The 57,671-nt window shown below is 37.3% G+C and carries 42 protein-coding genes (2 of these 42 only partly in view); 22 read left to right on the top strand and 20 right to left on the bottom strand.

Annotated features, from left to right (window positions below; all coding sequences use genetic code 11):
• The 4 genes from QM524_RS12535 to QM524_RS12520 form a co-directional block, all read right to left on the bottom strand.
• On the bottom strand, positions 1 to 547 hold the 5' portion of the coding sequence (locus tag QM524_RS12535; protein WP_283344865.1) for an efflux RND transporter permease subunit. Its footprint begins 2,660 nt before the window's first position; 547 of the gene's 3,207 nt are visible here — the first part of the coding sequence; it begins with the start codon at positions 545 to 547; its stop codon lies off the left edge, out of view.
• A gap of 180 nt (positions 548 to 727) precedes the next feature.
• Positions 728 to 1,813, bottom strand: coding sequence for an efflux RND transporter periplasmic adaptor subunit (locus tag QM524_RS12530; protein ID WP_166578409.1), 1,086 nt, complete (start codon positions 1,811 to 1,813; stop codon positions 728 to 730).
• 246 nt (positions 1,814 to 2,059) lie between these two features.
• The gene (locus QM524_RS12525; protein ID WP_283344864.1) at positions 2,060 to 2,479 is read right to left on the bottom strand and encodes a hypothetical protein; all 420 of its coding nucleotides are present in this window, start codon (positions 2,477 to 2,479) and stop codon (positions 2,060 to 2,062) included.
• Positions 2,480 to 3,022: 543 nt separating this feature from the next.
• Positions 3,023 to 3,883 (bottom strand): AraC family transcriptional regulator, encoded by an 861-nt coding sequence (locus tag QM524_RS12520; protein ID WP_283344863.1) that lies wholly within the window; start codon positions 3,881 to 3,883, stop codon positions 3,023 to 3,025.
• 134 nt (positions 3,884 to 4,017) lie between these two features.
• On the opposite strand from QM524_RS12520, the gene QM524_RS12515 reads away from it, so the two are divergent.
• The 9 genes from QM524_RS12515 to QM524_RS12475 all read left to right on the top strand — a co-directional run bounded on the left by QM524_RS12515 (position 4,018) and on the right by QM524_RS12475 (position 14,954).
• Positions 4,018 to 6,048, top strand: a complete 2,031-nt coding sequence (locus QM524_RS12515) for a glycoside hydrolase family 3 protein (RefSeq protein ID WP_283344862.1) — start codon at positions 4,018 to 4,020, stop codon at positions 6,046 to 6,048.
• Positions 6,049 to 6,357: 309 nt separating this feature from the next.
• A complete protein-coding gene (locus tag QM524_RS12510) occupies positions 6,358 to 6,864 on the top strand; it encodes a GNAT family N-acetyltransferase (RefSeq protein WP_283344861.1) in 507 nt (168 codons plus the stop codon).
• A 195-nt stretch (positions 6,865 to 7,059) separates the two neighbouring features.
• Positions 7,060 to 7,677, top strand: coding sequence for a low molecular weight phosphatase family protein (locus QM524_RS12505; protein ID WP_283344860.1), 618 nt, complete (start codon positions 7,060 to 7,062; stop codon positions 7,675 to 7,677).
• 24 nt (positions 7,678 to 7,701) lie between these two features.
• A complete protein-coding gene (locus tag QM524_RS12500; protein ID WP_283344859.1) occupies positions 7,702 to 8,034 on the top strand; it encodes an ArsR/SmtB family transcription factor in 333 nt (110 codons plus the stop codon).
• A gap of 39 nt (positions 8,035 to 8,073) precedes the next feature.
• Positions 8,074 to 8,547 (top strand): DUF6428 family protein, encoded by a 474-nt coding sequence (locus tag QM524_RS12495; protein WP_283344858.1) that lies wholly within the window; start codon positions 8,074 to 8,076, stop codon positions 8,545 to 8,547.
• A 132-nt stretch (positions 8,548 to 8,679) separates the two neighbouring features.
• On the top strand, positions 8,680 to 9,741 hold the full coding sequence (arsB, locus tag QM524_RS12490; RefSeq protein WP_283344857.1) for an ACR3 family arsenite efflux transporter: 1,062 nt from the start codon (positions 8,680 to 8,682) through the stop codon (positions 9,739 to 9,741).
• Between the two features lie 142 nt (positions 9,742 to 9,883).
• Positions 9,884 to 11,095: an MFS transporter gene (locus QM524_RS12485; RefSeq protein ID WP_283344856.1), complete on the top strand. Its 1,212-nt coding sequence runs from the start codon at positions 9,884 to 9,886 to the stop codon at positions 11,093 to 11,095.
• A 152-nt stretch (positions 11,096 to 11,247) separates the two neighbouring features.
• Complete coding sequence (locus QM524_RS12480) at positions 11,248 to 11,604, top strand: hypothetical protein (RefSeq protein ID WP_283344855.1); 357 nt, start codon at positions 11,248 to 11,250, stop codon at positions 11,602 to 11,604.
• Between the two features lie 86 nt (positions 11,605 to 11,690).
• Entirely contained in the window at positions 11,691 to 14,954 is a 3,264-nt protein-coding gene (locus QM524_RS12475) for a TonB-dependent receptor (RefSeq protein ID WP_283344854.1), read from the top strand.
• A gap of 306 nt (positions 14,955 to 15,260) precedes the next feature.
• On the opposite strand, the gene QM524_RS12470 is transcribed toward QM524_RS12475, so the two are convergent.
• A complete protein-coding gene (locus tag QM524_RS12470) occupies positions 15,261 to 15,944 on the bottom strand; it encodes a hypothetical protein (RefSeq protein WP_283344853.1) in 684 nt (227 codons plus the stop codon).
• A 661-nt stretch (positions 15,945 to 16,605) separates the two neighbouring features.
• Here QM524_RS12470 and QM524_RS12465 point away from each other — a divergent pair.
• The 8 genes from QM524_RS12465 to QM524_RS12430 all read left to right on the top strand — a co-directional run bounded on the left by QM524_RS12465 (position 16,606) and on the right by QM524_RS12430 (position 26,144).
• Complete coding sequence (locus QM524_RS12465) at positions 16,606 to 17,280, top strand: response regulator transcription factor (protein WP_283344852.1); 675 nt, start codon at positions 16,606 to 16,608, stop codon at positions 17,278 to 17,280.
• A complete protein-coding gene (locus QM524_RS12460) occupies positions 17,277 to 18,563 on the top strand; it encodes a sensor histidine kinase (RefSeq protein ID WP_283344851.1) in 1,287 nt (428 codons plus the stop codon). Before QM524_RS12465 ends, QM524_RS12460 begins: the two co-directional genes overlap by 4 nt.
• Before the next feature lie 228 nt (positions 18,564 to 18,791).
• Positions 18,792 to 21,218 (top strand): outer membrane beta-barrel family protein, encoded by a 2,427-nt coding sequence (locus QM524_RS12455; RefSeq protein WP_283344850.1) that lies wholly within the window; start codon positions 18,792 to 18,794, stop codon positions 21,216 to 21,218.
• A 354-nt stretch (positions 21,219 to 21,572) separates the two neighbouring features.
• Positions 21,573 to 22,574 carry a PAS domain-containing protein gene (locus tag QM524_RS12450; protein WP_095164780.1) on the top strand — a complete coding sequence of 334 codons (1,002 nt, stop codon included), beginning with the start codon at positions 21,573 to 21,575 and terminating at the stop codon, positions 22,572 to 22,574.
• 168 nt (positions 22,575 to 22,742) lie between these two features.
• Entirely contained in the window at positions 22,743 to 23,378 is a 636-nt protein-coding gene (locus QM524_RS12445; protein ID WP_283344849.1) for a leucine-rich repeat domain-containing protein, read from the top strand.
• Between the two features lie 206 nt (positions 23,379 to 23,584).
• Complete coding sequence (locus QM524_RS12440) at positions 23,585 to 23,956, top strand: BlaI/MecI/CopY family transcriptional regulator (protein WP_166578427.1); 372 nt, start codon at positions 23,585 to 23,587, stop codon at positions 23,954 to 23,956.
• Positions 23,953 to 25,311 carry a M56 family metallopeptidase gene (locus QM524_RS12435; RefSeq protein WP_283344848.1) on the top strand — a complete coding sequence of 453 codons (1,359 nt, stop codon included), beginning with the start codon at positions 23,953 to 23,955 and terminating at the stop codon, positions 25,309 to 25,311. Before QM524_RS12440 ends, QM524_RS12435 begins: the two co-directional genes overlap by 4 nt.
• A gap of 401 nt (positions 25,312 to 25,712) precedes the next feature.
• The gene (locus tag QM524_RS12430; RefSeq protein WP_283344847.1) at positions 25,713 to 26,144 is read left to right on the top strand and encodes a nuclear transport factor 2 family protein; all 432 of its coding nucleotides are present in this window, start codon (positions 25,713 to 25,715) and stop codon (positions 26,142 to 26,144) included.
• 102 nt (positions 26,145 to 26,246) lie between these two features.
• Here the strand turns inward: QM524_RS12430 and QM524_RS12425 are convergent, their stop codons facing one another.
• The 3 genes from QM524_RS12425 to QM524_RS12415 all read right to left on the bottom strand — a co-directional run bounded on the left by QM524_RS12425 (position 26,247) and on the right by QM524_RS12415 (position 33,620).
• Positions 26,247 to 27,932, bottom strand: a complete 1,686-nt coding sequence (locus QM524_RS12425) for a RagB/SusD family nutrient uptake outer membrane protein (RefSeq protein WP_283344846.1) — start codon at positions 27,930 to 27,932, stop codon at positions 26,247 to 26,249.
• 14 nt (positions 27,933 to 27,946) lie between these two features.
• Complete coding sequence (locus QM524_RS12420; RefSeq protein WP_283344872.1) at positions 27,947 to 30,850, bottom strand: SusC/RagA family TonB-linked outer membrane protein; 2,904 nt, start codon at positions 30,848 to 30,850, stop codon at positions 27,947 to 27,949.
• Between the two features lie 793 nt (positions 30,851 to 31,643).
• Positions 31,644 to 33,620, bottom strand: coding sequence for an alpha-1,4-glucan--maltose-1-phosphate maltosyltransferase (locus QM524_RS12415; protein ID WP_283344845.1), 1,977 nt, complete (start codon positions 33,618 to 33,620; stop codon positions 31,644 to 31,646).
• A gap of 781 nt (positions 33,621 to 34,401) precedes the next feature.
• On the opposite strand from QM524_RS12415, the gene QM524_RS12410 reads away from it, so the two are divergent.
• Positions 34,402 to 35,226 carry an SPOR domain-containing protein gene (locus QM524_RS12410; RefSeq protein WP_283344844.1) on the top strand — a complete coding sequence of 275 codons (825 nt, stop codon included), beginning with the start codon at positions 34,402 to 34,404 and terminating at the stop codon, positions 35,224 to 35,226.
• Positions 35,227 to 35,287: 61 nt separating this feature from the next.
• Here the strand turns inward: QM524_RS12410 and QM524_RS12405 are convergent, their stop codons facing one another.
• The 5 genes from QM524_RS12405 to QM524_RS12385 all read right to left on the bottom strand — a co-directional run bounded on the left by QM524_RS12405 (position 35,288) and on the right by QM524_RS12385 (position 41,111).
• A complete protein-coding gene (locus QM524_RS12405) occupies positions 35,288 to 36,073 on the bottom strand; it encodes a sterol desaturase family protein (RefSeq protein ID WP_283344843.1) in 786 nt (261 codons plus the stop codon).
• 149 nt (positions 36,074 to 36,222) lie between these two features.
• The gene (locus QM524_RS12400; RefSeq protein WP_283344842.1) at positions 36,223 to 37,164 is read right to left on the bottom strand and encodes an NAD(P)-dependent oxidoreductase; all 942 of its coding nucleotides are present in this window, start codon (positions 37,162 to 37,164) and stop codon (positions 36,223 to 36,225) included.
• 535 nt (positions 37,165 to 37,699) lie between these two features.
• Complete coding sequence (locus QM524_RS12395; protein WP_283344841.1) at positions 37,700 to 38,581, bottom strand: TIM barrel protein; 882 nt, start codon at positions 38,579 to 38,581, stop codon at positions 37,700 to 37,702.
• Positions 38,582 to 38,721: 140 nt separating this feature from the next.
• Positions 38,722 to 39,750, bottom strand: a complete 1,029-nt coding sequence (gene pdxA, locus QM524_RS12390; protein WP_283344840.1) for a 4-hydroxythreonine-4-phosphate dehydrogenase PdxA — start codon at positions 39,748 to 39,750, stop codon at positions 38,722 to 38,724.
• A gap of 137 nt (positions 39,751 to 39,887) precedes the next feature.
• Positions 39,888 to 41,111, bottom strand: a complete 1,224-nt coding sequence (locus QM524_RS12385; RefSeq protein ID WP_283344839.1) for a DUF418 domain-containing protein — start codon at positions 41,109 to 41,111, stop codon at positions 39,888 to 39,890.
• A 400-nt stretch (positions 41,112 to 41,511) separates the two neighbouring features.
• Between QM524_RS12385 and QM524_RS12380 the strand changes: the two genes are divergently transcribed.
• The 4 genes from QM524_RS12380 (at position 41,512) to QM524_RS12365 (ending at position 50,424) form a co-directional block, all read left to right on the top strand.
• Positions 41,512 to 45,372: a pyruvate carboxylase gene (locus QM524_RS12380; RefSeq protein ID WP_166578437.1), complete on the top strand. Its 3,861-nt coding sequence runs from the start codon at positions 41,512 to 41,514 to the stop codon at positions 45,370 to 45,372.
• 564 nt (positions 45,373 to 45,936) lie between these two features.
• On the top strand, positions 45,937 to 46,740 hold the full coding sequence (locus QM524_RS12375) for a hypothetical protein (protein WP_283344838.1): 804 nt from the start codon (positions 45,937 to 45,939) through the stop codon (positions 46,738 to 46,740).
• A gap of 34 nt (positions 46,741 to 46,774) precedes the next feature.
• Positions 46,775 to 47,653, top strand: a complete 879-nt coding sequence (locus QM524_RS12370; protein ID WP_283344837.1) for an XAC2610-related protein — start codon at positions 46,775 to 46,777, stop codon at positions 47,651 to 47,653.
• Positions 47,654 to 47,940: 287 nt separating this feature from the next.
• On the top strand, positions 47,941 to 50,424 hold the full coding sequence (locus QM524_RS12365; RefSeq protein ID WP_283344871.1) for an endonuclease MutS2: 2,484 nt from the start codon (positions 47,941 to 47,943) through the stop codon (positions 50,422 to 50,424).
• Positions 50,425 to 50,681: 257 nt separating this feature from the next.
• Here the strand turns inward: QM524_RS12365 and QM524_RS12360 are convergent, their stop codons facing one another.
• The 7 genes from QM524_RS12360 to QM524_RS12330 form a co-directional block, all read right to left on the bottom strand.
• Positions 50,682 to 52,832 (bottom strand): carboxy terminal-processing peptidase, encoded by a 2,151-nt coding sequence (locus QM524_RS12360; protein ID WP_283344836.1) that lies wholly within the window; start codon positions 52,830 to 52,832, stop codon positions 50,682 to 50,684.
• Positions 52,833 to 52,901: 69 nt separating this feature from the next.
• Entirely contained in the window at positions 52,902 to 53,648 is a 747-nt protein-coding gene (locus tag QM524_RS12355; protein ID WP_283344835.1) for an FKBP-type peptidyl-prolyl cis-trans isomerase, read from the bottom strand.
• Between the two features lie 357 nt (positions 53,649 to 54,005).
• Positions 54,006 to 54,842, bottom strand: a complete 837-nt coding sequence (locus QM524_RS12350) for a VOC family protein (protein ID WP_283344834.1) — start codon at positions 54,840 to 54,842, stop codon at positions 54,006 to 54,008.
• A 69-nt stretch (positions 54,843 to 54,911) separates the two neighbouring features.
• Entirely contained in the window at positions 54,912 to 55,391 is a 480-nt protein-coding gene (locus tag QM524_RS12345) for an SRPBCC family protein (protein WP_283344833.1), read from the bottom strand.
• Between the two features lie 188 nt (positions 55,392 to 55,579).
• Positions 55,580 to 55,972, bottom strand: a complete 393-nt coding sequence (yiaA, locus tag QM524_RS12340) for an inner membrane protein YiaA (RefSeq protein ID WP_283344832.1) — start codon at positions 55,970 to 55,972, stop codon at positions 55,580 to 55,582.
• 218 nt (positions 55,973 to 56,190) lie between these two features.
• On the bottom strand, positions 56,191 to 56,634 hold the full coding sequence (gene aac(6') / locus QM524_RS12335; protein WP_283344831.1) for an aminoglycoside 6'-N-acetyltransferase: 444 nt from the start codon (positions 56,632 to 56,634) through the stop codon (positions 56,191 to 56,193).
• A 229-nt stretch (positions 56,635 to 56,863) separates the two neighbouring features.
• On the bottom strand, positions 56,864 to 57,671 hold the 3' portion of the coding sequence (locus tag QM524_RS12330) for a RagB/SusD family nutrient uptake outer membrane protein (protein ID WP_283344830.1). Its footprint extends 617 nt past the window's final position; 808 of the gene's 1,425 nt are visible here — the last part of the coding sequence; the start codon falls outside the window, past its right edge; it ends in the stop codon at positions 56,864 to 56,866.

Below are 57,671 nucleotides of genomic sequence, written 5' to 3'. Positions count from 1 at the left end.
ACTGACGGCTACCCAATATACGTGCTTGTCCGATACCATTCAAACGCTGTAACTCTGGAATCATGTTCACCCCTGCAAAGTTGAACAAGAACTTCATATCTGCGTTTTTATCTTTCGAATAAAGGTTCACGTACATCAACATGCTGTTCATAACGCGGTTTACCACGACCCCTTCGCGTTGTACCAACGTTGGCAAACGGTTTAGTACTTGAGCAATCCTCGTATTTACCTGTACGAGGGCTTGGTCAGGGTCAGTTCCTAAGTTAAAAACAATTTGAATGTTGGCTTCACCCGCCGAAGTGGCATCGGAAGTCATGTAGCGCATACCCCAAACACCGTTGATAGCCTGCTCAAGGGGAATAAGCACCGACTCGGTAAGTACTTTGGCACTAGCACCCGGATAAGATGCACTTACCATTACTACTGGAGGCGCAATTTCTGGGAATTGTGAAGTAGGGAGTGTCTTCAAAGACAAAATCCCCATGAAAACGATGACGATCGATATTACTATCGCTAATACCGGTCTTTGTATGAATTTACTAAACATGTTCTTCTTGAAGTTTTTGAATACACAAGTGATTGAAGTCTGGACTGAAAGAGTAGGTGTTGAGTGATTGGTGGCTATGAGTCATAACCACCTCATCCATAGCTCAATGAGTGCGAATTCCAAAACTCACTCATTGATAATTCACTCAAGCACAATAATTAACTCTTGCAGTTTCTTAGATTATTCAGCATACACTCTTAAGTGCGAAATCACTTTTTGTGGATCCTCATAATCGAACTTAATCTTATCGTTGTCTCTCACTTTCTTAATACCTTCAAGAAGTATTTTTTCATCGCCTTTCAAGCCTGATTTGATGATATAAATATCTGGCAATTCAGCAGCGATGGTAACCTCGCGTGACTTTACAGTATTGTCTTTATCTACGACAAATACATATTTTTTCTCAAGTACTTCGAAAGTAGCTTTCTGTGGAATGATGACAGCATTTTTCAATGGCGATTCCATCAAGATGCTACCAGTTTCACCATGTCTCAACAATTTCTCAGGGTTAGCAAACGTAGCACGGAAGGCGATATTACCTGTTTCGTTATTGAAGTCCGCTTCGATCGTTTGAATCACACCTGTGTGAGGGAAAATATCTTGGTTAGCCATTTTCAATTTTACGATTGGTAAAGTTGTTCCTTTGGCTTTTGTTTTCAAGTCAAGATATTGAGATTCAGGTACATTGAAATAAACCCACATTTTGCTATTGTCTGAAAGGGTTGTCAACAAATCACCTTCGTCCAACAAACTACCTTCACGTACAGCGAAGTGGTCCATGATACCGTCAAATGGCGCTCTGATTTCAGTAAAGCCTAAGTGTACTTTTGCCAAGTCCATTTCGGCTTTTGCTTTATCCCACTTTGCTTTTGCCAAGGCCAATTCGTTTTTAGAAACAATATTGCTTTCTGCCAACGATTTGGTGTTTTGGTATTCGATTTCAGCAAAATTTGCTTCAGCTTGTGCCTTTTGGAACTCCGCTTGGTATTGCAAAGGAAGGATTTGGAACATTAATTGTCCTTTCTTCACAAACTGACCTTCATCAACATATATCTTTTTTAAATAACCTTTTTCTAAGGCACGCAACTCAATGTGTTGAATCGCGCGAATCTGGCTCACAAACTCGTGAATGGCGGTTGTGTCTTTTTTTAGCGGGCTGGTTACAAGAAGTTTAATCTCTTCTTTCTTTTCTTCTTCTTTTTTAGAATCGCAGCTAGTATGGCATAGCATAACAGCCACACCCATTAGGATGAGAATTTTTTTCATGATTTTGTATTGTGAAATTGTGAGATAGACTACTGCCAAACAGCTCTGAAGGGATTTTGGGAAACAGAAAAATGATAAATCACAATATTATATTGATAATATTTTTGATTTAAACGACTAGTGAGTAAACTGAAAAGTGTATTCAATCAACATGACACTAGCATTTGCTACCTAAAAATCACTACCTAGAGGGCTGTAACAATATTTGGAATGGGGACGGGACCTTGAATCCCAATAGGTATTTTCTCATAGTCGGAATACACCGAAAACGATAAATAGTTTGTTGGGAGAAAGTTGTAAAAGATTTTTACTGTAAGAAGAAAACTGAGGGCTGCGAAGTTGGATTAAGTTTTGGTACCAACTAAAGAAAAGAGATGCAATAGCATTTCCAGCCTGAATATGATCTGATGAAGCAAGAGTCGCTTCATCTTCTTCCACTTCTTTTTCGTTGGCATCAAAAAATACTTTTTCTCCTCTCTCAGTAACAGGAACAGAGAAAACAGCAGTTTGATGCGACTCGAGAAGTGTGTTGTGGAAAGTCGAATTGGTGTTTGAAAAAGACGCAACAATATCCCCTTCCTTGTGAGAGCGAGCCATCAACTGGTTTGTGAAGCTCAACACGAGGAAAACTAGTGATAAGAGATATTTTACAAATGTCTTGTTCATTTGATGCGAAAAGTAGTGTGTTGAAATAACACTTGCAAATGTTTTAACCCAAAATTTATATAAAGGAAACAAGAATCTTGTATTAGTTATATTATATCCTTATTTCTTCTAAAAATAAAAACTTAGATTGAATTTTTTTGTACTTTTTCAGTATCTACAAAAACTTCAAATTGAGCTAAATGGACGAATAGACAAAGGAGTAAAAAAGCGAAGCTTTTAAGTGTTTGAAATATAGTGAGTTGACTTTTGTATGTGGCACTATTAATTCAATCTGTATGCTGTGGTCGCTCTTTAATTTTGCTTAGTTTTTCTTCCAAAATTTTTTAAATCTTGGATTTGTCCAATCTAAACTTGCTCTCAAAAAGAACATAAATCTCGTTTTTGTTCAATATTTGAGCCAATTTAAGAAGCTTTTGTTTGTTGAGATGCATTCTATTAGTAAAGGTTTAATAGGAAGTTGAAAAAAATGAGATTTTTTCTCAAAAATTGCGAAACTGTAAAATTTGACTTTGAAATATACCTAAAGGGTTGATCAAAAGCTGCTTAATGAAATAATTGTCGATAGTTTAGCGGCGTCATTTTTTTCATCTTTTTAAACTGTCTATTAAAGTTTGAAACATTCTGAAAACCTGATTCAAAGCAGATATCTGCGATAGAAATATCTTTTTCCTGAAGCATTTTGCAGGCATGTTCAATCCGAATTTCGGTCAAGATATGGCTAAACGTCTCCCGAGTTCGATGCTTGAAATATCGACTAAATGCCGATTCGCTCATATTGACCAAACTGGCAACTTGTTCGAGATGAATTTCATGTTGAAAATTTTGCATCATATAAGCAAATACCTGCTTGATTCTTGCCGATTCCTCTGAGTTGTTGATGGTAATGGTATAAGAGTTCAAATACTTAATCGTAGTTTCTTTGCTCATCTGATTGAGTATTGATAAAAAACTTAACAATTTGTCCATACCTTCCAGTTGGCTAAGCGATGCAAGTATCGGTTTTATTTGCTGACAAAACTCTTTACGAAATTGAATCCCTCTCTTTGCGTTTTCAAACAAATCGAATACTTTATGATTTTCGGGTTTTAAGAAAAAATCATTTCCTAAAAAATCCTCTGTGAAATGAATGACCGTTGATTGCGCCATTTCTGAAGACTTTCCTTCTATAAAATCAGGGTCATTTTTGTAGAAATGTGGTACGTACGAGCCAATAATTACTAGATCGTCGGGTCCAAATTCCTCAATACTTGTACCAATATATTTTTTGCCAGTGCTCGATTTCATCCAGACAATCTCAATTTCTGGATGAAAATGCCAAGGCGTTGGAAAAAATTGGCAGGATTGTTCAAATATGTTGAACGACAAGCCCGATGGTTTATTAATCTTAAGTAATTGTGGTTTCATGGTATTGATTCTACATATTTCAAGTTGAATTTGTCAAAAAAGTATTAAAAGTTAAACGAATAGGTAAATAATTACTTGTATTACTTTGATAGATTTGTGTAAATATTTAAAGAAAATTTTGAATAAAATTTACTATGAAAAATATTATACCTTACTCCATAAAAGCACTATTGACCCTTGGTTCGGTAGTAATTTCTTTCGCTTCTTTGGCGCAAACCCTCAAACAGCCTGAGCTTGGTCATCGTACTGTATCAATCCTGACCGTTGGGAAGTTGAAATTTAAAGACCTTAACAAAAATGGTAAGCTAGATCCATACGAAGATTGGCGCCTACCTGTCAACACGCGCATACAAGATCTCGTAAGCCAAATGACTTTGGACGAAAAGGCTGGTATGATGCTCATTAGTACTACCCGCATGGCTGGCGATTTTGCGTTCGAACAAGGCAAGCCGAAAGGACCTATCACTAATGGTTTTAATGAGGAAGATTTGGTTCAAAATATCAATATGTTTAGCCGAAAACCTTTGCCATATCCATTGCTTTCAGCATCAGGAACGACTAAAGGTGTAAAAGAAAAACACCTGCGAAATTTTATTTTACGTGCCAATACCGACGCCAAAACCATTGCCGAATGGTCTAACAATCTGCAAGCACTTACCGAAGATACTCGTTTGGGTATCCCAGCGATTGTGGCATCCAATCCTCGTAATCATATTACTAGAGACAATTCCGTGGGCTTGAGTGTAGGTACAACCGTGTTCTCTAAATGGCCGGGAGAACTTGGTTTGGCTGCTATGCATGATTTGAAATTAACGCGTCAGTTTGCTGAAATTGCCGCTCAAGAATGGAAAGCTGTCGGACTTCGCAAGGGCTATCAATACATGGCGGATTTGGCGACAGAACCTCGTTGGCAGCGAATAGAAGGCACTTTTGGCGAAGATGCCGACTGGGCTGCCAGTATGATGTTTGAAGTGGTGCAAGGTTTTCAAGGTAAGAAACTGAATCCCAATTCTGTGGCACTCACAACCAAGCATTTCCCTGGAGGTGGTCCACAAGTGGAAGGTCAAGATCCGCATTTTGATTTTGGGAAAGACCAACATTATCCCGGAGGAATGTTTGAATACCATCTCAAACCATTTATTGCGGCTATTAAAGCGGGTACTTCTTCGATGATGCCCTATTATGCCAAACCTATTAAAACTGAATTTGAAGAAGTTGGTTTTGCTTACAGCAAAGCAATTATTACAGATTTACTCAGAAAAAAACTAGGTTTTCAAGGTATTGTCAACTCAGATACAGGACCTGTCGAAATGATGCCTTGGGGCGTAGAAGGACTTTCGATTTTGGAACGTTATCAAAAAAGTTTAGACGCTGGCGTTGATTTATATTCTGGTTCTGCCGACCCAAGTTTATTGATAGAAACGGTTAAAAAAGGACTTGTTAGTGAAAAACGAATAGACGAATCTGTAACAAGAATTCTGAGAGAACGTTTCGAATTAGGGCTATTTGAAAATCCGTATGTAGACGCAGAGGCAGCTCAAAGAATTGTTGGAAATGCCAATTTTCAAAAAGTAGCAGATATTGCTTTAAGAAAATCGATTGTGGTATTGAAAAATGAAAAGCAAACTCTGCCAATCAAAGCTAAAACTAAGGTGTATTTTGAAACTTATTTCGAGAGTGGAAAAAACAATCCTCACTATGTGTATCAACCAAAATCTTCGGCCGACTATGCCGTTGAGTTTGTAAAAACGCCTGAAGAAGCTGATCAAGTCATTGTTTGGTTGATGCCAGGCACAGCAGGGGGCTTATTTGGCTCAACAGGAGCACCGATTGATCTACGTCTTTCTAAAAACTTGGTTGATGTAGAATATGTCAACAAATTATTAAAGTCGGGTAAATCAAGTACGCTTTGTATCAATTTTACAAGTCCTTGGGTGATGGAAGAATTGGCGCCAAGTAATGCCTTGTTAGCTACTTTCGGCACAACCCTTGAGGCTGTTTTAGATATAATTTTAGGGAAATTTAAACCTTCAGGTAAACTTCCATTTTCTATTCCAGTATCATCTAAAGCAGTGTTAGAAAATCTTTCGGATGTGCCAGGCTTTATGAAAAAAGGAGAGTATGCCCTTTACAAATCTGGGGATGGCTTACAAGCATTGAAATAAGGTTAAGTATGAATGCTGAATAAGATTTAATTTATCAGTTTAGGCACTAGGCAACAGGCACAAGGCAAAGAGTGTTAAAATATTTTTAAATAACCACAGAAATGCTTTTTCAAAGCCCACCGCCGAAAGCCGATACCTGAAAGCTCAAGGCACAATCTTAAACTTTATTTTGCGTACTAACTTAGTTGTTAAGTCTTGCTCGTTTGAATAAAGCGGGCAAGATTTTTTTTTGAAAAAACATATCGTTAAATTTGTATATCGCAATATTACGATATATCTTTGTTGTGTCATTAAAATTTGTCAATTCGCATGACTAATATTTCCAAAAATCTCGTCATCCGAGCAATGCAAGAAAATGATTGGGAGAGTGTTGCTCAAATCTATCAGGAGGGAATGGATACCGATATGGCTACATTCGAAACGCAAGTGCCTTCGTGGGAGAAATGGGATAGCGGGCATTTAAAAATCTGCCGTTTTGTCGTAGAACAAGATCATAAAGTGGTTGCTTGGGCTGCTCTAAGCCCCGTTTCTACGAGAGCTGTCTATGCAGGAGTGGCCGAATTGAGCATATATGTGGCAACTGAGTCCAAAGGCAAAGGTTTTGGAAGTATCCTGATGGGCCGAGTGATTGAGGAAAGCGAAAGGGTAGGTATATGGACGCTCCAGTCAAGTATTTTTTCAGAAAATACTACTAGCATTCATTTGCATCAAAAGTCAGGATTCAGAATTGTAGGGTATCGTAAGAAAATCGCTCAAAGAAACGGCATTTGGCGCAATACCCATATCCTCGAGAGAAGAAGCACCAGAGAGTTTTGAGTGGTGAATTGTGAATGATGAATTAGGGCTGTACGAAGGATTTTATCTTGTTCAAAAGAGTTCTTATTCATTGTTTTTTAACGTGTACCTGCAACCCTTGTGGTTGCCATTTTGAAGGTTAACTACAAGAGTTACCACTACATCGGTTTTATATTACGTCATTCCTAACTTATACTATAACCAACACTTCTAATCATGATTTTTAGTCCTATTCAAAACTTAATTAAAGAATCAATAGCTCTGTTTGATACAATTTCAGACGAAAGAAAGGCTCTTTTATCACAAATTTCAGCTTATATAAGCGCACAAGTTGCCGAGGAACAGCCTGTGAGATTGGTATATATATGTACACACAATTCTCGCAGGAGTCATTATGGACAAATTTGGGCAGGTGTGGCGGCTGCTTATTATGGTATTCCACATGTGGAAACTTATTCGGGTGGAACTGAAGAAACAGCTTTTAACGAAAGAGCAGTGGCAGCATCCGAACGCTTAGGGTTTAGAATAGAGAAAACAACAGAGGGAACCAACCCTGTTTATCAAGTCTATTTTGCTGATGATGTAGCAGCTGTTACCGCCTTTTCTAAAAAGTATGATAGCGATGCTAATCCAAAGGCTGGATTTTGTGCTGTAATGACCTGCAATAGTGCCGACAAAAATTGTCCAGTGGTATTTGGCGCGAGTGCAAGAGTGGCAACACCCTACGAAGATCCCAAGGCCTTTGATGGCACTCCAGAAGAATCTGCCATATATGAAGCCCGTAGCAAGCAAATTGCTTTGGAGACATTATATGTTTTTTCTTTGGTAAAATAAAAATTATTCAATCATTCAACCAACATGGGTATTACAAAAACAGATTTTTTTTCGGAGGAGCAAAATGACATAGCCACGATGTTTAAGGCAATTGGTCATCCTGCTCGGGTAGCCATATTGGACTATCTCTTAAAGGTAAATGCTTGTATCACAGGAGATATTGTGAATGAATTGCCTTTGGCACAACCTACCATTTCTCAGCATTTGAAAGAACTCAAAAATGCAGGGCTTATCAAAGGAGCCATTGACGGTAATACTATTTGTTACTGTATTGATGAAAAAGGCATAGAAAAGCTACAAAGTTATTTCGGAAATATTCTTTCCACGCTCAATAGCCGTAAAGGTTGTTGTGAATAAAAAATTAGCCAATTATTCTCATCAAAAACGCATAAAACCATGAAACTTTCAGAAGTAAAACAACATTTAGCTACTGCTGAAGCAGTGAATTTTCAATTATCGAATGGCACTTTTGTACCAGAACATTTTCATGTCACAGAAGTCGGACTAATCACCAGACATTTTATTGATTGCGGTGGGGTGGAGCGCATCGAGAAGATTATTAACTTCCAATTATGGGATGCAAATGACTTCGAACATCGTTTGAAACCACAAAAATTGTTGAATATCATCGCATTATCCGAAAATAGATTAGGTATTGGAGATTTGGAGGTAGAGGTTGAATATCAGTCAGATACGATTGGGAAATATGGCTTAGGATTTGATGGCACAAACTTCCAATTGTTATCTAAGAAAACAGCTTGTTTGGCGCAAGATGCTTGTGGTATCCCTGCCGAAAAGCCTAAAGTACGTTTGAGCGATTTGCAAGCGAGCCAATCAGCATGCTGCACGCCTGGAGGCGGATGTTGTTAAAAATGTTTAATGAGACTTCTTCGCATTATCAGGACTAAGTCTTTGGCATTCAGGTTAACAAGATTGATAAGAAACAATTTATATTTTGGCTGAAGGCATAATGCATATAGCCTAGAGCAAAAACGATACAAAATGTCTGCAAATAATTGTGCCCCAGTTGTAGAACGCAAGCAACTAGGTTTTTTAGATAGATATCTGACTCTTTGGATATTCTTGGCGATGGCGATTGGCGTTGGAATCGGGCATTTTTATCCTGAATCCTCCAATTGGATTAACTCATTTTCGAGTGGAACCACCAATATTCCATTGGCCATTGGCTTGATTTTGATGATGTATCCGCCTTTAGCAAAAGTAAAATATGAAAAAATGGGAGAAGTCTTTTCCAACCTCAAAGTATTGTCGGCTTCGTTGATACTGAATTGGATTATCGGACCTGTTTTCATGTTTTTATTGGCGATTACTTTTTTGAAAGACTACCCACATTATATGGTTGGCTTGATTTTGATTGGACTAGCCAGATGTATTGCCATGGTCGTTGTTTGGAATGATTTAGCCGATGGAAGTCGTGAATATGCCGCTGGACTCATTGCACTGAATAGTATTTTTCAAGTGCTTTTGTATAGCGTTTATGCCTACATTTTTATTGGCGTTTTGCCAACCTATTTTGGTATCCAAGGATTGAATATTGAGGTAAAAATGAGTCAGATTGCTGAGAGTGTAGGAATTTATCTTGGAATTCCTTTTGGTTTAGGACTTTTTAGTAGATGGATTTTAATTAAAACCAAAGGCGAAACTTGGTTTCAGGAAACGTATGTTCCCATGATTTCGCCGATTACTTTGGTGGCGTTACTTTTCACGATTGTGATTATGTTTAGTCTCAAGGGGCAACTCATTGTACAAATTCCGATGGATGTGGTACGTATTGCTATTCCTTTGGTGATATATTTTGCAGTAATGTTTGTAGTGAGTTTTATTGTTGGTAAAAACTTTGGAGCAGATTATGCCAAGAGTACTTCTATCGCCTTTACCGCAACTGGAAACAATTTTGAATTGGCGATTGCCGTAGCAATTGGCGTATTTGGCATCAATAGTGGCGAAGCTTTTGCCGGTGTTATTGGACCATTGGTAGAAGTACCAGCCTTAATTGGATTGGTAAATTTAGCATTTTGGTTTAGAAAAAAATGGTACACTTAGTTAGAGTGCTGAGTTTCGAGTGTTATTTTGTCCTTGCCTAGTTCGAGACTTAGTCTCGGACTAGTGTTTGTTTCAGTTTATAAACTGTTTAAAAAATGAGTCCAAGACTAAGTCTTGAACTAGAGATTTTCAGTCACAAGTTATGAATACAATACAGCTGGGCTTAAAAGAAAACTGGAAGCAATTTTCCATTCTTGTTATTATTAATGCCTTTGTGGGAGGGATGATAGGGTTGGAGCGCTCGGTCTTGCCACAATTGGCTGAGAAAGATTTTGGGATTTCTTCTAAAACGGCTGTGTTTTCATTTATCATTGCCTTTGGTATCACGAAGGCAGTCTGTAATTATTTTACAGGAAAACTGGCTAATCTTATTGGGCGAAAAAATCTCTTGGTGATTGGTTGGGTATTTGCTTTGCCTGTACCTTTTATCTTGATTTATGCCGATAACTGGAATTGGGTTATTTTGGCAAATATCTTATTGGGTATTAATCAAGGCTTGGCTTGGAGTATGGCTGTGATTATGAAAATTGATTTGGTGGGTAGTCAAAAAAGAGGTTTGGCGGTAGGAATCAACGAATTCGCAGGGTACGTGTCGGTCGGGATTGTAGCATTTTTGACAGGATACATTGCCAATACTTATGGCGTGCGACCGTATCCTTTTTATCTGGGTATAGGTTTTTCGATCATGGGTTTGTTACTTTCAATACTTTTTGTCAAAGATACTCGTCTACACGTGGGGCAAGAAAGCACCCAAAGTACTATTCCTTTACTCAAAAATATTTTTCTGAATACTTCTTTTACGCATAAATCCTTGAGCGGTATTACGCAGGCAGGTTTGGTCAATAATCTTAATGACGGGATGGTTTGGGGGCTATTACCCATTTTATTACTCAATAAAGGATTTTCGCAAACTAACATCGGTATTCTTACAGCGATATACCCGATGGTATGGGGCTTGAGTCAGCTTTTTACAGGAAAACTCTCTGATGTATATTCCAAAAAGATGTTACTTTTTGGAGGGATGCTCTTTCAAGGAATTGCTATAGTGGCCTTGATTAAAGCCAATTCATTTGAAACTTTTGGGCTTATTGGCACCCTTTTAGGTCTTGGTACAGCGCTAGTATATCCAACTTTCATCAATGCTATTGCTGACTATACACATCCTTCACAACGAGCCGAAAGTTTGGGTACTTTCCGTTTTTGGCGTGATTTGGGCTATGCTGCAGGGGCTTTGTTGACAGGTATTTTGGCAGATTATTTCGGCATAGAAATGTCTATCTTGTTGATTGGTATTCTTACGATTATTTCTTCTTTGGTCATATTGGTTCGTGTTGGAAAACCTTTTACAATTTGAAAATTTGGTAATTTGAAGATTTGAAAATATGTTTTATTAGATACCCAATAACTGAAAGCCGATAACCGATAACTCAAAGCCTAAACTCACCCTTAACATTAATTTAACATTGGAATACATATTAGTTAATATTGGCGATGTAAGTTTGTACCATGAAATTCTGGAAACATATCGTCATAACCCTAATTACACTCTTTTCTATTAGCACAAGAGAATCAGTGATTAGTCATGAGCACAAGCTTGTTCATGCTACGACGAAATCTGTTTCTCATCATTCCAATCAACATGCTGTAAAACTACTGAGTGTAGTAGATAGCCAAACTAATGCTTCTCTTGAAAATATAGAGTCAGACGATACTGATGATATTCAGGAGGTTAAAGCGTCAATTGCTCGCGAAATAGAAGCTATTTCTTTTTCGTTTCAATCATTGTCAAAAACATTGGTTACACAGCTAAGAAGTCTATTTAAGTTTGGACGCTACATTTTGTTTTTACAACTCCTCATTTAAGATTTTCCTACATTATTCTAATCACATTTTCTTGCATTCATATTGAATGCAACATGGTATTTCTTTATTCACTCTTTCGTAAAATCATGAAAACGAACGTTTACGCTAAACAACTTTCACAGTTGTTGACAGTTATCGCTTTATTTTTATTAAGCATGACTGCAATTCAAGCTCAAGTAACAACATCTTCTATTTCTGGAAAAGTAAAAGACAAAACTGGTCAGGAAGTACCAGGGGCGTCGGTTATTGCTACGTATTTGCCAACTGGTGCCAAATACGGTGTAGCTACAAGTGGTGATGGTCACTTTACTATTGCTAATATGAACCCGGGTGGTCCTTACAAAATCGTTGTAACGTTTGTAGGTTACCGTTCACAAGTCGTAGAGGGTATTACACTCAATTTAGGTTCAAATTCTAATGTTGATTTCGTGCTTCAAGAAGAAAGTACAGCATTAGCAGAAGTTGTCGTAAAAGGCGAAAAAGGGGGGGCTAAATTAGGTGCTGGCACAAATTTGGGCGAAGCTCAAATCAAATCATTACCAACCTTGAGCCGCAGTCTTACCGACATGACTCGTATGACGCCACAGAGTGCCAACAACTCATTTGCAGGTACAAACTTCCGTTACAACAACGTAACAATTGATGGTACAATTAACAACGATGCGATTGGTTTTAGCCCATCTTTAGGTGGACAAGGTGGTACTTCTGGTATGCCAGGAAGTAGTACTCGTACCAATCCAATTTCATTAGATGCGATTCAGGATATTCAAGTATATATTGCTCCTTATGATGTAAAAATCGGTAACTTCACAGGTGGTTCTATCAACGCTGTAACGCGTAGTGGTACAAACGATGTAACAGGTTCGGTATATGGTTTTGGTCGTAATGCAACAATCACTGGTCCAAACAACGCTGGTGATGGCGCTAAAATCCCAAGTAGCTATTATGACTACCAAACAGGTTTTAGAGTAGGTTTGCCTTTGATTAAAAATAAATTGTTCTTCTTTACAAACGAAGAAATCACTCGTCGTCAAGAGCCCCTTTTCTATGGTGCAGGATATAAAGATGCCAATGGCAATACGCTTTCATTGATTGATGCAGCTACAGCTCAAAAAATCTCTGATTTTGTAAAAACTAACTATGGTTTTGATGTAGGTACGGCAGGAGATTATAACATTTCTTCAAGAAGTAATAAATTCTTCAACCGTTTGGACTGGAATATTTCTGACAAACACCAATTGTCACTTCGTAACAACTACATTACTTCTGAAGCTACTAACTTGGAAAGAGATGCTGCTAACTTCAGATTTGCGAGCATGGACTTCAAACAAGTTAATAACCAAAACTCGACCGTAGCAGAATTGAAAAGCCGTTTTGGTAATGCTTCAAACAGTTTGATTTTAGGTTATTCTGATATTCATGATTACAGACAACCATTAAGTGGTAACGTTTCGATGCCACAAGTGGAGATTGCAGTAAACGGTGGTACAGTATTTTTCGGTAATGACCGTGAGGCTACAGTATTCAATATGCGTCAAAAGACTTTTGAAATTACGGATAACTTCACTTGGTTTAGAGGAAAACACACTTTCTTAGTAGGTACTCACAACGAGTTGTATTCAATCAATTATGGTTTTGTAAACTCATGGAATGGCCGTGTGGCTTACAGAAGTTTGGATGAGTTTTTTGCAGGAAAAGTAAACCGTGTTAGAGGTTCATATAGCTTTACAAACAATGACCGTGATTATAACTTCGACAATCCTTATGCGAAATTCAACGTAGGAATGTACAGTGTATATGGTCAAGATGATATTCAAGTAAATGACCGTTTGAGATTATCACCAGGCTTACGTTTTGACTTAGCAACTACTGATTCTCCATCGATTAGTTCGGCTACTAAAAACACAGCTATTGACAAAAATGCAGGAACTACTTATACTTCAACACCTTTGTCACAAATCAATAACAAGATTTTTGGACAGGTATTAGTTTCTCCACGTATTGGATTTAACTATGATGTAAATGGCGATAAGTCGGTTATCTTACGTGGTGGTAGTGGTATTTTTACAGGTAAAATTCCATTTGCTTGGTTAGGATATGCCTTCTACAACGACGGCGTTGGTTATGGTTCATTTGACGTAAACAACTTGGCAACCAAATCTGGTGTAAAAGGTGATGTATTGAAAGATGGTGCTAAAACTTTTGCTTTCAACAACGGACAAGGTAACCAAACACAAGTAGACGTAGTAAGTAATAACTTCAAAATGCCACAAGTATGGAGAAGTAGCTTGGCAGTAGATTATAACGTAAAAGGTTATAAAATTACCTTGGAAGGGATTTATACCAAAACAATCAACGACTTGAAGTTCCAACAAGTAAACTTGAAAGACTCAGTAACATACTTCTCGTATGACACGCAACACCAAATGCCAGTATATTTGTCAGGTGGTTCGACAGGGCAAAAAGTGAATTCTTCCTTCTCGAATGCTTATATGTTGTCGAATACTTCACAAGGATACCGTTATAGCTTAACAGCACAAATTGCTAAAACATATTCATTTGGTTTGAACGCTTCGGTAGCTTATACTTACGGACAATCGTGGGATTTGACCAACGGTATTCGTAACTCAATGGAATCTAACTGGCAATTGAACCAATCATTGACTCCAAATGACCCAGCATTAGCACACTCAAACTTTGATATTCGTCACCGTATTATTGCTTCATTGGGTTATAGAAAACAGTGGAACAAAAATCACGCAACGCAGTTCTCAGCAGTAATCAATGCTCAGTCAGGTAATCCATTCACATGGGGTTTTGTAAACTCAACTATTGCTAACACTCCGCAGGCTGCTGGTTTGGCGTATGTGTTCAAAGATGCAACAGAAGCCACAAAATACATGGTTGATTACAAAGATGCTAGCGGTAATACCATTACTGCAGCTCAGCAAGCACAACAGTTTATGGATTTTGTAAACGGTGATTCTTACTTGAGTACTCGCAAAGGCAACTTCACAGAGCGTAACACTGGTAGAACTCCTTGGAATACAACGGCTGATGTACGTTTGATGCACGACATTAATATTACTACAGCAGGAAAGAAATCTCATACCTTACAGATTTCATTAGACGTTATCAACTTTACTAACTTGTTGAATAGCGAGTGGGGAAGAATCTACTTCGTATCAAATACCTTCAACTCAACAGCTAGTATTGGTTTAGTTCGTAAAAACTCAGGTACTGCTACCGACCCAGTGTACAACTTTATCAAACCAACTACAGCACCGTTCTCAGTTGACCAATTATCGTCACGTTACCAAGCACAGTTAGGTTTACGTTATAGCTTCTAAGAATAAGTTATTTGTTAACGGTGTATCGGTTATTGGATGATGCTTCTACCAAGCATACTCTAACAAAAAAACAACTCCCCAAAGTCTATTTGGCTTTGGGGAGTTTGTTTTTAAAACCTATTGACCCTGCTTTTTCAAGTTTAACAACTTGGAACAATAAATCAAGTGCAGTCTCCGACTGCACCACCAACACAGCTAATAGCAAATATTGAATACTTTAGTATATTCAGTTTGAGCAAGGTCGCAGTCGGAGACTGCTTTTTATTGGGCGTTCCAAGTTCTTAAACTTAAAACAGCGAGGGAAAATTAAAAGCCCATTTTTTCTTTCAAATATAAAGCTATCTGCTGTTTAACGTTTGTAAAAAAATTGTTTTTTGTAGGATGCTTTGAACTGCTAGGAGGAGAAAAAACCCAGTGTATGAGCAATTCTTCTAACATATCAACATCATATACTTGTTTAATTACTATATCATCTTTTAAATCCCCAAACCATACATTATCCATAATAATCAACCCATCGGTTAGTTTCGCAATACAGTATGTGATAGTGAAAAAAAAGATGAACTCTTTTTTTCCTACAGGATACATTTTTAGCTCAAACACAGCATCTATTTTTGCCAACTTCTGACATATTTCGTCAAATTTTTCTTTTGAAACCAACTCTTTATATGGTCCAATCAAATCTTCTGGCATATAGAACTCATCATATTCATATGGAATGTATAAATAGATACTTATAAACTCACTATTGAAAAATTCTATTAATCCATATCTAAAACCACCGTCAGTATTCCAAAGGCTTTCTCTCAATTCATTTTTACCATAATTATTTTTAATTCCTGTAAAACAATCGTCCTCAAAGTAATTATTTAACTTACGCTGATTAAATTCCTTAAATGTACTGGACAGTTCTGAAAATGTAATTTTATCATACATGAGAGGAGCTATTTTGGGTCGCCCATACATCTCTTTTACTACTTTTTTTTTCATTGCTTAGTGAATATTGCGATATTGCTGAGATTTTTATCTATAATACGTATTTGTCTAAAAACATCATCCCCTCCGAAAAGTAAAACTCGTCTGTCAGCAGGCATACTGTTATAGTAGTCCATAATTTCTTGAAAAGTAAAGTCTGGAGTATCTAATTGAACTATTGTATTAGCTTCATTTCTCAATTTACAATTAATCGAAAGATATGAATTTGTGCTAATCTTCTGTCTTATTGTTGTCGCATTATCCTTGATTTCTCTGAATATATTTTTAACATTTGGATTTGGATCTTTCTCTGTTCTTTTTAGAGATATAGGAATTTTTCTTCCTTCAAGGGTTGTAAATATGCCCCCGCTGTTTCAAGTTTAACAACTTGGAACAATAAATTAAATGGAGTCTGCGACTGCACCAACAGCACAGCCAATAGCAAAGAATGAATATTTTAGTATATACAGTTTGAGTAAGGTCGCAGTCAGAGACTGCTTTTTATTAGGTGTTCCAAATTCTTAAACTTGAAACAGCTAACATATCTATTGTTATTAAAAGACAATTTACCACTCTTTGCTTTTGCCTAAAATACAAAAGTTAAATCTATTTTTACTCTCTTACTTTACCAATCAAAAATTCAGAATTTATTCAGAATCTAATTCTAATTTTGAATATGAAAATTCTCATCATAGAAGACGAAAAAGAATTGGCTTATGCTATGGGCGCCTATCTTGCAGACGAAAATTATCTGTGTGAATTGGCGTTTACCTTGGAAGATGCCCGCCAAAAACTGGCATGTCATACCTATGATTGTGTTTTATTAGATTTAATGCTTCCCGATGGCAGTGGATTGGATTTGTTGGCAACCATGAATCAGCAACAGCGAACAGAGGGAGTGATCATACTTTCGGCCAAAAACTCGGTTGAGGACAAAGTGAAAGGATTGCAGTTAGGAGCGGATGATTATCTCCCAAAACCTTTCCACCAATCCGAGTTGTTGGCCAGAATTTACTCAGTGATTCGAAGAAAGAATTTTAATAATCTGAATACCGTCCAGTTTGGGGAAATAGAAATTAATCTTTTGTCAAAAAACGTAAAAGTCAACGACCAAGAAATCAACTTGACTCGCAAGGAATTTGATCTATTAATGTTTTTTATCAGTAATAAAAATAAGGTTATCTCCAAAAGTGCCCTTGCTGAATACCTTTCGGGCGACATTGCCGATATGTTTGATAATCATGATTTTGTGTATGCACATATCAAAAATTTGAAGAAAAAAATACTTGAAGTTGGCGGAAATAATTACTTGAAAACACTCTATGGTGTAGGTTACAAATGGGAAAAATGACCAAACTCCTCGATAAGCCCCTAAAGGCATTTACGATTTATGCTTTTGTGATTCTGAGCTTGAGCATCCCTGCCTATTATTGGGTGGTCGAAACAGTTTGGCAAAAAGAACTCGACGAACACAATCTGATTATCAAAGAACGTATCGTTTCTCAATTGCAAAATTTGTCGCTCAACCCAACACAATTTGATAGTGTAACGCATATCTGGAATGTGTTGCAGTCAGGAACTCGAATTTTTCCTGTAAAAAAAACGGCTACCTCTACTGATAGCACCTATTTGGTCATGCGAGAAAATAAGCTCAAAACGCATACCGAAATAGATCGCTTCAGGGGATTAGCAAGCTATGTTCGATTTAAGGGTAATACCTACAGACTTTGGATTGAAACTAATGTAGAGGAGGCAGACGAAATCGTATATATCATTTCGGTGGTATCGTTATTCTTTTTTGTACTACTAGCTTTAGGGTTCATTTTCTTGAATAGAACTATCGCCCAAAAAGCTTGGCGTCCCTTTGAAAAAACATTAGGGCAACTCAAAAGCTTTGATCTGTCTGCAACTGAGACCATCGATTTTGAGAAAACCGAAATACAGGAATTTGAAGACCTTCATAATACCCTTCAAAAGATGCTTTATGCGGCGATTAGTGCTTACAAACAGCAAAAAACGTTTATCGAAAATGCCTCGCATGAGTTGCAAACACCTTTGGCTATTTTGAGGTCGAAAGTTGATTTGTTTTATCAATTACCAGAACTCAATGAAGCTCAATTACAGGTACTTGAAGGTATCGAAAAGCCACTTGCCAGAGTTTCTCGCATTAACAAAAACCTTTTGCTCTTGGCAAAAATTGAAAATCACCAATTCGAAAAAGTAGAAATACTCGACGTTGGAAGTATGATAAATGACATTTTGGAGCTTTTACAAGATTATGCCGAAAGCAAAAACTTAACGATTCAGGTACAACTTGAAGCTCGTCCAGATATTAAAGGCAATAAGTTTTTGATAGAAACTCTTTTGTATAATTTGTTGACCAATGCCATTAGATATACTTCAGAAGAGGGTGAAATAGTAATATTTTTAGATAGTCAACAATTAAATGTTCAGAATACAGGGATAATATCGCTAAATCCTGCACATATTTTCCGACGTTTTTCGGTATCCTCCTCCGAACAAGTAAGTAGTGGCTTAGGGTTGGCTATTGCCAAAGAAATTTGCCATAGATACAACTGGAAAATGGTGTATGTCTTTGATGTGAATAAGCACCAATTTAAAGTTTGTTTTTAGTTAATTATTAGTGCTGATTTGAGCTTTCAGCCTTCAGCTACGGGCTTTGGGCATAAACATAACTGTTGTTAATAAGAAACATTTTGAAACTATTTGCCTAATGCCTGACAACTTAAATTTAAACTTTGAGCTTTCGGATGTCAGTTATGAGCTAAATACCTAATGCAAATAAAATGCTAAATGAATAAGGGTATTCTGCTTAAAGCCAAAAGCCCCAAACAATTTTATATGAAATCATTAACTTCTCTCATTCAAAAACTAGCTTTATTAAGCTTGATGTTATGGCTTGGAAATGTCTCACAGGCACAAGTTACGTCTGTGAGTATTTCTGGACAAATCAAAAATAAGACTAATACAACTGTATTGCCTTATGCCAATATTATCTTGAAAACTACCAAGGATAGCGCCTTTGTGACAGGAACAGTGTCGAACGAGGAGGGACGTTTTACCTTGACCAATGTCAAACCCAATGAGTATATTTTGACAGTTTCATTGGTTGGTTTTAACCTAGCCAAACAAAAGATTTTTGTAGGAAAACTTTCCGCATTTTTGGACTTACCTGTTATTGAACTTACCGAAAATGTACAAACTCTAGGAGAAATAACCGTTCAAGGAAAAGCCGATGAAGTGAGTGCCAAAATGGATAAAAAGGTATTTTCTATTGCCAATAATATCTCACAAAGTGGCGGCTCTATTTTGCAGGCTATGCAAAGCGTGCCAGGTGTGACAATCGAAAGCGGAAAGGTATCATTAAGGGGCAATGACAAGGTAACTATCTTAATAGATGGCAAACAAACAGCGTTGACAGGTTTTAATGCCCAATATGGTTTGGATAATATTCCCGCCTCGAACATCGATAAAATTGAGGTAATTAATAATCCTAGCTCCAAATACGACGCCAACGGTAGTGCAGGGATTATTAATATCATCATGAAGAAAAATATTAAACAAGGTTTTAATGGTAAATTGGGTTTAGCCACGGGTTTGGGCGCTCTTTGGCAACGTCAAGACAATTATCCTGATGTGCGTCCGCAATATACGATGACGCCAAAAATCAATCCATCCTTGGCATTAAATTATCGTACCAATAAAATCAATGCTTTCGTTCAGGTGGATAATTTGTACACGCACACGCTCAACAAAAACGAATATACCACTCGTACCTATGACGATGGAACTATCATAAAACAACAGTTGAAACGTAATCGAGATACCAACTTTTTTAACTCAAAGGCAGGTTTTGATTGGTTTCTGGATAGTCAAAATACCTTGACTGTTTCAGGCTTATTTGGTACCGAAAAAATATTAGATAATGGTGATGAGCCATTTTTTAATGGAGATTTTAGCAAAAGATTACGCCTTTGGACTTTCTTGGAAGATGAATTGAAAACCACCGCTATGGCAACACTTGCCTATCAGCATAAATTTCAGGATGCTGGGCATTTATTGAATTTTGGTTACAATTATACCTTTCACCGTGAGGATGAAAAATACTTTTTTACCAATGCTATGCCGACTTTTACGGGCAAAGATTCTTTCAAATTACTTTCTGATGAAACGGTTTCAGATTTTAACTTAGATTATATCAAACCGCTCAAATTTGGTAGAGTAGAAACAGGCGTAAAATACCGTAAACGTGATATTCCGACCAATATGCAGTTTTTTCCTGGGGTAAATTCTCCTTTGGATTCTTCGGCGGGTGGACCAGCCACCTATAAAGAATCTATTCCTGCGGTTTATGGAAATTTGGTTTTTGAAACTCGAAAACTCGAAGCCGAAATTGGCTTGCGTATGGAATATGTGTCGGTAAATTATCAGGTGAGTCCGTCACATAATACCTACAAAAGCGATGGGTATTCGTACACACAGCCCTTTCCGAATGTACGTCTGGGATACAAAATCAGTGATAATCATCAGTTAACTTTCTTGTACAATCGTCGAGTAGACCGTCCCAATGAGGTAGATATTCGTGTTTTTCCGAAATATGACGATGCTGAAATTATCAAAGTGGGGAATCCTGCTCTGAAGCCACAGTTTACCAATAGTCTTGAATTGGGGTATAAAACAAATTTTTCACGAGGCTATTTTTATACTTCTTTATATCACAAAATTGTGGATGGAACTATTACTCGTATTTCAAGCACGGTACCTAACAGTACTTTGATTTATGCAATTTTTCAAAATGTTGACAAAAGTTATAATACGGGAATAGAAATGGTATTTAGTAAGGAAATAGCACCTTGGTACTCGTTCAATATCAATGCCAACGTTTACCGAAATCAGATCAATGCTTTTGCTATCTTGAATCTTTACCCGACTCCTCATATATCTAGTTCGGATGAACAAATGTTGATTTCGTGGAATACCAAATGGAATAATATCATTCATTTACCCAACAAAACAGACTTACAAGTTTTGTTCACTTATTTGGCGCCAGACCTTATCCCGCAAGGGCGAATCCAACAGCGTTTTTCTTGTGATGTAGGGTTGAAAAAATCTATGAACAACGGGAAGCACGAGGTGGTTTTGAATGCGACGGATTTGTTTAATACCATGAAAATCAAGAAAACCGTCAATGGCGATGGTTTCAAGTATACCAGTGCTGACTATTACGAAACTCAGGTCATTCGAGTAGGGTATAATTATAAGTTTTAAACCATAAGCCCTCTGCTGTTTCAAGTTTACCAACTTTGAATAATGAATTAAATGCAGTCTGCATCTGCACCACCAGCACAGCCAATACCAAATATTGAATACTTTAGTATATTCAGTTTGAGCAAGGTCGCAGTCGGAGACTGCTTTTTATTAGGCGTTCCAAGTTCTTAAACTTGAAACAGCTAGCGTATCCTCATTTTTTACTCAAAAATAAGTATACTGATATATTTGAAGGCTTTATTTTCAAAAAGAGAGTAGAAAATTAGAAATCTGTGTAAATTTGTTAGCTAACAAATACCACCAATATTAAACCACTGCTATCGCTTTTACTGCTTTAGGGTATATACCTATCTAATGCTAAACACTTCTGAAATACCATTAATTGATACATTAAAGGCGATACTAGACAGTTCGCCTGAAAATTTTGTATTGATTTCTGCTAATCATACTATTTTATTATTTAATCGTACCCTTCAAGAAATGATATCTGGTTACTTTAACACCGATATCCAGATTGGTGATGATTATCGAAACTATGTACTCGAATCTACACAGAATCTCTATGCAGAAAGTTTTCAAAAAGCCTTAGAAGGAGAAATTATTATTATTCAAGACGAGGCTGTAGTAGGTAATACTACTGTCTGGTTTGAATATAAGATGAACCCAGTTTACGATGTTAATAATCAATTGATTGGGATTGCATTATATATCAAAAATATTAATGCTCAAAAAAGAGCAGAAATATCACGATACGAGAGTGAGATGAAATTTCGTCGTATTATCGAGACTGCACCCATTGCCATTTTGATAGTAGACAGTCAAATGACAATTACCTTGTGTAATCCCGAAACTGAAAAGATTTTTGGGTATAATCACGAAGAAATGATAAATCAACACATCGATTTATTGATTCCTGCTCGCTTCAAACAAAATCACCATCAACATACCGAAGAATATCTACAGTCACCACGAATGTACCAAATGGGAGCAGGCAGATTTATCCCATCTGTCACCAAAGATGGCAAAGAGTTAATTGTGGAGGTAAGTCTCAACTCATTTATTGTCAATGGAAAACAGTTGGTTTTAGCCATGATTCAGGATGTGACCGCTCGTATACAAAACGAAATTCAGCTAAAAGAACAAGTGCAGATTTTGGAAAAAATCGCTTGGCAACATTCTCACGAAATTCGTCGACCAGTTGCCAATATCAAAGGCTTGATAGATCTAATCAATATGGATTATGAAGCAGTACAATCTATTCCAAACTGGAGTTATCTTGAGCAAGAAGTGGAATCACTTGATCATATCATTCATAAAATTGTAGCTGATACCTATCGCGAGTTTAGAGGGAAATAAAGAGTAATGTTTTACTAGGTCAAGACTTAGTCGAGCCCTAGGCAGTTCTAAAACCATCAAACACATGAAAAATCTACTATACTTATTAGTATTCATTGCTCTTCTAAGCTGTAAAAATCAGAAGATATTCCCGAATCAATCGTAATTAAAGACCCTATCTTTGAAAAAATGCTGGTCGCCCAAGGGATTGATTCCGACAAGCAAGTAAATGGGAAAATAGCAAAATTAGATGTTATGAAAGTGGATACCTTGTTGATTCAAGGTGATGTTTCAAATATCAATAACACCATTTCGAATCTCGCAGGCATAGAAGCATTTGAGAACTTAAGTTATCTTGATTGTTCCTACAATACTTTATCCGTTCTGGATTTGAGCAAAAACGCTAAACTTACTTATTTAAAATGCTCAGGTATTCAAGAGTTAATTGCTGGTGTGACCGATTATAAACAAGTCCAGTCCATCATATTAAACCCTTTCGCCAATCTGCAAACCATTCATTGTGCCTACACCAATATCTCAACTTTAGACTTTGTGATTAAGCCTCAACAACTTAAGGTTCTAAACTGTACAGGAAGTAGTCTGAGCTCGTTGAATGTATCTCAGCTAACAAATTTAGAAGAGCTTTACGCTTCATGGATTTTGTATAACAGGTTGGATTCTATTGATTTAAGACAAAATACCAAGCTTCAAAAATGTAAGTTGCAGATTTATGGACTTAAATCTATTTGCGTTGCTTCCATAGATAAAATTCCTGCGAGTGGATGGGAAAAAATGCCCACCACAAACTATGTTAATTGTCAATAATACCATTTTACTAGTTCAAGACTTAGTGTTGGACTTATTTTTTTAAACAGTTTGTAAGCTGAAACAAACACCAGTCCGAGACTAAGTTTCTAACTATATAATAGTATCCTCAAAAATATCCCATCATTTTTTCAAAAAAATCAACTTTATCTTGTCGATATAAATTTTTATTCTACATTTGTAGAGTAAATTCTAAATATGTAGAAATGAAGCTTTCAGAAACTGAAGAAAAACTCATGGAATACCTTTGGCAGAAGGAAAAGGCCTTTATGAAAGATTTGTTAGAGGCATATCCCGACCCCAAACCAGCTACGACAACGGTTGCAACTTTATTGAAACGAATGATTGATAAAGGTTTTGTGGCGTATCGTGAATATGGTAATTCGAGGGAGTATTATCCGCTTGTGTCTAAAGACGACTATTTTACGAAGCATGTTAAGGGACTGATTAAGAATTTCTTTAACAACTCGGTGGGTCAGTTTGCATCCTTTTTTACTCAGCAAAGCGAAATGAGTACAGAAGAATTGGAAGAATTAAAAAAAATCATTGATGCTCAACTTCAACAAAAACAGCAATGACACTCTACCTACTCAAATTTTCAGCCTGTCTGGGTTTGATATACCTATTTTATAAACTATGTCTTGAAAATGAAAACTTTCATTTGTTTAAGCGCTACTTTCTATTGGTAGGGCTTGTATTGAGCACGACAATTCCATTGGTTTCTTTCGAGATTCCATGGTATCAAGAACATGTTATGGAAATAGTTCTACCTATAAAAAATGCAAATCCGATTGATGGGAAAATACCTTCGATTGAGTTAATTCAACCGAATGAGTATCCTACAGTCGAAATGCCCATTTGGTTCTACATCTATGGTTTAATACTTGGAGTGTTGTTGATCAGATTTTTGCGAGGGCTTTATCTGATTACTCGCAAAGCAGTGATGAATGAAAAGCTAGTACACCAAAATGCTCATTTGGTATTAATTGAGGAAAAAATCGCCCCGTTTAGTTTTTGGAACTACATCTTTTTAAACAAGTCAATTTATCAAACCAAAGGAATTGAATCAGATATTCTTTTGCATGAATTGACCCATGTAAAACAAAAGCATACTTGGGATATTCTTTTTGTAGAGTTATTTCTGATCGTTTTTTGGTGGAATCCCATCTTGTATTTGTACAAAAAGGCGATTCAATTAAATCATGAGTTTTTGGCTGACAGAGAAGTTCTAGCTCAAACACAAGTGCCGACCTATCAGCAACTTTTACTTCAAAATGCCACTGGCAATGCTCTTTATTTAACAAGCAGTTCAACCTTTTCTATTACAAAAAAACGATTTCTTATGATGACACATCACACCTCCGTAACTGCCCGTATCTTGCGTGGCGTGGCTTGTTTACCTTTAATTTTGGTATTGATTGCTGGATTTTCAGATTGGTCTTTAGGGCAAAAAACTGAGAAAAAAACGCAAAAACCAGTGCCAGTAGCAATTGACTCCAACAAGGTGAAATATTTGGTCACAACCTTTTATCCAAATAAACCAAATAGCCGACATGAAATAATGAAAACCTATGCTGAATTAACTCAGGAAGAACGAGAAACCTTGAAAAAGCCAAGCTATTTACCCTTCGAACGACCAACTGCTGAAATGCTAAAAATCTGGACACACCCACGTTGTGGTATTTGGATTGATGGAAAACATGTGCCATATCAAACGCTAGCGAAATACAAACCTGAAGATTTTTCACATTATTTTGTCAGTCGACTTTTTAAAAATGCACAAGTAGGTCAACGAAAATACCAAATTGACTTAATGACGAATCACTATTACGAAAATGTTTACAAAAAAGAAGCCTTAGCAAACCCTCATTTCTTTAGTAAAACTGGTGATGGGGAGGATAAAAAACTTGTAGGAATAGTGTTAGTAAAATAATAAAAACTTGAAAAGGGATTCGAAAAGGAGTAATTTTCCTTTCGAATCCCTTTTTAAGTTTACAAATCAGGAGTGAGCAGTATGTTTGACATTTTTCAAGTAAAATAATAGATAATTTAAAAACCTTCATAATCTTCAAATAGTGTTCTACGAAGGATTTTACGTTGTTCAAGTGCGTTCTTATCATTAGCATTTTTGCATTAGCGGCAACCCTTTCGGTTTCCCAACTGCAATTTTATTTTAAACACAAAACTTAAACTTTTGTACTGTATTAATCGACAAATCAAAATTCAGCACTAATACTTAGTCTTAATAATCAGGTATTTTAGTATTTAGACTTTGGCTTAAATTATTTATATAAATGTATCTTCTCAATATTATTTACATAAACCTTTATTGCTATGAAAAATCTATTTGTAATTTTATCATTGAGTGTTTTTTGGGGCTGTCAGTCTCAAAAAGAAGATGCTAACAAACAAAAATCGGAAGTATTTGTCAAAACCTATTTTGAACATTTCAATCGCCATGATTTTAAGGCAATGGCAGCCATGTATGTCGATTCTGCGGAGTTTAAAGACCCTTCTTTTGGTACTGGTATAGTGAAACAGTCTCAACAACAAACCGTCGTAAAATATACCGAGCTCGCCAAGATGTTTCCTGATCTTCGAGACAGCGTTATCAGCATATACCCATCCGATACCAATCATATCATTGTAGAGTTTATTTCTAAAGGCTCTATGCCAAGCAGTAAGTTCGAGCTTCCAATTTGTACGATTTTTACCCTACAAAATGGAAAAATCACAAAGGATTTTACTTATTATAACAACCAGTAAAAGAGTGATGAGTTTTGAGTGTGGAGTGCGGAAAGGGCAGATATACTAAAACAAAAAAGGAGTGATGAAACTCATCACTCCTCATTCAAAACTCATCACTTCTTAATATGATGGATTCTGTACTAAATAGCCTGGAAGGTTAGAAGCACCGTCGATGGCTGTTTGTGGAATTGGGAAAATACGTTTGTTACGGTCTGTGTTAGTTTTTTCAGTCCAAGTATCTTCGTATTTACCAAAACGAATCATATCTGTACGACGAAGCATTTCCCAGTAAAATTCAAAACCTCTTTCACGATACAATAAGTCTAATGACATACTTGTCAAAGCTGGAGGAGGCGTTGTCGCTTTTCTTGAAGCACGAACGGTATTAACATCTGCTAAAGCTGAAGCAGCGTCGTTGCTCTTACGCAATTTTGCTTCTGCGCGCATCATATATACATCAGCCAAACGTAAAATTACGATATCTGCGTCTCCAAGGTTACGACCTGATGTAGATTTCTTCGAGAACTCATATTTTTCAACACGGTAGCCTGTTGAGTAGTCAGAACCAGCAACAGTAAAGTCTACTTTTTCGGTAAAGATTACTGGAGTAGTCGGACGGTTACGAGTGTCATTGAAAAGTTTACCAACCTTCATTTTTCCATCTGGACATTTCAAGAAAACACCATTTTTACGAATCAAACCATACTGCTGACCACGCAAAATACCTCGGTTGATATTGAAGCTTTCAGCTGTTACACATGAGTCAGCTGGGTTTGAATAAATCGAAAGGTTTTGCTTGTAAAAACGAGGGTCAACGCTGGGGTCTTGTGAGCCATAAGCATTTACCCAAGTACGATAATAGTCAGACGTAATCGCTGGACCGTCAGTACCATTTGCCGCAGGGAATGCTGGCAAAGGGAATTGGTCACCCGACAACGAGAAGTATGCCAAACGGTTATGACCATTCAACTCAGCACGTTGGTCTACAGCAAAGATAATTTCTTTGTTGCTATGGTTATCGCTATTGAAAATTGAGAAATATTCTGGCGACAACTGGTATTGATTAGAGTTAATGATTTTGTCTGTATACTCAATCACTTTGTCTAAATCGTCATTTGAGAAAGTTACAGTTTGTGCTGTCACATTACGATAAACAGCAGCATTTAAGTACAAGCGAGCCAATAAACCCCAAGCAGCAGCTTTGTTCAAACGACCAGGACCTACTGTAGTTGAAAGGTTTGGTTCAACCGCCAACAATTCTGATTTGATATATTCTACTGCTTCTGCACCACGGATTACTTTCGAGGTTTCACCAACACTATTTTTTACAAAAACAACACCAAACAAATCCAAGGTCAACATTGAGTAATAAGCACGCATACCACGTGATTCTGCCAAGTACAACTGAGAAGTTGCATCGGTTTTGCCCTGAAACTCATTGATAGCTGAAACCGAACGAGAAATACCTTGAAGAATAAAGTTCCAAGTGTTTTTCAAGTTTGGATCTGTACTGGTTTGTGTATGCTGGTGCAAGGCTAAATAAATACCATTGTCACCCCAGTCTGTACCTCCACGGTAAGGCAAAATAGCCTCATCTGTAGAGATTTCTTGAATGGCAAAATAGTTGGTATGTAAGAAAATACTTGGTAATAAAGCGTATACAGGAGCCAATGTACCATTAGCGATATCTGCATAAGAAATACTCGGAGAAAAAGATTCATCTAGTACTTGTTCTTCGAGGTTAGTACAACTTTGAGCTGCAATCAAAGAGGCTAACAATGAAAGGAATATAACTGGTTTTTTCATGTTTCTTTAGAAAATTAGAATGTTACATTAAGTCCAAATACAACTGTTCTTGCTTTTGGATAACTTAAATAATCGATACCATAAGAAGTAATACCGTTGATTGTACGGTCTGTGTTTACTTCTGGGTCATAGCCATTGTATTGGGTAATTACAAATAAGTTTTGACCAGTTACAGATAATCTCAAGCCTGAAATCCATTCGTTGATTCCTAACTTTTTGGTATCAAATGTATAACCTAGTGCAAGGTTATTCAAACGTAAGAATGCACCGTCTTTCAAGAATCTTGTTGATACTGGAGCTGAGTTATTAACAGATTCATTCGGGAATGCTAATACTTCAGGAGTAGTGTTGATTCCTTTTGAAAGACGCAATTTGTAAAAGTTTGCGTTAGCAGTGTTATCATAGATTTTGTTTCCAGACACGCCATTGAAGTTAGCGGCCAAATCAAAACCTTTGTAGCTCACACGACCAAAGAAGTTATATTGTTTATTAGGTAATGCAGTTCCTGCTGCAATACGGTCGTTGTCTGTAACGATACCATCACCGTCAACATCTCTGTATTTGCTCAACCCTTTGTCATCCAAACCAATAAATTCTTTCAAGAAGAATGTACCAATAGGTTGACCATTTACATAACCATTGATAGTAGCTGAAGTCAAACCAGAACCTGAAGCCGAACCTGAAGGAATTACCGAGTAAGGTGATTTGTTTACTACGTTGCTGATGAAAGTAATGTTTCCACCAAATTCGTATGTCAAACCTTGTTTCGTTGAATGACGGTAGTTCAATTCTAATTCCAAACCTTTGTTAGTGATAGTCATATCCTTCACGTTTGTCCAGAATGTACCCGCTGGTTGTACTGGGTCAGAAGGAATTACTTCTAACAAAATATCACCAGAAACTTTGTGGAAAGCATCGATTGTACCGCTCAAAGCACCATTCAAGAACGCAAAATCTAAACCTAAGTCAGTTTGAGTAGATTGTTCCCACTGAATATTTGGGTTAGCCAAACGAGTATATGAAGTACCAGCAGGGTAGGTAGTAGACTCATTCAATGGATAAGAAGTTGTACCTGAAACCACCGAAGTAAAGCGTGCTTGAGTAATTTTTGAAGGAATCTCTTGGTTACCTGTTCTACCCCAACCAGCTCTTAACTTTAAGTTGCTTACCGAAGAACCTTTCATGAATTCCTCTTCAGAAATTCTCCAACCTGCTGAAAATGATGGGAATATCCCGTATTTGTTGTTAGCACCAAATTTTGATGAACCATCTGCACGAACTGTTGCTGTCAATAAGTACTTGTCTTTGTACGAATAGTTTACACGGCCAAAGAATGATTGCAATTCGTTGATAGTGGCATAACCGTAAGGCTTGTTGTTTGCCAATGTCAATTCTTGACCTAGACCTGGGTTATAAATTGGCTCAAGGTCAGTAATAGGGAATTTGTTGATACTGTAACCACGACCTTGGAAGTAGAATCTTTGATAAGAGTGACCCACCAACATCGAGAAAGTATGATCTTTACCAATGTTTCTGTTATAAGTCAAATAGTTTTCAATCAAACGGTTGGTATTCCATGTATCAATCGATTCTAAACGACCATCTTGTTGTGGTACAGCGTTTGCTAATGATTGCAAATCACGGTGTGCACTTGAGTAGTCAATCCCGAAGTTAAGTTTGTAAGTTAAGTGATCGGTGATTTTCAAAGATGGCGAGATATTCCCCAAAAGTCTAGTAGTAGTTGTCGCATCTTTTTCCAATTTCAGTGCCAACAACGGGTTAGTACCTGACTGATACAAATAGATATTACCATTGGCATCATAAGCAGGAATTGTTGGGTTTGTAGAAATAGCACTACCCAAAACAGATCCGATTGGAGGACGTTCGTTGTATGTTTGTGATGCGTTTAAGTTTACATCTACAGTCAAACGATCTTTCAATAGTTTTTGTGTAACATTTAAGCGACCAGAGTAGCGATTCAATTGGCTATTTTTGATAATACCCTCTTGATTCTGGATACCGAATGAACCGTAATAAGTAAGCTTGTCTGCTCCACCACCAAAAGATAAGTTATGGTTTTGCGTAACAGCTGTACGACTAATCTCTTTTTGCCAGTCTGTATTTCCTTTGAAATCTTCCAATACACCACCAACAGCTACTACTTGCTTACGGTATTCATCAGCTGTAAATACATTCAACGGACGAGCCATAGTAGACAAACCGTAACTAGCTGAGTAAGTGAGTGAAGAGAATCCCGATTTTCCTTTTTTCGTAGTAATCAAGATAACCCCGTTAGCACCTCTTGAACCATAAATGGCAGTTGCAGAGGCATCTTTCAATACGTCGATCGACTCGATGTCTTGAGGGTTCATAAACGTCAACGGGTTGGTTGCTCCACCTGTTGATGAATTATCAAGTGCCATTCCATCTACTACAAACAATGGCGTACTACCCGTACGAACACCACCCGGACCACGAACTGTGATGTTTTGAGTACCACCCGGCTCACCACTTGCAGATGTTACGTTTACACCCGATACTTTACCTTGTAATAAAGATTCAGGTGTGTTGATGATACCTTGGTTAAATTCGGCACTTTTCAATGATTTTACCGAACCTGTTACATCTTTTTTCGTTGTACTACCATAACCTACAACAACAACTTGTTCTAAGTCAGACGCAGTTGATTTTAACGAAACCTCTATTTGTGTACGGCCATTTACCGCTATTTCTTGTCTTTCGTATCCTACAAAAGTGATGACTAAAGTTGCCTTTTCGTCAACATTCAATGCAAAATTTCCTTTTGCGTCGGTATTTACACCACGCTTGCTACCTTTCACTGCAACCGAACAACCAATAAGCGGTTCGTTAGTTGTGGCATCAATGACTTTTCCTTTTACAGGAATTTCACTAGTCATTAATTTTTCTAAGCTGTAATTAGATAATGCTGCACGGTTGTGAGCGTGAAGCGGTGTGGGCGAAAGCCCCACACAAACACCTAATAGCAAACCAGCGGCTAGTTTGCTGGTAAGACTCTGAGAGTAGAGTTTGTTCATGATAAAATTGGGTTGATAAGTATGAGTATCAGGATGTTGTATACTTTTTTTGAGTTTAAGAAAATTACGAGTATCCTGTCTCTAGCATTCACCAATGCTTAATTTGGAGGCGCAAGTTATCCTATCAAAGTCGAGAGGCTGTAAATAAATCATTAAGTCGAGATGATTTATCCTTAACATTGGGCAAAACAAATCTGGTCTCACACAGTAAAATATGGAGATTCTAAGAAAAAGTGAAATATTAGAGGGCTAGCTATTGCCGTTTTTTACCGAAAAAACAGGGTGATTTGGGTAAGAAAAATGGAGTTGAATAAAGAGTATTTGTTGAGTTCATATTCAAATGGTCATATTGGTTTGGAGATAACTTTACAGCTGAAAGTAACCTGATTTTATCCTAGGAATAGAAATTTAATTATTTTTTTTATTAATAAATCATTTTTTGGCAAGTATTTTTATGAAATCGATTGTAAAACGAATTGTTTCAAAAAATGGCTCTAAGCAATTGTATCTGTATTTTTGCTTATGATTTTAACCAAAAATAAGCCCAACTTCTTAAAGTATGAAGTTGGGCTTAATAATTTCTTAATATACTTAGGTGATTATAAGTAGTTCCCAAGAGGGATTTGACTCCCAACACCTAAGTATAAATCTTACACTATATATCTTCAATTCTGAACAAGTGCATCGGCATAATATGAGGGTCAAGATCTACAAAATTATATTCGCCTTTCCAATTATATTTAGCTCCAGTCAACAAATCATGAACGACATATTCTTGGTCTTGATGCTTATGGATTTGCGAAAGTGGTACTCTCACTACTCCGCCCTGGCGATTATAAGGGTCGAGATTGACTACGCACAAAATTCGGTTACCATTGGCATGCGTTTTTAGATAGGCCAATACTTGATCATTTTCTATCTGACAGAAAGTAATATTATTGGTACGTTGCAAAGCGGAATTTTCGACGCGTGCTTGGTTCGTCAGACGAATGATTTGTGTCAACTTATTTTCAAATGACCAATCCCAGTGTTTGATTTCATATTTCTCAGAATTACGATACTCTTCTTTCCCTGGATTTGCTTCATTGTTCATGCTTTCAAATACAGGTCCAAAAATACCATAGTTTGCCGAAAGAGTAGCCGCCATAAAATAACGTGTGATAAACATCGGTTCTAAACCACCTTGCAAGCACCAAGGCAAAATATCATGGGTATTCGGCCAAAAGTTGGGACGCATGTAGTATTTCTGTTCGGTATGCGTCAACTCCATCATATAATCAGTCAATTCGGCTTTGTTATTGCGCCAAGTATAATAGGTATATGATTGTGCATAACCCAATTTGGCAAGTTGTGCCATTACCTTCGGCTTGGTAAATGCTTCTGCCAAGAAAATCATGTCTGGATATACTGCTTGCACTTCGGCAATGACCCATTCCCAAAAATTAAATGATTTGGTATGTGGATTGTCTACACGAATAAGGCGAATACCCCATTCGGCCCATGTCATAATGACATTTTTTAACTCATCCCAAAGCTCCTCCCAGTTTTCAGACTCAAAGTTGATAGGGTAAATATCTTGGTATTTTTTAGGAGGGTTCTCCGCATATTGAATCGTACCATCAGGACGTACTTTGAACCATTCTGGATGTTCTTTAGTATAAGGGTGATCTGGCGAACATTGAATGGCTAAGTCCATAGCTAGTTCGATACCATTATCTTGACAAGTCTGAATCAAATGTTTTAAATCATCTAAGGTACCCAATTCTGGCAAAATCGCCGTGTGACCGCCTAAGTCTGAACCAATACCATACGGAACCCCAGGTTCGCCTGGCTCACAGGTAGTTGAATTGTTTTTACCTTTTCTAAATTGATGACCAATTGGGTGAATAGGAGGAATATATAAAACATCAAAGCCTAAAGATTTTACACGCGGAATGACATTTTCCTCAACATCTTTAAATGTACCATGTGCTCCTTTTTTTGATGCTGCAGAACGTGGAAACATCGAATACCAAGAAGAGAAAGCCGCTTTTTCACGATCAACCCACAGTTTGAGTGTCTTGTAGGTACTAACATACTTTTTATTCGGATACAACTGAATCCAATCGTGCATGGTAGTTCCTGTGGCAAACTCAACAGCATGTTGGTATTCACTAGGATTGCGGAAGATACTCGCCGCATGTTCAATTAGTGCTTTGTCTGATACTGAAGCTATTGAAGCCATATAGTCCAATATATTCGCACCGACTAACAGTTCAATGTTGACGTGTTGTCCATCCTTAATTTTCATGCTGATTTCGTGCTCCCAGCTAGCAGCATGGTCTACCCATGCTTCAATGGTATATTCGTAGAAACCATTGTCTTCTACCTTAAATGATGCCCCATAACGGTCATTATTGATAAAATACATAGGTGTTTCAATCCAATCTTTGGCATTGTTACGCTTGTGGAGCAATCTTGCTGAGAGAATATCGTGTCCATCCAAAAAAACGTCTGCTTCTACATGAATAGAATCCCCTTGTACAGCTTTAATAGCAAAACGCCCCCCGTCTAGTTCAGGGCTTACACGTTCGATAATTACTCGACTCTGTCCGTTTTGCGGTTTTTTTAAAGATTGTTTCGTTTTAGCCATAGCTATTTGTTCTAAATTGGGAAAATGGTTTGGGTATCACAGTGAGTATGAAGAATAGCGAGAGATGAGATTTAATATTGATTTCTTGATAATTATCATTTCGAGAAACGGAAATCTCAACTATCTTATCCAAAACTTACCATAGATACACGAATGTTTTTGTTTATAAAAATGTTATCTAATTGTAGGGTACCACTCAAGAATAGCATAAACAAGACCTTGAGAGTGCCTATACAAATATATTTCTAATTGTCGAAATCTAAAATTTAAACGTAAAACAAGTTTTTTTGATAAAATTTTGAGTTTTACAAAAGTTTGGCACGATATAAGCTAGTAAATAATCAAGGACTTACAATATTTTAAAGAAAGAATTTGAATAAAAAGCCTGAGTAAGTACAAATCTTGAAAAAAGACAAATTCTTTTTAGTAAGCCACTCAAATCTCATATCTCCTTACTTCACACTTTATAAAGTATAACGTTTTGTTTGAAAGTTGGACAAAACATAGATTTTGAAATGCTAGAGAAACCTTGAATTGGTTAGATAAAACTACAATTCATAAGTTTTTTATGGCTTTTGTCTATTTAATTTGGCAATTAAGCATGTTAAAACGTAAACTTAGCTAAAGTATTTTAAAGCTGGCATGATTTTTGTTAAGAATTGTATAAACTTTATAATAGTCATTTTATACATTTATCTCAAATTTCGAAGGTTTCATCGAGTATAAGCACTGCGTTTCTTAAAACACATCTGAAAATAAACACATAATCTGAATAACAATTATGAAAAAATTAATCGCATCCGCTTTCCTTATTTTAGTTCAAGGTGGTTTGATGGTTACAAAAGCTCAAAATTCTGAGTATAGTGGTTCTTATGGAAATAATGTAGTAGAAGAAGGAATTGCAAAGTATTACGGTAAAAACTTAACTGGAAATTTAACATCTTATGGTGAGCGCTACGACGATGCACAACTTACTGCTTCGCATTCAAAGTATCCTCTAAATACGGTTTTGAGAGTAACAAACCTCGAAAATAATCGTACAGTCGATGTACGCGTAAATGATTATTGTCGTTGTGAAGAAGAGGGCAAATTATTGAATTTGTCAAGAGAGGCTGCTTCTCGTCTGGGTATGATTGCAAGTGGAAAAGCTCAAGTAAGAGTTGAAGTATTGAATGCTAGACCTGCGTCTCAGGTAAATATTTATAGAGATTACGATATCGCGGCAAGTACTCAAGAAAGAGTGCCTGTACAATCTAGTTCATTAATGCCTCAAGCATCGGTTGCAATGGCTCCAAGTAGCTATTCGACGGCATTCTCTGAAGATAGAACTTACGATATCAACGGTACAGTAAAATCTCCAAGAGGATTTGCGGTACAGGTAACAGCATTGACAAGCTTAAACAAAATTCATGATATGTATGATGAACTTATTAAGTTAGGTTTGTCACCAGATGAAATTTATGTTCAAGTTGGTCAAAAAGAAATGGGTAAAGTGTATCGTATTCTTTTCGGAGAATTCCATACAAAAGAATCAGCATCAGAAAAAGTGATGTGGTTGCAAGAAAGAGGCTATAGAGGCTTAGTTCGTACGCACTACAATTACTAAGATTTTATATTACAACTATTATTACCACACTATTAAAGGAGACGTTTAACGTCTCCTTTTTTTATGTTCTTTCATCAAACTCTTTTTGAAACTTGGGACTTTCTGTTTTGCCGATTTTATCCCAAAAGGTAAAGTATAAACCAAAGTTATAACGATAGTACTTATGATGATGACTATGGTGAGTGGCTCCAATCATTACCTTACCTAACCAATTACCCCATTTGGTTTTAGGATAAATCTCTATGTCTAAATGATTGATTGCCGCTGTAATTGTCATAATAGTTAAATGAACCGTAGCGGCATATATATGCATAGGAATGATACAAATAATCGCTGGCATAATAAGCGCTTCAAGTAAACCCTCAATCGGATGAAATGAGAAGGCTGTCCATGCGGAGGTAATTTTACTATCGTGATGGACTTTATGTACAAGATGATAAATTTTCGGATGATGCATCCATCGGTGAGCCCAATAATAATAGGTTTCATGAATGAGCATTGAGATGACTATGCTGCACGGGAACCAAAATATATCATACCAGTGCAAGTCTGTATATAATTGGGTATAGCCTTTTTGCCAGAGTACCGCCGTAAGTGCTCCAATTACAGAAAAAAGGACTGCTGTAAGCGTAGACCAAGTTATTTCCTTTTTGAACTGTTCTGGTGGATATGCCTTTGTATTGATTTTTCGAAGCTTCCATTCTTCTTTTTTCCATAAATAAAAATAGCTATGGAAAAATCCTGAAAGAATAAAATAGCGAATCATTACTACAAAAAACATAGCAATGCAGGTAATGATAAATGTAGTTGGATCTAAAAAATCAAAATCAGCTAATGAAGTTTTCATACTTTTTTAACTGATTTATGCTGAAATTGTTTGAAGGAAATTTCCTTGGTGTAATCCCGAAAATATTATTCAAAATAAAAATCTGAAGCGTCGACTTGAATAAATTGGCGTCGATGCTTCAGATTTTTTACTTCAATACTATTGCTATACTAATGTTGAGGATGAGCTTTTTTAATCTTATCAATCAATACCTCATTGATTTTCACATAACTTTCATGAGTCCATCCACCGATGTGAGGCGTAAGAATGACATTCTTTTTCTGAAAAAGTGCTTCGTAATAACTTTCTTGCTCAGCACTGAGTTGTGACATTTTCTCATTTTCTAGTACATCCAAACAAGCTCCTCGCAACTGACCCGAATTTAAGGCTTCCACAATATTACAAACCGAGGCTACTTCTCCACGAGCGGTATTGACCAAAAAGAACGGTTTATGAAACGAATTGATAAAGTCTGTATCCACCATCATTTTAGTTTCGGAGGTCAATGGCACATGAAGACTTAAGACATCTACCTGCTCAAACAATTCCTCCAATGTGGCTTCTTGGGCATATTGATCACTAAAATTACTTTTGTATTTATCGTAAGCCAAAACCTTTACACCAAATCCTGATAATCTTTTCGCAACCGAACTACCCATATTGCCGTATCCAATAATCCCAACAGTCATACCCATGAGTTCGATGCCACGATTAGCCTCACGTTTCCAGATTTTGTGACGAACCTCGATGTCTGCTGTATTGATATGATTGAAAAGACATAAAAGCATCCCAATAACATGTTCGCCTACGGCGTCGCGATTACCTTCATTGGCGGCAAAAATAATAATTCCTCTGCGCTCAGCTTCTGCGATGTCGATGAGGTCGAGACCAGCGCCTGCTCTGGCAATAAACTTCAACTCAGGTGCGGTATCAAGCATTTCGATATCTACCTTCGTTTTACTACGAATAATCAAACCATCGTAGTCTTTGAGTTTTTCCAACAACTCTGCACGAGTAATTTCGGGGATATAATCATAAGTCATCCCGATTTCGGTTAGCATTGTATGAATGCTAAGGTGCATTTCGTCGGCAATCAAAATATTTTTCTTCATCTAATCTACTTTGTCCTGTCAGAAAGAAAGAACTTAAAATGTACTGTAACCTAGTTTACGATAAAACGAATCAAAGTTACGGTGGGTTTCATTCTGAACGAAATATTTGTAGGTAAATAGGTATATGTTGGGCGCAAGGGGCTTTCGGGTATCGGCTTTGGGCTTTTAGGTAGGACAATTTAACCATTTGGCATTCGGCTGTCAGTTGTGGGCTTTCGGAAAAATATTTCTTATAAATTAATAGAAACATTTTCGACACGGGGAAATTTATTCACCCACTAAATGGAAGCCTTGGTTAAGAACTACTTTAATACTGAATACATATTAAGCTCAACTAAGCATCTTCAATAAATCAAAAAAGCGGTCGAAATTTTTTCGACCACTTAGAGGATATTATTATGCGATGTTTGATTTAGCATAAGACCTAAAGTATAAGGTCTCTACAGTAATGATGCGGATTTTAGCATAATCACTCATTTACTCAAACATCACTCACTCAATTCGAAATGATTATCCTTATCTAAGAATAGCAGAATTAGAATTTCAATTTTTTCAAATTGTTCAAACTAATCTCGATACCTTCCATTGGCGTGCGCTTGTAGGCTTCTAACTCAACGATAAAGTATTTAAGACCTGCTACGTCTTTTTTGTTGAAAATTTCTTGGAAGTTGATATCTCCTTCACCCACTTCAACACTTACGTTTTTCACTGGATCGTGATCTTTTACGTGTACGTGAGTGAAGCGACCTTTATATTTGTTGAACCAATCTGCTGGTTTTTGACCTGCTACTACTGCCCAATATAAGTCCATTTCGAATACGATATGTTTTTCTGTATTGTCTAATAAAGTAGTATAAAGCATTTCACCATTTGGCGATTTGAATTCGAAATCGTGGTTGTGATAGCCAAATTTCAAGTTCAACGTTTTAGCATACTCAGCAGCTTTGTTGAAAATATCAGCCATCAATTTACCTTGATTACGGTCATCGTCGAGCATATAAGGTACAATTGTGTATTTCTGACCAACTTTGGCTGCATCTTCCAACATACGCTTGTAGCTGTCTGAAAGCTGACCGTTTACGACATCTTTTGACGTAATCATGTTGTGAGCAGATGGCATTTTTAAGCCATTGTCATTCATGGTTTTTAAATATTCGTCTGCCGATAAGCCAAAGAATTTACCATTTGAATATCCGAAACCTTCTACGTTTTTGTAACCCATCTTAGCAATTTTAGCTAAAGCGGCTTTCGGGTCTTTAGAAACATCTTCACGTACTGACCACAATTGTACACCAATATGGCTCTTTTCACCCTTTTTAATATTTGCGAATAAATCGTTCGAAAGAAGTGCTGCACCAGCAGTTGTCAAAAGACTAGTTCTGAGGAAGTCACGACGAGATGTTTGTTCGTTCAACATTGCTCTAAATTGATTAAGTTAAATGATTATTGGTAATAACTGGATAGATAGTTTGAGGTCTCAACCTCTTCATAATTAAATACCCATCAACTTAACGTTCATGGGTATTTTAAATTTTGTTTCAAAAGTAAGAAAAAGTTTTACTTTTCTTCTATTTCCACTGCTGATTCTTTGCGGTTTTTTACAATATCAATCGCCGAATAAATGGCTTGAAGCATGGAAGTTTCGCTGGCAGAATTTTTTCCAGCAATGCCATAAGCCGTTCCGTGGTCGGGTGAAGTACGTACTACTGGTAAGCCAGCTGTGAAGTTTACACCATTTTCAAAGGCAATATATTTGAATGGAATTAAACCTTGGTCGTGGTACATGGCCAAAATAGCATCGAAATGACGATGTTGCATATTGCCGAAGAAACCATCAGCAGGAAATGGCCCAAATACCAAGTTCCCGTTTTGTTTGAATTGCTCCAAAACAGGAGTAATAACGTCTTTTTCTTCGCTGCCTAACAAACCGTCTTCGCCAGCATGAGGATTAAGTCCTAATACTGCCACTTTTGGTTTTTGAATCCCAAAATCATTGGTTAATGATTCGAGCATCATCGTTAATTTTTGAGAAATACGTTCTGGCGTAACTTGAGAACGCACACGTCCCAATGGAATATGTCCTGTCACTACTCCTACACGGATTTGCTCAGAAACCAAAAACATTAGAGAGTCTTTTGCTTCGAAAGCACTGGTAAAAAACTCAGTATGTCCCGGAAACTTAAATTCTTCCGACTGAATATTATACTTGTTGATAGGCGCCGTAACAATCGCTTGAATGTGCCCGTCTTTCAAGTCCTGAGTCGCTTTTTGTAAGCAAGCCAAAGCAGCAGCGCCAGCTTCGGGAGTTACTTTGCCAGGCTCTACATCAGTTTGTTTGTCGTCCCAACAAGTAATCACGTTGGTAACTTTGTAGTTGATTTGTTGAATGGCAGGAATACTATGCAAAGTCCAGTCTTTCAAATCTAATACTTTACGGTAATAGCTCAATACACGCTGTGAACCATAGATCACGGGTGTACAGATTTTGAGGATGCGGTTACTTGCTAGGGCTTTTAGTATTACTTCTGGACCTACGCCATTGTAGTCACCTAAGGTAATACCTATAACAGGTTTTTGATGTTCCATATTCTTTTGAGATTCTTGATTCGGTTTTGCCGAAAAGATATTGTATCCTTGGATACGCTATTCGATAAATTCCTGCAAGTTTACTTAAAAGATAGGTAAATAAAAACCCATTCGCTGACAGATTGCCCTATTACGATTTATTGGCGTTGCATTTTTTGCCACTTTCCGTACGTTGCCGAGCGCCAAAGCCATTCTATTGGACCATAATAGTATCGACTCAACCACCATTTACTCAGTAAGATTTGTAATAAAAAGACTGCCACAGCGCCTAATAAGCACCAAGCAGGATTAAAGTCCCCCGCCAAGCCCAATCCGAGACCATAAAAAAGAAGTATTCCTACGAAACTTTGGAGTAAATAATTCGTCAACGCCATTCTGCCTACATAAGAAAGTTGTTCTAAAATACCTTTCCAAGAGATTTTTGACAACAATAAACTAAAACCTGCCACATACATTATGGTCATGGTGGCAGAATGAATCGAGAATAAGAATTCTGAAAAAATGCCAAACCAAGAAGGTAATTTGTCCCAAGGAACAGTCGCTTGCAGGGTGATGAAAAAAGCAACAATGACAATATTGAGTATAAAACAAGCCCAGACTGTCTTCTTGAATTGTTTTTTATATTCTTGAAAACGATCAAATAAACGAAGGCGTCCGATGAGTAATCCTAAAAGAAAAAAACCGAAAGTGACAAAAATGCGCCCAGAGCTCCACTGAAAATCGGCTTTGAATGCAAAGTCTTTAAAGTTTTGTTGAATAATTTGGGTGTAGGTTCCAGCTTTGAGGGTTTGGAAGTTTTTTAGCTGTTCTTTATTTGACTTTTCTTGTTCTTTTTTGGCAACAGCTTCGGTAACTTTTGGTGAAGGATGCCAGTATTCTATAGTTCTAATGATCAAAATAGGAGCATTGAGGCTCATGAAAATCGCCAAAATCAATACCACATGATTTGAAAAGAAATTAGCCAGCAATAGAAATATTCCTAAAAAAGCATAAATACCCAATATATCACCACGCCAATGAATATGATGGATAAATCCAATGACAAAAAGCAGTATTAAACGCCATAGAAATCGGAGCTCGAAATGAGTATCCTTTGCTTTACGATTGGTAAATTGTAGCGAAAAACTTAATCCGAATAAAAGAGAAAAAAAGGTATAGAATTTTCCTGAAATAAAAATGCCATCAAAATAATTGACAATGGTAGTAGGGATAGAATTTTGATAAGACTGCCAAACTGACTCAGGAATAAAGCCGGCAATAAACCAGCCCAAGGCATGAGCAATGACGATACCTAACAAGGCTATACCACGTAAGCCATCTACTAAAGCAATTCGATTGGAAGAGGAGGTTGTTGAGTTCATAGTAGGTCCAAAGAGATTTTTAGATTTTAACCCTAAGATGCAAGATTTTATCCAAAGGTTGCAGACAAATAGAGAGAAGTACTTAGGTAGACCTGTCGATTTAACTATTTTTAAGATAAAAATTGGTGATTTGTTATGGAAATAGTTAGCATAACAATCAATCAGTTGTATCTAACCTAAACAAAATTGCATCTTTCTAATATAGACCAAATTTTCTTGTGAAAGTTTGGGTAAATACACAATTTATTTTTGATTTTTGTATGAATTAATAATTCTTTATTCTGTTAATCTTGTAAATGATAGAAGAAATCACGATTGCGAATTTTGCGTAGTTCAACGAGTACCTTTTATCTATTTTTATTCCTGACTGTTTTAAACTCCAAACTGACAAACTCAAAAAATGCCACAACCATACGTTCAAACGATTAATAGCTTACTTGTCGCCAACCGTGGTGAGATTGCTATCCGTATTATGCGTGCTGCCTCTGAGTTAGGTATCCGAACGGTTGCCGTTTACACATTTGAAGATCGTTATTCGCTTCACAGATACAAGGCGGATGAGGCTTATCAAATTGGTAAGGACGACGAACCTTTAAAACCATATCTCGATATCGAGGGGTTAATAAAGTTATGTAAGGAGAAAGAAATAGACGCTATTCATCCGGGTTATGGATTTCTTTCTGAAAACGTAACATTGGCACGTCGTTGTCGTGAAGAAGGAATCAAATTTGTTGGTCCTTCTCCAGAAGCAATGAATGCTTTGGGCGATAAGGTAGCTGCCAAAGATGCTGCTCGTAAGGCTGAAGTACCAATGATTGAAGACTCGAAAGAGGAGCTAGTATCGTATGATATTGCACTTAGAGAGGCTCGTCGTATTGGTTTTCCTGTAATGGTAAAAGCTGCGGCCGGTGGTGGCGGTCGTGGTATGCGTGTAGTACGTGAAGAGGAGGCTTTAGAAAAAGCTTTCGCTGAAGCGAAAAACGAAGCTAAAAATGCGTTTGGTGATGATACTATCTTTATTGAGAAGTTCATCGACCAACCAAAACATATTGAGGTGCAGTTGTTGGGTGACCAACACGGCAACTTAGTACACCTTTATGAGCGTGATTGTTCGGTACAACGTCGTTTCCAAAAGGTAGTAGAAGTAGCACCTTCTGTGGGTTTGAAAGATGAAACCAAACAAAAGTTGTACAAATATGCCTTATCGATTGGTAAAGCAGTAAATTATTACAACGCTGGTACGGTTGAGTTCTTGGTAGATAAAGACGAGAATATCTACTTTATTGAAGTAAACCCACGCGTTCAGGTAGAACATACTATTACAGAAGAGGTAACAGGTATCGACATTGTGCGTACCCAAATTTTGATTGCTCAAAACTACCGACTTTCTGACCCGAATATTTATATCCTTCGCCAAGAGGATATTCCATTGAGAGGTTATGCTATTCAGTGTCGTATTACTACAGAAGACCCTGCCAATGGTTTCAAACCTGACTTTGGTACCATCATTGCATATCGCAATGCAGCAGGTTTTGGTATTCGTTTGGATGAAGGTTCGTCGTATCCAGGGGTTAAAATTTCTCCTTACTTCGATTCAATGCTCGTAAAGGTTTCGGCTAAAGGTCGTACCTTGAAAGGCGCTTCTGAACGTTTGTTGCGTGCTCTAACCGAATTCCGTATTCGTGGGGTAAAAACCAATATTCCTTTCTTACGTAATGTGATTCAACACCCTATTTTCCAACAAGGAAAATGTGTGGTACAATTTATTGACTCACATCCTGAGCTTTTCAATTTTACGCCGACTCGTGACCGTTCTACAAAAGCTCTTCGTTATTTAGGAGATGTAGTAGTAAATGGTAACCCAGATGTAAAAGTGAAAAACGAACGTACTTTCCGTACGCCAGTAGTTCCTGCATTTGACAAATATGCTGAATATCCAATGGGTAATAAGCAACGTTTGGAATCGATGGGAGCTGACAAGTTTGCACAGTGGGTAAAAGACCAAAAGCAAATCCTCTATACAGATACTACATTCCGTGATGGTCATCAGTCGCTTTTGGCTACTCGTGTTCGTACCCGTGATATGTTGGCTGTGGCTGAAGGTTTTGCCAAAAGCTTCCCAGAACTATTCTCAATGGAAGTATGGGGTGGTGCAACCTTCGACGTATCGATGCGTTTCTTGAATGAATCTCCTTGGAAACGCTTACAGGCTTTCCGTGAGGCTATGCCAAATATGTTGTTGCAAATGTTGTTCCGTGGCTCCAATGCCGTTGGTTACTCAGCATATCCTGACAACTTGATTGAGAAATTTGTAGAAAAATCTGCTGAAAACGGTATCGACGTGTTCCGTATCTTCGACTCATTGAACTGGGTTGAAGCGATGAAAGTTTCGATTCGTGCCGTTCGTGAGCGTACCAACTCTATAGCAGAAGCTTCTATTTGTTATACAGGTGATATTTTCAACAACGAAAAGTATACACTTCAGTATTACTTAGACATGGCTCGTCAGCTGGAAGACGAAGGTGCTCACATGCTTTGTATAAAAGATATGGCTGGTTTGTTAAGACCATACCAAGCTCAAACTTTGGTTACAGAGTTGAAAAAATCGCTTTCTATTCCTGTACACTTGCACACACACGATACTGCGTCGATTCAAGCTGCTACTTATTTGAAAGCTATCGAAGCGGGTGTCGATGTAGTTGACTGTTCATTGGGTGCTATGTCTGGTTTGACTGCGCAACCAAACTTCAACTCAGTGGTGGCAATGATGCAAGGCAACGAGCGTGATTGTCCATTGAACTTAGGCTTATTGAACCAATATTCTAACTATTGGGAAGATATTCGTCAAATCTATTATCCATTCGAATCTGAATTGAAAGCAGGTACTGCTGAGGTTTATGACAACGAAATTCCTGGTGGTCAATATACCAACTTGCGTGGTCAGGCGATTGCTTTGGGTGTAGGTGATAAATTTGAAGTAATGAAGCACAATTACGTAGAGGCAAACAAATTGTTTGGTGATATCGTAAAAGTAACGCCTTCTTCAAAAGTAGTAGGAGATATGGCAATCTTCATGACCGCCAATAGCTTGACTGCTGAGGATGTATATGCTCGTGGCGCTACGCTTTCTTTCCCTGAATCAGTAAAAGACTTCTTCAAAGGTGGTCTAGGTCAGCCTTACGGTGGTTTCCCTAAGCAATTACAGGAAATTATCTTAAAAGGAGATCAAGCCATCACAGGTCGTCCAAACGATAATATTACGCCAATTGATTTTGATAAGGATTTTGCTGATTTCCAAGCTAAATTCCCAGAAAATCAAGAAGGTTTCTTGGATTATCTTTCTTACAAGATGTATCCGAAGGTATATGAAGACTATTACAAAGCTCAACAAAACTACGGCGATGTATCAGCTCTTCCTACGACAGCATTCTTCTATGGCTTGAAACAAGATGAAGAAATCTTAATCACAATCGACGAAGGTAAGACTATCATTGTCAAATACTTGTATGCTTCAGAGCCAGACGAATCAGGTTTGCGTACTGTTACTTTCGAATTGAATGGTCAGGCTCGTCGTATCAAGATTTTAGATAGAAATATCAAAATTGAACGTCCTCAACACGCAAAAGCTTCTGCAAAAGGAGATATTGGTGCTCCATTACAAGGTCGTTTAAGTCGTATCTTGGTGAAACCGGGCGATGAAGTGAAGAAAAACGCTCCATTGTATGTTATCGAAGCCATGAAGATGGAATCGATCGTATCGTCTCCATTCGAAGGTGTAGTTTCTCGTATCGTGCTCAACGAAGGTACTGTAGTTGAACAAGAAGACTTAGTATTGTCGGTAGAGGAAGCAAAACTTCCTGAGCCAGACAAAGATGAATTCTTATTCGTGTATGGAACATTGCGTAAAGGATACGGTAACGAGTTGCATAAATTGATAGCTCGTAACTCTGAGTTTATCGGTTTGGCAAGTTATCAAGGGAAGATGTTCAATATTGGTGAATATCCGGGTATTGTTCCTTCTGATGATGCCTCTGACAAAGTTGTTGGTGAGCTATACAAATTGACAAATCCACTTCGTTTAGTGAAAATTTTGGATGAATACGAAGAATTCTATCCAGAAAGCGAAGCTGATTCGGTCTTCTTGCGTAAAGATATCCAAGTTGAAGTAGATGGTACAAGCTACGCAACCTTTGGATATTTGTACAATCGTCCTTTGGATGGATTGTCGCAAATTACTTCAGGTGATTTCTTGAATCAATAAGAAATATCAAACACTATAAAAAAATCCTCCTTGGCTTGCCTTGGGGGATTTTTTTATTGAGTGAATGGGGAGTAGAGTTAGTAGAGTATGAAGGATTTTAACTATTTCAGATTTGGGATTTCTGATTTCGGAAATAAGTTAGTGGGCAAAATTAGATTTGAGTTTTATGTTTTAGGCTTTCAGTTATCGGCTTTCGGCGATTAGTTTTGGGAAAAAGCATTTCTGTGATTATTAAAGAACATTTTACACTCTTTGCCTAGTGCCTATGCATATACCTCAAATCTTACTCTGCACCATTACTTAAGCTTGAGTACCTGTATTTTTTACGAAATATAAAAGATTACACTTCCGAAATCCAACATCCGATATCCGAAATAAACCGATTTTATTCTCCTTCTTAAATTACTAGATTAGAATAGTCCATCAGTTATGGCGACCAGTTTGCGTCCGTCTTTGATATAGAAAATTACCTCCCCAAACTCTGCAATCAAAAATCTGAAATCCACAATCGAAAGTGTCTTTTGTTTTTGCTATATTAGATACCTCATTTAAACCCGAACCAAAATGAACTCACTTTTGAAAACTAGCGCCTTGCTAGGCCTGCTTGCTATGGCCTCTTGCAAGCAAAAATCACAAGAACAACAAACCACAACAGATTCCACAATTGCTCAAGTAAAGGTTGACTCTACAAACATGTTTCCCAAAGAAACTGATTATCAAATCACTGTTCAGATGCCAGGAACCTTTCATCAAGGACAAGTGCCTTTGGATTCAGATAAAAAATCATGGGTTGGTATTTTCCAAACAAGTAAAGGCTTTGAGCTCAGAGCAACAAAGATTGCTTTGGAAATGGTTCATGATGAAATGATTGATGAAACTCCTGAAGCGAAAACGGGTATTCAAATTAACATTGCACAAAAAGATACTTGTTTGCTTTTGATTGAATCGCAGTCTTATCTGAAAGATCATGTGATAGCTCCGTTGACTTTGTCCAAAACAGAGTTTTATCCCAATGATGCTGTCGAATTTGAGTATTTGGGCGTGAAGTATAAACTATTTGCGGTAGGTAAAAAGGAAATTGCCAAAGAAGATCCTAACCAGATTTTAGTGACAGATTATACGCTCTCTATTTCGTTTACGAAAGAGGGTAAAAACTACACCAATGTCTTGCTTCGTCAACCACGTTTTGATACAAAAATTCCTACAGTTCAGTTTGCGGGAGATATTGATGGCGATGGAATTGTGGATTTAGTGTTAGATGCAGCCACTTATTACAACGATATCAACAGTACCTTATACCTGTCAAAAATTGCCGCAGGAACTCAAGGACTAACCATAGCAGGTGGATTTACAGCGGGAGTAGACTAAATTTTTGAATAAACCTTATGCATATCCATTGACTATGAAAAAACTATTTTTTCTTTTGTGTACACTCTGGTGTAGCTCCACTTTTGCTCAGTCTGTCTATACAGGTACAATTGACAAATACCCAATTGAGGTAATTTTGAATGTCTATTCCGATGACGAAATACAAGGTATTTATGTTTATTCCAGCAATGACGAGCCGATAAATATTTCTGGTTCTATCAAGAATAAAGTGCTTTCTATTCTCGAAAAAGATGCCAAAGAGAAAGTAACAGGGAAAATGGTAATTGATAAGTTTTCGACTAAGGCTACACAATTATCAGGAACTTGGACCAACCCTACTGGTACAAAAAGCTTTAAAATAGCACTCACAAAAAAATACGACCTTGATGATGGAGAAGGTATGGCTTGGAGTAATCGTGAATTATTGCAAAAAGTAACTTCTGGTAATCAATATTTTAAAATTGTGCTTAGTAAAGCCAAAGATGATTATCAAGCACGTGTAAAAGCTTTAAAGGTCTTCGAAAAAAAGACGGACAAATTGCTTCAAACTATTGCGGTTGATTGTCAATCAATGGGCATTAATAGCGTAGAAACGGGCGATTTTAATTTTGATGGTCAAGCTGATATTTCTTTATTTGAATCATCTTATGCTGGAGCAAATACTTCTTCAAAATACTTTTTGCTTGACTCAAACGGACAATACAAAGACAGTGGATTTGAAGGAGTTTCGCTTACATTTGATGAGAAAACCAAAAGAATTACCGAAGTAAACCAATGTTGCGCAGGGTCACAATATACCTCGACTTTGTACAAGGTGGCAAATAACAAAATGGTAAAACTTGAGCAACACTGTTTTATTTATGATGAAAAAAAGCAAGACTTTATAGAACGTAAATGGAAAGATTGCCAATAAAAAAGTTAAGGCTTTATTATACATAGCCCTCAGATAACACTGAGGGCTATTTTTATGAATAAAAAACCTATTTTTCCAACACTATCCAATAACCATTTTTCTCAATATTCACGAAGGTTTTGATTTCGATAAAAAAGAGTTGAAATTTGTAAAAATAAGGGCTTTGAGTTTCTAATAAATCGATTTGGGGATAGCATTTTGTTAAAATAGATACTCAGAGATACCTTTTTGATGATCTGTGGTAAGACTGCGAACAAATGTCTTACGTAATTTGTTATTTTTTTATGATGTTATACCCTCAAAATATAGAACAAAAATTAGGATTTGACCGAATTAGAGAACGACTTGGTGAATTGTGTATTAGTCCACTCGGCAAGGCATTTGTGGAGAAAGTTCGCTTTTCGGATAACTATGATTTAGTCCAAAAAATGATTCGTCAGGTGGATGAAATGCGTGAGATTATGCAATATGAACCACAGGCATTTCCTTCTCAAAACTACCTCGATGTTAATCAACAACTGACCAAAGCGGCTATTGAAGGCGCTTTTCTTTCTGAAGCGGAGTTTTTTGATGTAAAACTTTCCCTTCGTACCATTCAAGAATGTCTTCGTTTTTTTGACAACAAAGAACCAGAACAATACCCTCAATTACGTGAATTGTTGGGTATGGCTTTTCAACCTCGTACCGATAAAAATCAAGAGGAAGTAAAGCCCAATAAAGATGCTAAATTAGAGATAAGAGGCATTTTGGATGCTTTAGATAAAGTAATTGATGACCGTGGGCGTTTGAAAGATAATGCCAGTCCAGAATTACAGTCTATTCGTCGTCAGTTGGTTTCGCAAGAGAACGATTTACGTAAAAAATTAGATAGTATTCTTCGCAATGCCAGAAGCAATGGCTGGGTAACAGATGACTTTTCTTTGGCTTTGCGTAATGGTCGTATGGTAATTCCTTTGGCAGCTGAGCACAAACGCAAAATCAAAGGTTTTATCCATGATGAATCAGATACTGGGAAAACGGTATTCTTAGAACCAACCGAAGTACTGGAAGCTAATAACGAAATTCGTGAGTTAGAATCGGCAGAACGCCGTGAAATTATCCGTATTCTCATGGATTTGACCACACGTTTGCGCCCTCACGTACCTGTCTTGAAGCGTGCGTATACTTTCCTTGGTATTATCGATTTTGTTCGTGCGAAGGCTTGTTATGCTATCGAGCTAGGTGCTATTGCGCCTTTAAGCGTCAATACACAGCTAGTAGACTGGAAAAACGCACGTCACCCATTGCTTTATGCTTCTTTCAAGAAAATGGGTAAAAGCGTTGTTCCATTGTCAATTACCTTAGAATTAGACAATCGTATTTTGTTGATTTCAGGCCCCAACGCAGGTGGTAAATCAGTTACACTCAAAACCGTTGGATTGATTCAATATATGTATCAGTGTGGTTTGTTGGTGCCTATGGCCGAGTATTCTACGATTGGTTTGTTTAGAAATATTTTCATTGATATTGGTGATGAACAAAGCTTAGAGAATGACCTAAGTACCTATAGTTCGCACTTGACGAACATGAAACATTTCTTGATTCAATCTGACAGAAAGACCTTATTTTTGATTGACGAATTTGGTACTGGTACAGAACCTGCTTTGGGTGGAGCTATTGCGGAGAGTATTCTTGAGGATTTGAATCGTTCGGGCGCGTATGGTGTGATTAATACCCACTATACCAACCTGAAAACTTTTGCTGACCGAACCAAAGGACTTGTCAACGGTGCGATGCGTTACGATGCAGAACACTTAGAGCCATTGTATGAGCTTGAAATCGGAAAACCAGGGAGTTCTTTTGCCGTTGAGATTGCCTACAAAATTGGTTTGCCTAAAAATGTAATCGATCGTGCTAAAAACAAGATGGGTAAACAGCAGGTAAGTTTTGAAAAATTGGTGAAAGAGTTAGAAATTGAGAAGAAGGTATTTGCAGATAAAAACGTAGAAAATGCTCAAAAACAACGTCATCTCGACCAATTACTTGATCAATATAACTCGCTGAAAAACCTATTAGATTCAGAGAAAAAGACCATTCTGAATAGCGCTAAACTGCAAGCAAAAGAGTTAGTAAAAACAGCTAACCAGAAAATTGAGGCAACGATTAAAGAGATACGTGAGCAAGAGGCTGATAAGTCGGCTACAAAAGAGCTTCGCCAAGATTTACAAGATTTTCAAGAATCTCTAGTAATCGAAAAAGTACCTGAGAATAAAAATAAGCCAACTCCGAAGAAAGAGGAAGAAGAAAAAGATGTAATTGAGGTAATTGGAGGTGATATTGTGATAGGCTCATTGGTACGTATCAAAGGACAGGAAGCTATTGGTGAGGTATTGGGCGTTCGTGGTAAAGATATTGAAGTTGCTATTGGTGATTTGAAAACTACTGTAAAGCTAAACCGTTTGGAAAAGATTTCAAGAAAAGAGTTCCGTCAAAAAGCTTCTCCTAAAGCTAAGTTAACGGGAATTGATATGAATGAAAAAATGCAAAACTTTTCATTCAATCTTGATTTGCGTGGCAAGAGAGGAGAGGAGGCTTTGGTTGATGTAGATCGCTTCATGAACGATGCCATTATGGTGGGCTACGATGAAATTAGAATTGTACACGGAAAAGGTGACGGTATTTTAAGAACACTCATTCGTCAACATTTGAGAGGATATAAGCAAGTAGATAAAATGGTAGATGAGCACGCCGACCGTGGAGGAGCTGGTGTAACGATTGTGAAAATGAAATAAGATTCACGAATTATTCCGAACAAAGAAATTCGTCATTTTTTCTAAAAATGATATTTCACTAGTAGAGACGCAATGATTGCGTCTTAAGCTGAGTCTAAGATAGTAGCATCAAAAAAAAGCGGTCGAAAAATATTTTCCGACCGCTTTTTTTTGACATTGAATGAGAGATATTCCTCAGAGTAACGTGCAAGACATTGTGCATAAATAGCCTGCAAACTTTAACATAATCACTCATTCACTCAATCAAAACTCACTAATTATTTCTTATTCTGCGTGATTTTGATACCATTAGAAGGAGCTAGGAAGATATAATCTGTTAATAATCTTTCTGTTTCTTTCAAATAAGCGTCTTTTTCACGTCTTTCTTTCGCAGCTTTTTGTTTTGCTTGCGCAATACTTACTGAGTCAGTTTTTACTTCAGTTTTAGTTTCTGGTTTTTCAACATCTGCTAATTCTTCGGCAAGGTCTTGGCTATTGCGTTTTTTCTGCTCTTCGATTTCTTTACGACGTTTGTCTTCTTTCAAAGAAATGGTTTTGCGTTCTTTTGCTTTTTTCCAGTAATCAAAATCAGCGACTAATTTTTTCAAATCTGTTTCTGACTTTAAGTGCTCTTGGTATTTTTTATTCAAAGACGAAACGATTTGTTCGTTTACATCAGCCGAAGGAGTGTATTTGCTTGTAGCGATCATATCCCAAGGCAAAGCACTTGGTTGTGAGCTTTCACCATATTCTTCTGCCGAGAAGCCTGAAGGCAATTGAATATCTGGTGTTACACCTTTGTGTTGAGTACTACTACCAGTAATACGGTAGAATTTCTCCATCGTGATTTTCAACTGACCTACGTTGTCTGGCTCACCTTTCAAGAAACGACCCAAATCAACTAAAGTTTGAACAGTTCCTTTTCCGTAAGTTTGCTCACCTACTACGATACCACGCTTATAATCTTGGATAGCACCCGCAAAAATTTCTGAAGCCGAAGCACTAAAGCGGTTTACTAAAACACCTAGTGGACCATCGTAAGTTACAGAAGGGTCACGGTCGTACTCAGCCGAAATTTCACCATCAGCATGCTTGCGTTGAACTACAGGGCCTTGAGGAATAAACAAGCCTGTCAAACTAACAGCTTCAACCAACGAACCGCCACCATTGTTGCGAAGGTCAAGAATTACACCGTCAACTTTTTCAGCTTTTAGTTCAGTCAAGAATTTCTTTACATCTGCACTCGTACTTTTGAAATCGCCTTCGCCTTTTCTAGAACCTTCAAAATCACGATAAAACACTGGAAGTGTAATTAAACCAAGTTTGTACGAACGACCATTGTTAGTAAATTCTAGAATATCCTTTTTCGCACTACCATCTTCTAATTTGATTTTTTCACGCACCAAACGTACCTCTTTTGGTACAGAACCTACTGCTGCATCTCCTGATAAAATCTTCAGGCGAACGATGGTATTTTTAGGGCCTTTAATCAATTTTACGGCATCATCGGTCATCCAACCTACAATATCAGTAAAGGCTCCATTTTCGCCTTGTGCTACTGCTACGATTCTATCTTTTGGTTTTAGGGCTTTGCTTCTGTACGCAGGGCCACCCGTGATAAGCTCGATAATAGTTACATAATCACCATCCAGACGAAGTGTTGCTCCAATACCTTCAAACGACTGCGCCATTTCTTGGTTGAACTGTGCAGCAGCCTTAGGAATCATGTAGTTCGTATGAGGATCGATACTTTCGGTGAATGAGTTCATGTATTGTTGGAATACATCTTCACTCTTTGTTTTATCGAAATACTTTTCGCTACGAGAATAACGCTCCTTCAAATCTTTGACAGCCGAGGTATCAGCTTTTCCACTGATTTTCCAGTCTAACAAAGTACTTTTGATAGCTTTTCTCCAAATCTCATCAAGCTCTTGTTTGTTTGAAGCCCATTCAGCTTTTTCTCTGTCTGGCGTATAAACCTCATCTACATTGAAATTCATCGGTTTTGCCAAAAGCTGATTCACAAACGTAAAACGTTCTTTAGCTCTTTTACGATAAATATTATAGATTTGGTAAGCGGCTGTCAAATCACCTTTTTGCAACTGGTCATCCAATGAATAGCGAAATTGTTCGAAATCTTGAATGTCCTGTTTGGTGAAGTTCATTTTATTACCGTCAAGCTCCTTGATGTAATTATCAAGGATTTTAGAAGATAAAGAATCATTGAGAGGAACCCTTCTGTAATGATAATTCGTCAGGATTTGTGTCACTAATTCTTCTACTTTTTTCTGTGTTTCGGTGGGCTTGAGGTCGTCTTCACTAAATTTGTAAGCCACAGTAAGGTTTTTCTCGGCACTATGTGAGGTCGAGCGAAGTCCCATAACTGCCAATAGCGTAACAGGAACAAGTGCAATGAGATATTTCTTCATAGAGATTCGATGCGAAGGTAATTGAGTGATTGATGGTAAAACCAATCACTCAATCTATGATTCGCTTTATTATTTTTCGATACTTAGTAACTCAACTTCAAAAATTAAAGCTGAATAAGGTTTGATTACAGGACCGCTACCGCGAGAACCGTAAGCCAATTCTTGAGGGATAAACAATTTCCATTTAGAACCTACTGGCATTAATTGTAACGCTTCGATCCATCCTTGAATTACACCAGTTACTGGAAAAGTAATAGGTTCGTTACGTTGAACAGAGCTGTCAAATACAGTTCCATCTAATAAAGTACCATGGTAATGTGTTTTTACTTTATCGTTAGCTGTTGGTTTTGGACCGTCGCCTGCTTTCAAGATTTGATATTGTAATCCGCTTGGTAAAGTAACAACGCCTTCCTTCTTTTTGTTCTCAGCCAAAAACTTTTCGCCTGCTTCTTTGATAGGCTTGTACTGAGCTGCTTGTGCCTCCATCATGAATTTTTGAAGGATTTGGTTGGCTTGCATATCAGAAATTTGCGTACTAGCACCTTTCATTACCTCACCAAAAGCTTTTGCCATCAATTCAGAATTGATAGGAATATTTTGCATTTTGAAGTTTTGAGCTACTAAAACTCCTAAGCTATAACTTGCTGAGTCAGCTAAGCTGGTCAATTTCAAATCCTTGTTGTCTGTTGCTACTTTGGCAACGGCTGGTTTAGTGGCAACTTTTGATGCTGGTGTAGCCGACTTTTTCACTTGTGCATGTGTGGCAAATGACGTAAGCGCTACGCCCGAGCAGAGTACTATGTGTTTTAGATTCATGATTTTATTTAATGTTTACTACAATTTTGCAAAAGATTATTCCAAATACTATACTGCCTTTGCAGGTAAGGATTATGGAGTAGAATCAAGCCTTGGGTTCGATTTTGGATTGAAATGGACTTGATAAGAACTACAAAAATAAACATTTGACGGACTTATTGTAGTATTTGCGATTGATAAATTATTGTTGGTTAAAACGCAAGATTTTGTGAAAAAGTATGCAAAAATCAAATCACATCCTTTCCTAGAAAGAGTTTTAACTACAATATATTGAAATGTGTAGAGAACACCACAACAAATTGCGATGAGTGGTTGAAATGTATAGTGACTGGTCAAGGAGTATTTTCTCACTCAGTATTAAGCATCGAGTAGGGTTTGAATATCAAATTTTTGCATTTTCATAAATGCTTGAACTACATTTTTGCTTTTTGCTGGGTCACTCATGAGTTTAGGTAAAATACTGGGTACAATTTGCCAAGAAACACCATATTGATCTGCGAGCCAACCACATTGGTTATATCTTCCATTTTTACCCAAATTTTCCCAGTAAAAATCTATCTCTTCTTGGGTATCACATTCAACAACGAATGAATTGCCAGGAGAGAAATCAAAGTCGTGTGCGTTTGGGCTGCTTATGGCATTGAATAGAATACTACCCAATTGATATTGACAGAACATTACCCTTTCTTCAGGAAAGTTGAAATGAGCAGGATAGAGGGATTCTATTTTAATGGTAGAGTTGTTGAAAATCTGTACATATTGATTGACAGCTTCTTGAAGTCTTGGAAATTTATCATTGGCAAAAAGGAGCGTAGGAACGATTTTTTGTGAAGCTTCTATTGCTTGAATATCTAATTGCCAATACACGCCAAACTTATCACAAAGCCATGCGTATTTTTTACTCCAATCATATTCTCCTAGAGGCATTACGGCATTACCACCCTCCAAAAGCGCCGAGTACAATCGCTCTATTTCTTGCTCACTTCCGCAATACACATAATATGACAAAGCAGGGCTGGGCTTATATCGTGGACCGCCATTTAATCCCATAAATTTAGTACCCATAAGCTCAAATGAGCTTACCATCGGGTTCTGTTGTAGTATATGAGAATTGGGAAAAAGATTTGTGTAAAAATCGGCTGCCTCTGTGGCTTGGTGATTGTACCAAATACAAGAATAAATGGGCTTTTGCATGATTGTCTTTGAATTTTTAAGTGCTAGTTCAAGACTTAGTCTAGAATTGGGTATCTGTACAAACTTATTTTACATCAGATTTAAAACTTCCTTATATCTCCCAGATTCTGCAAATTCCTTAATGATACGATTTCTTGCGATAAGTAGTTTTGTCATATAATTTGTCAAGAATAAGCGATTGGCGAATTTCCCAAGAAACCCTAATGGTGATTCAAACTCAAATAAATCTGTCATAAGCACTTTTTCTCCTACATATTCAAACTGATGAATATGGGTCAAGGACTTAAAAGCACCTTTAATCAATTCATCTTTGAAGTAATATGGTCGATCAAAAGCTGTAATTTGTGCCGACAAATGTTGTTTTATGCCAAAATGTGTTGCTTCAAAGGTTACAAATTCGTCTAATCCAATCATGCCAGTGGTTTTTCCTTCAATAGCTTTTTCATGAGTATGTGCTGTTGAAATCGTATGTAAATCGATGCTTCTGGCTAAATCAAAGCATATTTCTATGGTGGAGTATATCTCGGTTTGAAGTTTAATCAGAGGCATTGGGGAATGGTGAATAATCAATTTAGTGAATTGTGAATTAAAAAATCATAAAGGTAGAGACGCAATGCCTTGCGCCTCCAGATAAGAAAATCTACAACTTTATGAGTAGATTTTACCATGAACCATTTTTCTAGCTAACGGCTAACGGCTAACGGCTAACGGCTAACGGCTAACGGCTAACGGCTAACCTAATTATTACCCTTCTGACTGTCTCTTGTATTTTTCTGAACGGCAATGGCACCAAAAAGTGCTAATAGAAAGGCAAAAGCATAGAATCCCTTTTCGCTCGGAAGTAGCGTTGCATTCCATAAGCCCACTGTTAACAGAACAATCGTTAAAATGGTTGAAAACCAGCTTAGACTATAATAAATCGCTGTAACTGGAATATTTTCGAGTTTGTCACGAACGCTTTTTTGTAATGAAATCACAGAGAAAAGACCATACATCAAAACGGTAAAATAATATCCTTTTTCATTGAGTGCCATTTCGGCGTTCCATAAGCCTATGAGATATCCTACGATACCAATACCGAGTGCTACCCAAGAAGCGGCCACAAATGCACTAGAGGGTTGTTGATTCATATTTAAAAGGTTTTGTAATTGAGTTAGAACTTGTTGACAAGATACCAATGACTTGAGTGAAGTATTGTCAACTAACTATTGGACAATAGACATTTTATGACTTATCATTTAACTAAGTAACAGGAAATATGAAATAAATAATATATCTGTTATTGACCTTGATAGAGTAATTCTGATTGTGAGTCCCATCAAATAACGGATACACTGCTAACCAATTTCTAGTTGAGATTTTTTACAAAACATACAATCCTTCCAACTTCTTCGAAACCAACTTTTTGATGGAATATAATACTGCCTGAATTGGCAAGTTCTGAGTCTGAACAAAGTTGCGTGTATCCTTGTGAACGTGCCCATTGTTCTGCTTTATGAATGAGTTGGAGGGCCAAGCCTTTTTTACGAAAAACATTGTCAACGTAAATTCCTTCGACGTAGGCTACAGGCATATCTTCGGCACCTTCTACATAGTCTTGACGAACACTCAACTCAATAAATCCAATAGGTTTTTGATCTTGTAGTAATAGAAAAGCTGTTGGTTGCTCTGCCAATAATACTTCTTCAAAATGCTCTGACATTTCGTCGAAATGAGTATCAGTCCAAAGTTGAGTGGCTAAATGGGCTAGGATGGAGATGTTGTCTCTCGATATTTCTTGGATGCTTGTCATTAGAGGTATGGTTTTTTTACCTAAAAATAAGGATTATTCTTAATTAATAGTCTAGGTTTTGGAAAAATCATAATCGTTGAAAATAAAAAGCTGGTTCAAAGCGATAATAGACTATTATCTGCCTTGAACCAGCTTATGTATAAATTGACTCTGATTACTGGATAAAAGTAAAGTGCTGATAATTAAAAATTACACTCACAATTCACAACTCCAAATTGAGCATTGATACTTAATTGTATCCATTGTTTTGCGTAATCGCTGGATTTTGAGATCTCACGATTTGAGGAATAGGAAGCAATAGTTTATCTGTTGTAATGGCTTTTCCTTTTGGCTGCAAAACCGTAATGGCACGGTTGGTACGTTTCAAGTCAAACCAACGATGGAATTCTATAGCAAGTTCTACTCTTCTTTCGTGTTCAATTGCGGTACTCAACGAGCCTGCAAAAGCAGTTGGGTAGCCTGCGTCGCCAAATTTAGGCAAACCTGCTCTGGTTCTCACTTGATTCAGATAAGTAGCATCGCCCGTAGCCTCTGACAACATTAGTAGGACATCGGCATAGCGCAATACCATAAAGTTGTTATTGGCTAAAGGGTTACCACTTCCGATAGGAGCATTGGTATGAGTCCATTTGATAGGATATTTTTGCGCAATAAAGGTTGTTCCATTATTATATCCTAAAGCAATGGACAAGTCTCTGCGTGGGTCGTTGGCTTCGTATTCGTTGTACAAATCGTCAGTTACTTGGTTCATGCCACTACCATAAAATCCAAGGAAGTTATTGTTTGGATAAAAAGTTTGATAGTAACGACTGTAAGGCGCAGATGCAGAACCTCCCAAAAACTGAATCTCAAAAATAGATTCTTTGGTGTTTTTTACATTCGGTCCCCAAAGACTAGCGTAGGTGCTCAATAAAGCATATTGATTGCTATTGTAAACATCCTTCAACACATTTGCTGCGGAGGTTTTGTCGCCCAAAGTCAAATATACTTTTCCTAACAGTGTTTGAGCAGCACCCTTTGAAGCACGACCGATTTTA

The sequence above is a fragment of the Flectobacillus roseus genome (assembly GCF_030056595.1).
Taxonomy (GTDB): Bacteria; Bacteroidota; Bacteroidia; order Cytophagales; family Spirosomataceae; genus Flectobacillus; species Flectobacillus roseus.
The sequence above is the reverse complement of the archived record's forward strand: the minus strand, read 5'-3'. Positions and strand labels throughout refer to the sequence as shown.

Coding starts and splice junctions, on each gene's coding strand:
- QM524_RS12445 (WP_283344849.1), top strand. CDS start 22,743: ATGCTGGTCGCCCAAGGGATTGATTCCGACAAGCAAGTAAATGGGAAA.
- pdxA (WP_283344840.1), bottom strand. CDS start 39,750: ATGGAACATCAAAAACCTGTTATAGGTATTACCTTAGGTGACTACAAT.
- QM524_RS12410 (WP_283344844.1), top strand. CDS start 34,402: ATGAAAAAATTAATCGCATCCGCTTTCCTTATTTTAGTTCAAGGTGGT.
- QM524_RS12435 (WP_283344848.1), top strand. CDS start 23,953: ATGACACTCTACCTACTCAAATTTTCAGCCTGTCTGGGTTTGATATAC.
- QM524_RS12430 (WP_283344847.1), top strand. CDS start 25,713: ATGAAAAATCTATTTGTAATTTTATCATTGAGTGTTTTTTGGGGCTGT.
- QM524_RS12460 (WP_283344851.1), top strand. CDS start 17,277: ATGACCAAACTCCTCGATAAGCCCCTAAAGGCATTTACGATTTATGCT.
- QM524_RS12385 (WP_283344839.1), bottom strand. CDS start 41,111: ATGAACTCAACAACCTCCTCTTCCAATCGAATTGCTTTAGTAGATGGC.
- QM524_RS12440 (WP_166578427.1), top strand. CDS start 23,585: ATGAAGCTTTCAGAAACTGAAGAAAAACTCATGGAATACCTTTGGCAG.
- QM524_RS12510 (WP_283344861.1), top strand. CDS start 6,358: ATGACTAATATTTCCAAAAATCTCGTCATCCGAGCAATGCAAGAAAAT.
- QM524_RS12525 (WP_283344864.1), bottom strand. CDS start 2,479: ATGAACAAGACATTTGTAAAATATCTCTTATCACTAGTTTTCCTCGTG.
- QM524_RS12530 (WP_166578409.1), bottom strand. CDS start 1,813: ATGAAAAAAATTCTCATCCTAATGGGTGTGGCTGTTATGCTATGCCAT.
- QM524_RS12425 (WP_283344846.1), bottom strand. CDS start 27,932: ATGAAAAAACCAGTTATATTCCTTTCATTGTTAGCCTCTTTGATTGCA.
- QM524_RS12505 (WP_283344860.1), top strand. CDS start 7,060: ATGATTTTTAGTCCTATTCAAAACTTAATTAAAGAATCAATAGCTCTG.
- QM524_RS12520 (WP_283344863.1), bottom strand. CDS start 3,883: ATGAAACCACAATTACTTAAGATTAATAAACCATCGGGCTTGTCGTTC.
- QM524_RS12355 (WP_283344835.1), bottom strand. CDS start 53,648: ATGAATCTAAAACACATAGTACTCTGCTCGGGCGTAGCGCTTACGTCA.
- QM524_RS12415 (WP_283344845.1), bottom strand. CDS start 33,620: ATGGCTAAAACGAAACAATCTTTAAAAAAACCGCAAAACGGACAGAGT.
- QM524_RS12400 (WP_283344842.1), bottom strand. CDS start 37,164: ATGAAGAAAAATATTTTGATTGCCGACGAAATGCACCTTAGCATTCAT.
- QM524_RS12485 (WP_283344856.1), top strand. CDS start 9,884: ATGAATACAATACAGCTGGGCTTAAAAGAAAACTGGAAGCAATTTTCC.
- QM524_RS12420 (WP_283344872.1), bottom strand. CDS start 30,850: ATGACTAGTGAAATTCCTGTAAAAGGAAAAGTCATTGATGCCACAACT.
- QM524_RS12360 (WP_283344836.1), bottom strand. CDS start 52,832: ATGAAGAAATATCTCATTGCACTTGTTCCTGTTACGCTATTGGCAGTT.
- QM524_RS12345 (WP_283344833.1), bottom strand. CDS start 55,391: ATGCCTCTGATTAAACTTCAAACCGAGATATACTCCACCATAGAAATA.
- QM524_RS12515 (WP_283344862.1), top strand. CDS start 4,018: ATGAAAAATATTATACCTTACTCCATAAAAGCACTATTGACCCTTGGT.
- QM524_RS12380 (WP_166578437.1), top strand. CDS start 41,512: ATGCCACAACCATACGTTCAAACGATTAATAGCTTACTTGTCGCCAAC.
- yiaA (WP_283344832.1), bottom strand. CDS start 55,972: ATGAATCAACAACCCTCTAGTGCATTTGTGGCCGCTTCTTGGGTAGCA.
- QM524_RS12470 (WP_283344853.1), bottom strand. CDS start 15,944: ATGAAAAAAAAAGTAGTAAAAGAGATGTATGGGCGACCCAAAATAGCT.
- QM524_RS12405 (WP_283344843.1), bottom strand. CDS start 36,073: ATGAAAACTTCATTAGCTGATTTTGATTTTTTAGATCCAACTACATTT.
- QM524_RS12365 (WP_283344871.1), top strand. CDS start 47,941: ATGTTATACCCTCAAAATATAGAACAAAAATTAGGATTTGACCGAATT.
- QM524_RS12395 (WP_283344841.1), bottom strand. CDS start 38,581: ATGTTGAACGAACAAACATCTCGTCGTGACTTCCTCAGAACTAGTCTT.
- QM524_RS12350 (WP_283344834.1), bottom strand. CDS start 54,842: ATGCAAAAGCCCATTTATTCTTGTATTTGGTACAATCACCAAGCCACA.
- QM524_RS12455 (WP_283344850.1), top strand. CDS start 18,792: ATGAAATCATTAACTTCTCTCATTCAAAAACTAGCTTTATTAAGCTTG.
- QM524_RS12450 (WP_095164780.1), top strand. CDS start 21,573: ATGCTAAACACTTCTGAAATACCATTAATTGATACATTAAAGGCGATA.
- QM524_RS12480 (WP_283344855.1), top strand. CDS start 11,248: ATGAAATTCTGGAAACATATCGTCATAACCCTAATTACACTCTTTTCT.
- QM524_RS12500 (WP_283344859.1), top strand. CDS start 7,702: ATGGGTATTACAAAAACAGATTTTTTTTCGGAGGAGCAAAATGACATA.
- QM524_RS12495 (WP_283344858.1), top strand. CDS start 8,074: ATGAAACTTTCAGAAGTAAAACAACATTTAGCTACTGCTGAAGCAGTG.
- QM524_RS12370 (WP_283344837.1), top strand. CDS start 46,775: ATGAAAAAACTATTTTTTCTTTTGTGTACACTCTGGTGTAGCTCCACT.
- QM524_RS12375 (WP_283344838.1), top strand. CDS start 45,937: ATGAACTCACTTTTGAAAACTAGCGCCTTGCTAGGCCTGCTTGCTATG.
- QM524_RS12465 (WP_283344852.1), top strand. CDS start 16,606: ATGAAAATTCTCATCATAGAAGACGAAAAAGAATTGGCTTATGCTATG.
- arsB (WP_283344857.1), top strand. CDS start 8,680: ATGTCTGCAAATAATTGTGCCCCAGTTGTAGAACGCAAGCAACTAGGT.
- QM524_RS12475 (WP_283344854.1), top strand. CDS start 11,691: ATGAAAACGAACGTTTACGCTAAACAACTTTCACAGTTGTTGACAGTT.